The following is a 57,671-nucleotide window of genomic DNA, read 5'->3' on the forward strand; positions in this document are numbered from 1 at the left end:
ATTCCGTAACGCTTCAACGCATGAATTACTCCATACGCTGGTTACTGACTAAGTGGCTGCCCTACCTTTACCACTACAGGACTTTCACCTGTTAGCATTTGCCAGCTTTGCTGGACGCACACATCAATACGACCGTCTCAACGTGCGCCGTCCATGGGAACATATCCACTGGCTGCACTTCCCGAACCTCAAAACCACCTTCCGCCAAATACTTCAAATCCCTTGCCAATGTTGCCGGATTGCAGGACACATAAACAATCCTCCTAGGCTCCATATCCACAAGAGTCTTTAATACCGCCTCATCGCATCCCTTCCTTGGAGGGTCAACTACCACAACATCTGCGCGTACGCCCCTACTATACATCTGGGGTATAACTTCTTCAGCCTCGCCGACTATAAACTCCGCATTTTCAACTCCGTTCACCCGGGCATTTTCCTTTGCATCATTCACTGCCGCTTCAACAACCTCAACACCATAAACCATTTTTGCCTTCTTGGACAAAAACAGCGATATGGTACCTATGCCACAATACAAATCAAAAACGGTTTCCTCACCCGTGAGCTGTGCATACTCCAGTGCCTTGCGATAAAGCACTTCCGTTTGAATCGGGTTTACCTGAAAAAATGACAGAGGGGATATGTTGAACTTAAATTCTCCTATGTAATCGGTAATGGTATCCCTTCCATACACAACTATATTTTCATCACCCAATATAACATTCGTCTTCTTTCTATTAACATTTAAAACAATGCTTTTTATCTGCGGGATATCCCCAACCAGCTTGTCTGCCAGCTTTTCCTGGCCGGGTATGCTCCTTCCGTTAATAACCAATACCACCATTACCTCGCCGCTCTTAAAACCCACACGGGTCATAATATGTCGTACAAGGCCTTCTCCTTTAATTTCATCATATGTAGTTACACCATTTTCCATTATAAACTCTCTAACGATGGCTCTCACCCTGTCACTCACAGAGTTCTGTATCCCACATGTAAGACAGTCAATAATCTCGTGGGACTTTTTTGCGTAAAATCCTGCCCTAACCTCATCCTTATATCTTCCCACCGGGTATTGGGCTTTGTTTCTATAGTTTAGCGGCTGTTCCATCCCAATCGCATCATGTACCACAACGTCTTCCAGTCCGCCAATTCTTCTGATATTCTCCCTTACAAGGTTGGTCTTAAACTTAAGTCCCGCTTCATAGTTCATATGTTGGAGGCTGCAGCCGCCGCACCTTTTATAGGAGGGACAGAAGGGCTCTGTTCTATCGCCGGAAGGTTCCAATACTTTGAGAAGCTTGCCAACGGCATAACTTTTGTTGACCTTTATAATCTTTATTTCCACCTTTTCTCCCTCAATCGGTCCATCCACAAAAACCGTAAAATTGTCTATCCTTCCGACTCCTTGTCCCTCATGGGTCATTCCGGTAATGTCAATAGTATGAACCTCATTCTTCTTTACTAAAGCCAAAGCTTATACCGCCTTTCATATACGTTTCAGTGTACGCATTAAGCATACATTCACCAATTATAGTATTATAAGCATAATATTCTCAAAATAACATTTTCAAATCCATAGTATAGTTGCTATTTTCCTTGAATCCAATGTTTATTATACACAACTTCAGCCATGAATTAAATAACCATCCATTGAAATGGATTGATTTGAAGAGCCCTGCCAATTAAATGACAGTAGACGAATTACAAAAAAATAGTCCCATTGAGGGACAAGAATTTGAATCAGTTTTCCTTATTGTTAATTGTTGCATATATTTCTATTATTTATACCTGATATTGTTAATTTTTTCATTATATCCTTTGCTTCTTTACTGGCAGTATATAGGGTCTGTTGTCATTCATCCCATCAATTACAAAAGGCTTTACACCATATACCCTTTTTACAATCTCTTCTGTAAGAACCTTTTGCGGCTCTCCCTGTGCAACAATTGCTCCATCCTTAAGCATTATCAGATGGTCGCAATACATGGATGCAAGATTTAAATCGTGTAGCACCGCAATAATTGTTTTTCCCTCTTGGGTCATTGTTCCGGCAAGATCCAAAATCTCTATCTGATGCTGAATATCAAGGTGAGAAATCGGCTCATCCAAGAGCACTATATCGGTCTCTTGCACAAGGGCGCGGGCAATGAAAACCCTCTGCCTTTCCCCTCCGCTTATTTCATTGATTCTTCTGTCCTTAAGGTGCCACACATTTGAGGCAATCATAGCCTTTTTGGCAATTTCTCTGTCTTTTTCACCCTCGGTCTGAAACCTCTTTACATAAGGGTATCTTCCCATAAGTACAACATCCATAACCGGATAATCGCAGGTAATATCTGTGCTTTGATGGAGGCATGCAATTCTTTTTGAAAGCTCCCTTGACTTCATCCTGCCGACATTCTCGCCATTAACATATACTGCACCTTTTTGAGGGCGAAGGGCTCTTGCCATGCTCTTTAACAGCGTGGTTTTACCTGACCCGTTTGGGCCTAAAATTCCATAAAACCTGCCTCTCTCCATCTTTAAGGATATGCCCTTTAGCACATTAAGACTCCCAAAAGATACTTCTATATCCCGAACTTCAATTGAATATGCCTTGTCCTGCCCCACTCAAACCACCTTCTTCTTGCTCCTAATAAGAATCGAAATAAAATATGGTGCTCCAAACATTGATGTCAGCACTCCTACCGGAATCTCCGCTGTCGGAATCCTCGATATTGTATCACACAGTACCAAAAATATTCCCCCTCCTATTGCAGAAAAGGGAAGAACTATTCTATTATCTGAGCCGGATATCAATCTTACAGTATGGGGAATGATTAGTCCTACAAAGCCAATGACACCGCTCACTGCTACACAGGCGGCGACAATAACCGAGCAAATTACAAGCAATACCTTTTTTACTTTTTCCACCTCAACCCCAAGACTTCTTGCCCCATCCTCTCCGGCAGCAATTATGTTCAGCTCCCTGGCGAAAACGCAAACAGCGATTGTACCTGCGATAACCAAGGGAACAAGTATTATTACTTGCTTCCAAGAAGTAAACGCAATACTTCCCATCATCCAATATGTAATATTCGCAACTTTATCACGGTTTAAAACCATCAAAACCGACATAACCGAGGATGCAAAGAAGCTCACTGCCACCCCGGCAAGCAGAAGATGCGTATTGGAAACCTTGGCTCCTGTTTTCGCTATGCTAAAGACGATAAAAACTGTGAGAAGCGCAAAAATAAAGGCTGCTGCCGTAGTCAGGCCAAATCCCCCGACTATTTTATCGGCTCCCATCACAATAGCAATCGAAGCTCCCAGAGCCGCTCCCGCCGATACTCCCAAAACATAAGGGTCGGCCATGGGATTTGCAAACATTCCCTGATATGTTGCTCCTACCGCTGAAAGACCTATTCCTATAGCTGCCGCAGCAATTACTCTAGGAAGCCTTATATTAAGTACTATAAGCTCATGGGTCCTGCTTACTTCCCCACCTGACACAAATCCTCCCAAAAAGGGTATCCTACCAATCAGAATACGCAGAGTATCAAGTAGTGATATATTGGCTGCACCAACTGTTACAGAAGTCAGTATCAGCAACACCAAAAGCAATCCTCCAAAAATTAAAGCAAACCTGTATCTATACTTTTTATCACTAAACGACATTTATACTTCTCCATTTCATTCAAATGCTTTAGGGTGGATTATTTTAGCCATCTCCACAAGCCCGTCGGCAAGCCTTGGCCCCTGTCTCTCAAGCATATTGTTGTCTATCTCGAAGAGCTTTTGGCCTCTTACCGCTGAAAGCTCCTTGTATCCATCGGCATTCTCTATTCCCGCTTTCGAATCGTAATACTTTGAGCATATTAGTATGTCCGGATCCTTTTCAAGAAGGCTCTCAATGTTGTATTTCCAACCTTCTATGTCATCTGCCACATTTTTGCCTCCAGCCATCTCAATCATACGGGAAATGAATGTATCCCTTCCTGCAGTATAATCCCCGTATTCGCCATAGCCCATAACATAATAGACACTAGGCTTCTTAAGGCCATCAACCTTGTTCTTTACAAGCTCCACCTTTTCCTTCATTTCCGCTACAATGCTATTTGCCTTATCTCGGTCATTCAGCAATATACCGGTCTTCTCAATTATATCGTAAACACCTTCAAAACTGTCCTCGGCATGAAGAATAGCCACTTTGACATTAGCCTCCTCAAGCTTTTGCAGCATCTCCTTTGTAAAGATGGTGGATGTTATAACAATATCCGGCTGCAGCTCAACAATCTTTTCTACATTTGGATGGTCTATATTGCCTATTGATTCGATATTTTTCACCTCTTCAGGATAATCGCAAAACTCTGTACGTCCCACCAGCTTGTCCTGTTTGCCCATCGCAAAAATTATCTCTGTTATGTTGGGGGCAATTGATATTACCCTCTCCGGTTCCCTATCCAAGGTTACTTCCCTGTCATAGGAGTCTTTCAAAGTTATGCTGTGTCCATCGGCATTCCCCTTCGATTCGTTGCCATCTCCACTTTTATTGCATGCGGAAAACGTAAAAATCAGCATTGTCGCCATTAAAACCGTCAGTACCTTTCTCTTTAAATACAGACTTCTTTTGTTCTTCATTTAATACTCTCCTTAAAACGTAAAATTAAATAATAAATAATAAATTAAGCCTCTTAAACTACACAAAGTTTAAGAGGCTGCAATCCATTTGCAGTAATGCAAATCAATACACCCCCTATCTCTCGTAGAGTTCTCGGTGCTATTTACAGGCAGGTCTTCTGACTAAGGTTCATCAACTCTTCATGCCTTCCCAGTCACCCAGTGGCAATAATCTGAAGAGCTTCCCCCTCACAGCGGCGGGACCGTGCAGGAATCACACCTGCTTCCCTTTTAATATGCATACAATATGCATAAAACCTGTAAACTACTCTATTAAATTATCTAAAATCTATCACAAATAGCTTTTCACGTCAATATCACAATGTCAGTTTGCTATTCTATATTTTCCCTAATCCATTATTACTCTGCCTTTGTTCCGCATTGAGAACAGAACTTCGTCCCTGGTGAAAGCTTTGTCCCGCAACCGCCACATGCCTTATCCTGCTGTTCCTGCTTTTCTCCACAGTTAGGACAGAATTTGATTCCTTTGGCAATTTCGTGATTGCATTTAATGCACTTTACCTTCTCTTCTACAAGAGACTTGCCACAGTTAGGACAGAATTTCGTACCTAAAGCTGCCTTTGCGTTGCATGCCGAACACACTACCCCTTCCTGCTGCGGCTGAGGTTGTGCCTGCTGTTGAGGTTGATAGTATTGGGGACTTTGCTGATTTGCTCCACCGGTAAACATCTGTCCCATCATATTGCCTATTGCAGCTCCAGCACCCATTCCGGCGCCCATCCCGGCAAAGCCTCCACCTCCCTGATTTCCTGCAGCAGTGTTCATTGCATCGAGAGTCCTCTTTTTGGCGTAGGTATCCATACCACCCATCAAATTTATCTGTGCGCCTTCCTGATAAGCCTTTCTAAGCTCTTCCGGAAGAATTAGCGATTCAACTGTAAGTTCAGCCAGCTCAAGGCCAAGGGCTTCAAACTTACCCCTTGCACTTACCCTAACCATTTCACCAAACTCAATCATATTACTCTGCATCTCGAAAAAGGACTTCTTCGACTCTGCCACCGAGTCTTTAAGATACGTCATAATATATGACCTCAAAGTCTTCGTGAGGTCCTGAGTTGCCATGGTACCCCTTGTACCCGACACATCCCGCAAGAATTTAGCCGGATCCGATACTCTGAAGGAGTATGTTCCTCTGGCACCGACTTCAATTGGACCAAACATAGGGTCCAATACCGGAAGGGGTGACTGGGTACCCCAAGTCTGTTCGGTAAATAGTCTGGTATTTATAAAATACACCTCTGCCTTAAAAGGTGAATTAAATCCATATTTCCATGATTTTAGCTTTGTTAACAGTGGCATGTTTTCTGTTGTCAGTTCGTACCTACCGGGTTCAAAAACGTCTGCCAATTGACCTTCGTTTATGAACACAGCTGCCTGCGACTCCCTGACAGTAAGCTGGGCTCCCATTTTTATTTCTTTGTTTGCTACAGGAAAACGATACACTATAGTATCTGCACTAGAATCTGTCCACTCAATTACTTCAATGAATTGTCCCTTGATAAAATTCATCAAACCCATGTAAAACACCCCTCTTAACAAGTTTTTTATTAACGCATATTTCTTATGCTCTACTTAAAATTGCTCTACTTTAAATAAAGCAATTAATTTAATCACATTCTATTTTACCATATACTTTTTACAATTCAAATCTTTTATTTTTGCTAATTGATTTTGTCTGAAAATATCGCCTCGTTATAAGAATGCAAATTTTAGTATATAATATAGGATAATATGTGTTTTGCGATTTCTAATAATATTTTAAAGTGACTTTGATTTTATTTATCACAATGATATAATAAATAAGGTTTCATCATGAATAATTAAAACAAAAGGCGGTTGTTATGAAAAGATCAAACCACGGAAAGGATAGTAAGTATTTATCAATTGTTTTTATTCCTCATAATACAGATGAGGTAAAGGTATTTAAAATCTCTTCTGTAAAGTACAAGTTAATGGCTATTGGCACCGTTGTATTGACTATGGTTATTTGCTCCGGACTTTTGATTACGTATTTGATGCATGAAAATCGTACGTTAAATGATGACAGAAAAAAAGTTATTGCTGTCAATAACCAGCAAATGGACTTGATTACTGAGCGAGAGGAAATTATCCAATCCTATATTAAGAAAATTGATGAGCAGGAAAAGTTAATCAAAAGCTTTACGACTCTTTATAGGGATATGACTTCAAAGTATATTGACGGCAATATGAATAATGTTACTGCCGCGAGGTCTGGCCTTAGGGATGATCGTGCCTTTATAAACGATGTAAACAAGCTTAAAGGCATTTTGGACAAGCTTGAAGAGATTAATGGTGATGATACTGATATTCTTAACGATTTAAATCAGACCCAATCCAAGCTCAAAGACTACATAGACTCCATTCCAACTCTGTGGCCGGCTTCAGGAAGAATCAGCTCCAATTTTGGCTCCCGCTCCGATCCCTTCAATTTTTCTGAAAAGAAACATGAAGGCATTGATATTGCGGCAGACTCCGGCACCATAATAAAGGCTTCCGCCAGCGGAAAAGTTACTCTTTCTGACTGGTACGGCAATTACGGTAAATGTATCATTATAGATCACGGTTATGGTTTGAGTACACTTTACGGTCACTGCCTAACGCTTCTTGTCGAAGAAGGGCAAACAGTCAATAAGGGAGATAAAATAGCCACCGTCGGTAGTACCGGCAGAAGTACAGGTCCGCATTTGCATTTTGAAGTAAGGCTTAACGGTGTTCCTACCGACCCTCTTCAATATCTGGACAGCAAATAGAATTGTCTTTAATGCACAAATAAGGCTTTATGTCCTTATCTTGTATAGTAAATAGACGGCATTAAATAATGGCTTATAAATGGGAGGTTAAACATGTTTAATAAGAAGGAAAGTTCAAATCCGGATGTTTTTGATACACTTATAGGCATTAATTCTACCTTAGAAGGCAACATTGAGACAGAAGGCACCATCAGAGTCGACGGAAAGATTAACGGAGACGTTAAAGTAAAAGGTGATGTCTACATAGGTAAGGATGCCAATGTCAACGGAAACATAGTCGCAAACAATGTCCACGTATCCGGCAGAGTAAATGGAAATATCGAAGCCAAGGGAATATTAAGAGCCCTGTCAACTGCACAGCTCTATGGAGATATACTGGTTCAAAGCCTCATATCCGATGAAGGCAGTATATTTGAAGGAAACTGCAAAATGATACCCGCTTCAAATTCCCAGAATTCGGATAATGGCATTTCAAGTAAGAGTAAAAGCGTAAAAGATAAGGAGAAAGATAGCAATAAAGCTTAAACCTCAATGCAATAATCACTATAAAACCTTTAAAAAGAAAGCGTCAGGTGGAGGTAAGTCTCCATCTGACTTTATTTAGCAAAGTAGATTCCCGCTTGTAATATTCGAATATAATCAATCTCCCTTGCCACTATCTATGTAAAACTCCGGCACATCACCGATAATTACCGTTTCTGCCACAGGTATCCTTGTGGTTATTTCCGTCTTTTTATCCATAAGGGGCACTACAATCCCCACACAGGTCTTTACCTCAAGATATATTCTGTGCCTTGTCTGATTGATTCCTGCACTAACAAATTCCGACTTAAAGTCTGTTTCCACGCTTCCTGTTGGAATCACTTTAACATTGATTTTAGGACCGCTGGCAGCAAATAAGGAATCCCCAAATACTGTCCCCAGAGGAATTGATATTCTTTCATCCTTCAAATCCAAAAGCCTGTCTTGAATATCAAGGGACAAGTCCGCATATATTCTATTGAGCTTTACTATATCTGTTTGTATGGAATTAATCCTGTCATTTTCACCCCTGTTAATTATTACAATTTCTTCATAATTTATATTATCGTAAAAATTTTCATTTACAGCCTTGCTTACTGCATGGTTTATTATAGACTTTGTCCTATATTCAGAGATTTCCACAATGTTACGCCTTATTCGGCCTTCAACTAAAGCGATAATAAGAAAAAGGGTAATGATAATTATTGCAATTATTCTGTAAGCCTTAAGTCTTCTCCTGCTCCTTTTCAAATACCAGAGTCTTCTGTAAAGATTGGTTTTTCTCCTCATAAAAAACCCTCCTTTACTTATTCTATGCTTAAAGGTTGGTTCCCGTGAGGGTTTATTATCAAATAAATTATTTTTTATCACTTCACATTTTTATGTTATAATGTAATAAGTTTAGACTAGAATTTTTATTAAGGAGATAATCTGACAATCAAACAACATTTGCTTTAATTAAAAAGGAGAGGAACTTTTATGAACTCGAAAACAGGAACTGCTTCAAGTAGAACTCAAAAAAGCTCAAAAAAGAAGCGGGCTCATAAACCATCTAAGGTAATATTATCAACCTTTAGGATGTTTATCTTTTTCGCTGTTACATTTTCTATCATCGTGGGAGGTATATTGTCGGGTATGGCATTAGCCTATGTTAAAACCGCAGAGGACCTCACTGCCGATCAGCTTATGTTAAAAGGTTTTACTACTCGTGTGTATGATTGTAACGGCAATGAGATTATGGCGTTGCAGGGAGATAAAAACAGAGAGATGGTTGACTTTAAAGACATACCACAGGACTTAAAGGATGCTTTTGTCTCAATTGAGGACAAGCGATTTTATGAACATCCCGGTATAGATATAAAAAGAATAACAGGAGCAGTAATAAACTTCTTCAAACCTGGAGCATCATCTTACGGTGGTAGTACCATTACGCAGCAGGTAATAAAAAACCTTACCGGTAATGAGGAGAGATCCGTAAAGCGAAAAGTTCAGGAGTGGAGGCTTGCCCTTGGCCTAGAGCGCAAACTAAGCAAGGACCAGATACTGGAGATCTATATGAATCTCATATATATGGGACAGAACTGCTATGGGGTTCAGGCTGCTTCACAAACTTATTTTAATAAAGATGTCAGCGAGCTAACTCTTGCCGAATGTGCTTCTTTGGCCGGCATTACCAATTGGCCGGGGAGATACGACCCCTTTACTGAAAAAGGTAAAGAAAACAACATTGCACGTCAAAGAGTAATATTGAAAGAAATGTTGGATCAGGGGTACATAACCCAGACCGAATACAATAGTGCTCTAAACGAAGAACTGAAATTTGCCGATTCAAACAAGCGCACCTCGGAGTATGTCAGCAACCAGCCATACTTTATAGATCAGGTTGTAAAGGATGTTAAGAGGGATCTTATGACAATGGGCTATTCGGAAGAGCTGGCCATAAGAACCATTTACAATAACGGACTGCAAATATATACTACAATGGATTCCAATATCCAAAAGGCTATGGATGAAATATTTAAAGACGAAAAGTATTTTACAAAAGTAAACAAAAAGACAAGCCAGACCCCTCAAGCGGCCATGGTAATTATAGACCCCAACGGTTATGTCAGAGCTCTCTATGGAGGCTCAGGAGAAAAAATAGGTGCACCTCTTAACAGGGCATCGGACAGCCAGGTGCAAAGGCAGCCGGGATCAACTTTCAAGCCTATTGCCATTTACGGGCCTGCCATTAATGAAAGAAGAGTAACCGCCGCCACTATCGTAGACGATGCCCCTGTATATATGATGGGAGCAGATAAAAGTGCATATCCTACCAATTTTGATTACGCATATGGCGGACTTACTACTGTCCGCAACGGTATAAAAAGGTCTGTAAACGTAGTAGCCGCAAAAGTATGGCAGGAAATTTTAGGTCCTGATTTGTCTTTGGAATATCTCGACAGGGTCAATATAAACAGGGATAATGAAAGATATCTGTCGCTGGCCATGGGCGGACTTTATAAAGGTGTAAACCCACTTCAAATGGCAGCGGCATATGTACCTTTTGTCAGCAAAGGCTTATACTATGAGCCCATAACCTACACAAAGGTTCTGGATATGAAAGGTAACGTCCTTCTGGAAAAGAAACCCCAAAGCACCATTGTCTATGATGAAGCTGCTGCATATATTATGGTTGACATGATGAGAAGTGTCGTACGAGAATCCGGTGGAACAGCCGTAGGCCTCGGTCAGCTGCAGAACGGAAAAATGCCTTCAGCAGGTAAGACCGGTACTACCAGCGACAACTATGATAAGTGGTTTGTTGGCTTTTCACCCTATTATGTTGGAGCTGTCTGGTATGGATATGACCACAATGCCAGCATTTCAAGCGCCGAATCAAGCAGAGCCCTGCAAATTTGGCATGATGTTATGGAAAAAGTACATGAAAACTTGGAGCCGATACAATTCACGGAGCCTCAAGGCATTGTCAAAAAGGATATATGCATCTACTCCGGTAAAGTCGCAACAGATTTATGTTCCCATGATCCAAGGGGCTCTGCAGTAAGAAATGAGTTGTTTATCAAGGGTACGGAGCCTTCCGATGATGATGTATGTGACGTCCATGTTAGGGCACAGGTATGCAAAGCCAGCACCGATGCCAATGGAAATTCTCTTCTTGCCGGTGACTATTGTCCTCATGAATCGGTAGAAGAAAAGATATTTATAAGGCGTCCGGTGCCTTATGTACCGACCAAGGCTGGAGAAAAGGCACCTTCTGATTTGAAATACGAGCTTCCCGAGGGAGAGTACTGTAATATACATGGGCCGTCTATGGAACAGACTCCAAGCGATATTCCGAACACACCGGATGAAAAGCCTTATGATAGAACTCTATGGATCGATTTCCTTGATGAGCTTGATCAGACACTGCCACGAGTATTTAGGAGAGATGACTGATAAGGATATAAAGAAAGCTCTGGATCTAAATCCAGAGCTTTTTTATATCCTTGGATTATTCATATCTTAGTGACTCTATCGGATCCAAGTCTGCCGCCTTCTTCGCAGGGTACACACCAAATATGAGTCCTAATGCCACCGAACCCAAAAATGCTCCGACAATTACGGGAACATCAACCACCGGTGGGATTTGGATGATTTGAGAGATTATATTGCCCCCCAATACTCCAAGAAATATTCCTATCATGCCGCTTATTCCCGTCATAATAATTGATTCTGTAATAAACTGAAATATTATATCCTTTTTCTGTGCTCCCAATGCCTTTCTTATGCCTATTTCCCTTATTCTCTCGGTTACGGAAACAAGCAGTATGTTTACAATGCCTATACCCCCAACTATGAGAGTAATAACTGCAATAACCAATAGCACTCCCGACACAACACCAATTATGCTTGAAAGAATTTCTTGAGAATCCTGGGTGCTGTATGTCATATATATGTCTCTTTTACCCTTGGTCATCTCCAGGGCTCTTACTATTCTTTCTCCTACTTCCTTATAATCCTCTTCCTGGTCCAATGTAACAAATATACTGTCTAAAGTTTTGTTGTTGTAATACATTTGCTGAACCGTGGTAATAGGCATGTATACTTGCGTAGGAAAGTCTTCATTGTCCAGCAAACCCGCCATGGCGTCATTGGTAGATTTTGTAACTCCAATCACCTTCAGTTTGTAGTTTCCTGTAGGCGATTTAAATTGCACTATTTCACCTACTATATCCACCTTGTTGAAATATCTTTTTGCAAAGTATTCATCAACAACCACTACCTTCAACCTTGAAGATACGTCAAAATCAGTAAAAAACCTACCCGCAGCCATTTCCATAGGTGTAATATCCTTGTACTGGGCCGTGGTACCGTATACTAAAGCACCCCTTGTTTTTGTATCCATTCTAAATGTACCTGAACGCTGAATATAGGTTGTAACATTTTTTATCTCCCGAGCTGCATTCTTTACTGTCTCAACGTCTTCAAGATACAGCAACTCATCACTTTCAACACTCATATTCTTGTAGCCTATGGTAAGTACATTGGCACCGATTCTCTCGAATTGGCTGTTAATATATTCTTCCGTAGCATTTCCAATCGCCATTATAGTAATAATTGAAAATACACCCATGATAATTCCTATCATTGTAAGAATGGACCTCAGCTTATTTGCCCTAAGGCTGTCAAGCGCCTGTCTAATACTCTCTAGGAAGCTCATTTATAGCACCTCTTTTCAATTATTCTATTATCTTTACTTTTGATCCATCCTTATGGAATGATTGCGGATCATCTACAACTATATCTCCTTCTTTAAGCCCTTCCAAAACCTCAGCATTCATATCGGAGATAATGCCAATTTTAATATTTTGCTGTACTAGGACTCCCTTTTCTTTGTCCACCAGCAGTACATATTCGTTTCCGTTCTTATCGGTTTTCAGCACTCCCATCGGTACAACAATAATATCCTTTTTCTCAACGGTCAATATCTCGCAATCTACGCTAAGTCCGGCTTTCAAATTTGCGGCAGTATTGTCAATTGAAATACCTACCTCAATTACAACTTCCTCACCTGTAGATGAAATATTTGACTTAGCAACCGGTGAAATGGTCTCTACCACTCCAAAGATTTCGATATCCTCATCAATGGCATCTCCTGTGATCCTAACACTCTGACCCACTTTTACATCCTTTATGTTATATTCACTTACCATAGCCTTTACTTTTAGCTTATCAAGATTAACTATTCTAAAGGCAGGCTGAACATTACTTGTATAAGCCCCTTCCTGAATGTTTATCTCGGAAATAACCCCGTCGAAAGGGCAAATCATGGATTCCTTTGTTTTATTAATTCTTTTTTCAAGATCGCTAATACTAAGTTTAGTCGCGTTAAGATTTTCTTCATTTACCCTTTTGTTCACATCTTTGCTTTCTACAGCAGCATCATAGGAAACTTTTGCATTTTCAAGTGCTGTTTTTGCATCTTTCACAGCACTTTCTGCCATATCCAGCTCACTTTTTGATATTGCCTGCGCTTCAAAAAGCTTTTTGCTGTCTTCAAATTTCTTTTCACAATCATTTAAAGCTTGCTCTGCACTCTTAACTGCCGATTCAGCTCTTTTTATTTCCGCATCAACTGTCGGAGAGATTTTTGAAAGCTCCTGAACCTTCTTGTTTATTTTGAGTTTTTCCAGCTCCGTTTCCATATTTTCAATATCAAGCTCCATCAACTGCTGTCCCTTTGTTACCTTTTGGTATTTCTCAACCAAAAGCTTTTTTACCTTTGCCGAATTATCCACGTATATGTCAAAGGAATCGGATTCCTCAACTTTACCTGATGCCGAAACCGATGATGATATATCATCTCTTCCAATCTCAACAGTTTTTACGCTGTAAGTAGTTCCGCTGCTAAATACCTTCTGTGCATTGCCGCTTATGAGATAGCTTAATCCAACAAGTCCTCCAAGTACTGCCAGTACTATTATTATTGTCACAACTTTTTTCATGTTGCCGCCTCCATTTCAATATGTAATCTTCTCATAACCTCTTTAGCATCAAGAGGTTGTTGTACATCTACATCGCTCTTTAGGTATCCGTCCCTAAATGTCACAATTCGCTTTGTATGCTGTGCAATATCGGGTTCATGCGTAACAAGAATAATTGTAACTCCCTCTCTGTTTAACCCCTGAAACACATCCATAATTTCTTCCCCCGAGTAGCTGTCAAGGTTTCCCGTGGGCTCATCCGCCAGAATAATTGCCGGATCGTTCACCAAAGCTCTTGCTATGGCTACCCTCTGCTTCTGACCACCGGACATTTCATTTGGTTTGTGATTCATTCTGTCTTTAAGCCCTACTCTTTCCAAGGCCATCTCTGCTTTCTTTCTTCTTTCCTTTGCATTCACTCTGGCATATATCATTGGCAGCTCAACATTCCGAAGAGCCGTCATCCTTGGAAGAAGGTTGAATGACTGAAATACAAAGCCTATCTTTAAGTTTCTGATTTTAGCAAGCTCAACCTCATTAAGACTGGATATATCCATTCCATCCAATATGTATTTACCGGATGTTGTTCTGTCAAGACAGCCTAAAATATTCATAAGCGTTGACTTACCTGATCCCGAAGGACCCATAATTGACACGAATTCTCCCCGTTCTACAAACAAATTAACTTTATTTAGAGCCTTAACTTCAACCTTTCCGTTTTTATATACCTTACTCACATTCTTAATTTCAATAATCATTTCAATATCACAGCCTTTTTGTAATAGTAATTTATACCAAACCCATTCTATACAGATAAACACCCTTTGTGGGTGCTTATCATGAAATAGAGTTTTCATTTATTTGCACAAAGCTTCGAATTCAGCCTTCAAAATATTAAAATCATGAATTGCGGTAAATGTCTGATACTCTGCATCCAAGTATTTTTCTTTTTCGTTTAAGAGTGCTTCCTTGCTTACAAGTCCGTTTTCAAATTTAAGCTCAACATTTTTAAGCTTCTTTTTTTGAATATCCTGCCACTTAGAAGCAAGTTCCACATTGTCCTTTGATGTGAGCAGGTCGTTATACTTATTTCTAATCTCTACTTCCAAGCTTATCTTCGCATCTTCCAGCTCTATTCTTGCAAGTTCAAGACTTGATTTGTTTCCATTATATGTTGAATTGCCATCACCATAGTACTTCTCTGTAATCTCCATAGTCTTCTCTTTTGCCTTTAGGTCCTCAGTCTTTTTATATATCTCTATATTTGCTTCAATGGCGTCTTTGATAACCGTTTCAAGGTTTATGCCCTTCCATTTTGACAATTTCAACTCTTCCTCGATTTTTATAGTCTCATCGTCAAGTTCAAGACTTAATAACCTTTTAAGCTCAAGGTCGGATGTTTTGAGGCTCTTTTCGACCCTCTGCACATCGATTTTTTTAGTATCTACAGCATACTTTACATCATTGAGGTCGTTTTCGGTAATCCTTCCCTCCCGGTATCGGGCTTCGGCCATTGAGTATTTTTCATTCAATATATCAAGCTTTGCCTTTTCCAGATTTAGCTCCTTTTCAATAAGAAGTTTGTCAAGAGCAGCTTTATACACGTCCAGCTTCAAGCTTTCAATATTCTCCTGTTTAGCTCTTTTTGCATACTCAAGATTTGCCTCTGCTTCAAGGGGAGAAACTTCTTTTTTAATACCATTATTCAACATTTCAAGGTTGCTGCTCGGAGATTGCTGAAATTCTGCATCTTTCTTTGCATCCTCAAGAGCACTCTCCATGGTCTTTATTTCCAGGTCGTCAAGAGTAACCTGTCGGCTGTTTTCAACCGCATATTTTTGAAAACCTTGAATATTAAATACGATATTTTCTCCAGCTGCCAGAACTGTTGTAATAGCAAATAGCAAAGGCGCGGTCAAAACCAAACTCATAATCCTCTTTTTCATATGCACCATCCTCTCTAATATGCTGGACCTAAGCCCGCTGCCTCTTCAAGCTTCATTTTTTTCGTATTATAGTTGTAAACCACAAGATTAAATCCGTTTTGCAATTCCTTAAGTCCAAGTTCTGCTTCCTCAATTATCATTTCCGGTATTAGCCCCTGATTTTGCTGCGCTTTAAGCTTTTCAAAGCTTCTTTTCTGCATATTCAAGGTTGCCAGCATATTATCCAGATTGTCCCCTTCCTTTATTGCATCTATATACGCAGACTTTATGTTATTCTCCACATCATATTTTGCTTTGTCAAGCCGGACTTTCAAAGCCTCAATTTCTCGCAGGACATCTTCGTACTCCTTTCGTATGTCGGGATATATATCCTTTGCCCTGCCTTTTTCAAGGATTTCAAGATTCTGTTCCTTGATCTTAATCTCCTCAATTACGCTGGTTATTTCAAGCCTATTCTCCACGGCTGCCTCAGTATAATATTCTACAGGCTTCAATGTCAGATTCCTCGTAAGTTCGGAAAACAACACCTTATCGTAGGCTGTGTCAATCGGTACCCCTATGTAGGAATTAATACTCCTTTGCATATTTTCTCGGCTTCTTTTATATTTTTCAACATCTTTCTTTGCTTTCAGGTAATTATATTCTGCTTCTTCCGATTCAATCCCTGAAATTAGCCCTTCTTGCGCCTTAAGCTTGGCAGCATTATATTTCTTTTCCTGAAGTTCAAGTTTTTCCAAGCTCAATTGATAATCCATGTCAGCTTTCATAAATCCCAGATACAAATCTCTAAGCCCCAGTGAAAGAGCCTTTTCGGTAACAATCCTGCTATTATCAGCCATTTTCCAATAATACTTCATCTGAAGAGGCAGGAGTACTGCCTGCTTGGTAAGGAGCACCTGAATATTGGGAGGATAAAGATAAGTAAAACTCCCCATGGGGGTATCGAAAGTGGCCATTTCAGTCTCTATTCCTCTAGTACGCTGTACCGTACCGCTATACTGATAAAAGGCTTTTCTTTCGGACAACTTTTGCTTCAATACGGCTCTGCTATTTTGAAGCATAGTTTCCTTTGCGGCGTCATAGGACAACCGACTGTCATCCGCTGCATACGACTGCAAAACTGTCAGCATGGAAATAATCATTATTACGGATATGATTTTCTTCAAACTGCGCCCTCCTTTCATTTTTTAGAAGTTACTCTTTTTCTCCCCCCACTGCATTTAAAATACGAGTTTTGTTATTAAAAGTCTGATTTTTTCCCAAAAAAAAGTGATCCTACATCCTTACCTGCCAAAATATCATAAACAACATTTGGGTTATCTCCATTTGCCAAAACCATGTTTATACCTGCTGAAGTCGCAATTTTTGCAGCCGAAAGCTTGGTAACCATCCCCCCGGTACCTCTTGAGCTTCCAACTCCTCCAGCACATTTTTCCACCTCAGGTGTTATTTCCTCTATCACCGAAATGAGTTTTGAACACTCATTAGCTCTCGGATCGCAGTCATAAAAGCCGTCAATGTCCGATAATATTATCAACAAGTCCGCGTTAACCAGTGTCGCAACAATTGCCGACAATGTGTCATTGTCTCCAAACACTTTGCTTGTCTCACACTCTATTTCATCGACAGCCACCGAGTCGTTTTCATTGACTACAGGTATTATTCCCATTTCCAGCAAAGTCTCAAACGTGTTTATTACATGGGTTTTACCTGTAGCATTCTCTACAACATCACGGGTCAAAAGAATCTGCCCCACTATATGACCATATTCCAAAAACAACTTGCTGTACATATGCATAAGCTCACACTGCCCTACAGCAGCAACGGCCTGTTTGTCCTTCAACTCTTTTGGTCTTGAGCTTAATTTTAACTTACTGACACCTACTCCTATTGCCCCTGATGTAACCAATACCACATCCTTGCCCTGATTTATAAGATCCGATATAACCCTTACCAGCCTTTCAGTTCTTGCAAGGTTCATTTCTCCATTTTCATATGTAAGAGTTGATGTACCTACCTTTATTACAACTCTTTTAGAGTCGGACAGACTCTCCCTCAAATTTGCTTTTTTCATACAACGTTCCCCTTATCTCATTGTCTCTTGATAATATTTATCTGTTTTTTTGGCTAAATTAAATCAACAATACCATTATACGACTTACAGTGTGAAAATTCAAAACCTAAAAACACTAAATTGCGAATTAATTTAATCCTATATATAAGTACAAGTGTATATTCAGATAAAACATGTTTATTTTCAATACTTTCCATCGAACAGAAAAAGCCACCTTGCGTAAGGCAGCTTTTCCAATATGAATCCTAAAATTCAAAATTATTTATTGGTATGATTATTTGCAGGACTCCTCAATAGCAACTGCAACTGCAACAGTAGCACCAACCATTGGGTTGTTACCCATTCCGATAAGTCCCATCATTTCAACATGGGCAGGAACAGAGGATGAACCGGCAAACTGTGCATCACCGTGCATTCTTCCCATTGAGTCGGTCAATCCGTATGAAGCAGGACCTGCTCCCATATTATCAGGATGCAATGTTCTTCCTGTACCTCCTCCTGATGCAACGGAGAAATACTTCTTACCGTTTTCACCGGCCCATTTCTTATATGTGCCTGCAACTAAGTGCTGGAATCTTGTAGGATTTGTTGAGTTACCTGTGATGGAAACGTCAACACTTTCCTTAGCCATTATTGCAACACCTTCATTTACGTCATCGGCGCCATAAACCTTAACTTTTGCCTTTTCTCCGTTTGAGAAGGCCTTTTCCTGTACAACTTTGAGCTCGCCTGTGCTGTAATTATATTCTGTTTGTACATATGTAAATCCGTTTATTCTTGAAATTATGTAAGCAGCATCTTTACCAAGACCGTTCAATATAACCTTTAAAGGCTCTTTTCTAACTTTGTTGGCTGTCTTTGCTATACCTATAGCACCTTCTGCTGCAGCAAAAGACTCATGTCCTGCAAGGAAGCAGAAGCACTTAGTCTCTTCTCTTAAGAGCATTGCTCCTAAGTTTCCGTGACCCAAACCAACCTTTCTGCTATCAGCAACAGATCCGGGAATACAGAAAGCCTGCAATCCTATTCCTATTGTTTCTGCAGCTTCAGCGGCAGTCTTAACACCTTTCTTTAATGCTATTGCGCAGCCCAATGTATATGCCCATACAGCATTTTCAAAAGCTATAGGCTGAACACCCTTTACAATTTTTTCAACATCTATTCCCTTGCTAAGGCATAATTCCCTAACCTCTTCGAGGCTACTGAATCCATACTCTGCCATGCATTTGTTTATTTGATCTATTCTTCTTTCATAACCTTCAAATCTAATCACGTAAATTCACCTCTCTTTTCTATTAATTCAATTATTCTTTTCTAGGATCTATTACCTTAACAGCTTCATCAAATCTTCCGTATGTTCCTATGTTTTTCTCATAGGCTTCCTTAGGGTCAACACCCTTTCTTATAGCTTCCATCATCTTTCCAAGATGAACAAACTTGTATCCGATAACTTCATCATCTTTGTCAAGGCCGATATTTAATATATAACCCTCAGCCATTTCAAGATATCTTACACCCTTATCCTTTGTTCCGAACATTGTACCTACCTGGGAACGCAATCCCTTTCCAAGGTCTTCAAGTCCTGCACCAATAGGCAATCCATTTTCGGAAAATGCAGTCTGGGTTCTTCCATATACTAGCTGTTTGAATATTTCTCTCATTGCAACATTGATAGCATCGCAAACAAGGTCAGTATTCAAAGCCTCAAGTATGGTCTTGCCACCCAATATTTCTGCTGCCATTGCAGCTGAGTGGGTCATTCCTGAGCATCCCAGGGTCTCAACCAGGGCTTCTTCGATAATACCGTTTTTAACGTTTAATGTAAGCTTACAGCACCCCTGCTGTGGTGCGCACCAGCCTATTCCGTGTGACAATCCGGAGATGTCTGTTATTTCCTTTGCCTTAACCCATTTTCCTTCTTCCGGGATAGGCGCAGGTCCATGATTCGGTCCTTTTTTAACACAAATCATATTTTCAACTTCGTGTGAATAATTCATTAATCTTTGTCCCCCTTTACTCTAACTTTACTATAATTTCATTAAAAATAATTCTATAAAAATCACAGCATACATTATATCATATAAAAGCGATGCTGCAATAACTTTAATGCACTATATTACATAAAAAATTTTATTTATTAGTTTTTCTCATACAAGTAACGAGATAAGCAAATTTAACATAATATATAATTAGAAATCTGAAATGACGAGGAGCAGATATGAACAAATACGAAAAACTTGAAACAATCACCAATGGAATAAATGCTGCCAACAAGCTAAGAACACTGCAAAGCTCTGCGTTAAACCAGAGGGCAGATACTTCCAATAATATTGATCAAGTAGGGTTGCTCAGCGAGATGCTTAGCATAATCGCCCAGTATTCACCGAATACCGACCGCAACAACCTTCTTAATGAAAACCTCAATAAAACCCGAATGTATAGCGAAGTATACAAAGGGCTCAAGCATGGAATAAGTGATATAAAATCCAACAACAGGGTTGGAAAAGACGATATCATTAAAACCCTACATATATTACAGCCAGTAGTTGACACACGCAGACAGACTCTTATTGAAAAGATATTAAAGATTCAGGAGATATTAGACTCCTGATTTTCTCAAAAACCTTTTACCTTTTAAGTTATAGTATCCCCTTATTTGAATTTTGTCATAATTGAGTTCAGTTAATCCCAGAACCCCTCTTTCCACAGGGGTTCTCCTTTTCTTTACCCATATAACCTGTTCGGTCTGAGGCTTTTTGCCCGGCTCGAAAAAGGAGTGCATAATTAAAAGGGCATTGCCGATAGTTGTGCTGTATTTTTTCTGGTGTTCCATAATCTCTTCATCATCAGTGAAATATAGGGCTACAAGACCTATAAAACCGAATATCGCAGCAAAAATTGCCAAAACTCCAAAAGCCTTTATCAGTTGAAAAAGAAATAAATTCTCCACATTGTACCTCCTGCATTGTACCCGAAACTACCTATCCATTTACCTATCCAATAGTATTATATCATATTAATATATCCCGTACTTATTTTTTTGTCGTCTATGTTCACAGTAGTATAAATTACCTGTAAAAAGTTTCAATATGTATATAATTTACTCAACCATAAATACTATTAAATGAACTCAAATTAATTGAAGGGTTGGTTTTATTTCGATGTTGAATTAAGATGGAAGTTCTTGCATATTCGTAGGGATAATAATCCCCTTGAGTATGCAGTCTACGCAAAATTCACAATCATAAAAAAGTTACTGAAGGAGTGTAAACGTATGGCGGTAAAAAATGCAATGACTGCTGATTTCCTAAGATCCGCATATGGCGGTGAAAGCATGGCTCATATGAGATATCTTCACTGGGGAAATCTCGCAGAAAAGGATGGTTTCCCAAACATAGGCAAACTGTTTAAGGCTATAGCTTACGCCGAACAGGTTCATGCAGGAAATCATTTCCAGGAGTTAAAAAACCAGAATGGCGATTATACCGTGGCAGCTGGGGCAGTTTTTGGAATCGGAACCTTAGTAGAAAACCTTCAGGGGGCTATAAATGGCGAGCTTCATGAGGTTGAGCAAATGTATCCCGTATATATAGAAACAGCAAAGTTTCAAGATGAAAAAGGGGCTCAGCGTAGTTTCCACTATGCATTGGAAGCAGAAAAGATTCATGCAAATTTATTCTCGGAAGCTCAAAAGGCGGCAAAAGAGGGAAAGGATATGCAACTTAGCACAGTAAATATCTGTCCCGTTTGCGGACATACGGTTCTTGACAATGTTCCCGATGCATGTCCGATTTGCGGCACAAAAAAAGAAATGTACAAAACATTCTAAAAAAACACTAAAAAAACATTCAAAATTCCCTATTGCATATTAAATAATTTGGTGCTAAAATATAATGGTGAATCGGGGCGTAGCGCAGTTTGGTAGCGCACTTCGTTCGGGACGAAGGGGTCGCATGTTCAAATCATGTCGCCCCGACCATTATATTTAGGCCCTTTTTCTTACATCTTTTCATTGCTTCTGCCTCAGTCAGATCCTCGCCGGGTCCCTGTCCCCCCGTCACTACCACCTTAATCTCAGGATTTGCCAGAAGATATTCTATGCCCTTGTCCAACCGGTTTTGAAAGGTCGGAGTTATCTTGTCACCCTTTAGCCCCGCACCCAGAATAACCATATAATCAACCTCAACATTTTTGTCGGAGACTGACGATGTAATAATCAAGCCCTGTATCAAAAGAAACGAAGCAACAAAAGCAATGCAGGCACCGGCAAACAACCTTCTTAAAATCGTGTTTTTTATACGAAGTATCTCTCCTTTGCCCGCAAGCCTTACAGATGCCACAAAAGTGAGAATTATTCCCGCAACTAGCGGAAGCAAAATTCCAAAGTTAATTACCGTGCCAATAGCCATTAACATCAAAAAGTCCAGTATACCCAATATGCCTATAATCAGCATTAAAAAATCAAATATCTTAGCAATCTTTAGCCTCATTTGTACTCCCCTTCAATATACTCTGACCCCGATTTCCGGTATCGGTATTTTCTATACTCAAATAAATGACGATAGGCTGGCTTAAGTCACCTCAATCCTTATTTGAATCCTTTTCTTCCTTGCCGAATCCGGCAACAGTCTTTGCATATTTTTTTAGCTTCTCATATACAAAATAGTTTATTGTTCCCTCAGGATAAGTGCCGTCTTCCTTCTTTTCTCCTGCGCTTTTTCCTGTCAGTATTTCAATTCCTTCATCTATGGTTTTTACCGCATATATATTAAACTTGCCTTCTTTAACCGCCTCAATAACTTCATCGTTCAAAGCCAGATTCCTGACGTTTTGACAAGGAATAATAACCCCATGTTTGCCGGTAAGTCCACGCTCCTTGCAGAGCCCGAAGAATCCTTCTATCTTCTCATTAACCCCGCCAATAGGCTGAATTTCCCCTTTCTGATTAACTGAGCCCGTTACCGCAATACTCTGTTTGATGGGAACTTCCGCCAGACTTGACAAAACCGCATAGAGCTCCGCACTGGAGGCACTATCGCCATCGACTCCGTTATACAGCTGTTCAAAACACAAACTTGCAGTAAGGGATAGCGGGATATCCTGAGCATACTTCTGGCCTATATATCCACTCAATATCAAAACACCCTTTGTATGTGATGTTCCGCTCATTTCGATTTCTCTTTCGATGTTTACTATTCCCTTTTCACCCATAAAGGTATTTGCAGTTATCCTTGTGGGCTTTCCAAAGCAATAGTCTCCCATATCAAGCACCGTAAGGCCGTTTATTTGACCGATGACCTCGCCTTCGGTATCCAAAATTATGGTACCGTCCTTCAAAAGCTCCAAAAGCTTGTTGTCATACTTGTTTGATCTGTATATCTTCTCCTGAACGGCTTTTTTTACATGCTCTGCCTTAACCAGACTGCTTCCCTCAATTTCGGCCCATGCTGCCGACTCACAAAGTATCTCAACAATGTCGTTGAACCTGGTGGAGAGTTTGTTCTGATCATCAACCAGGCGTGAGCTGTACTCAACCACCTTTGCTACTCCGGTCCTATCAAAATGAGGGGCGTTCTCTCTTCTGCAAAATGAGCTTATGAACTGCGCCAATTTCAAGGTATTATCTTGGCTTCTGTCCATCTCCTCATCAAAATCCACTTTTATTTTAAAGAGCTTTTTAAAGTCCTCGTCATACTCATAAAGTGCCTGATGCAGGTATTCGCTTCCCACCAGTATTACCTTTATTTGCAAAGGTATGGGTTCGGGTTTTAATGCCGATACTGAAACAAGTCCCATCTGCTCCTTCATATTCTCAATGGCTATCTGGCGTGTCTTTAGAGCTCTCTTTAACGCTTCCCAAGATTGAACATTGCTGAGCACATCTTTTGCCTGGAGTATCAGATAACCTCCATTTGCTTGATGAAACAATCCTCCCTTTATCATTGTAAAGTCAGTTGTCATAGTTCCAAACTCATTTTCATACTCCAATTTTCCCAGAAGGTTGTAATAGGTTGGATTGAAATCTACTATAACCGGAGCCCCTTCTAGCCCTGAATTATCCACAAGCAGATTTACTTTATATTTGTCCGTAGGCACCCCTTCATTGCTTTTAATCCAAGGTAAAATGAGCTGCTGTTCTTCAGAATACTCTTCCTCTCGAAAGTCATCAAGATTTTTAAGGATGTCTTCCTGAAGCTGTTCTAAATATTTGACCACTTCTTTATAGTCCTTATACTTTTCTTTCATGTCATTTATCTGCATTCCCACTGCAAATAATGCAATTTTATTTTCCCATTCAGCAACCCTTTCTTCCGCTTCCTTCTCAACATTTTTTATCTTTCTTATTATTTCCAATGTCTCAAGTTGAACTATATTTGATCTTTCCGTTATTTCATGCTTAATTTTTTCATCCAGCTCTCCATATTCTTCCTCGGTTATTGTCCTGCCTTCAATTACCGGTAGAAAGTATATTCCTGCATTCGTTGTCTTAACCTTAAATCCTTGTTTTTCGGCATCCTGATTCAATTCATCCAAAAGTGCAGATTTTTTCTCCTGATACTCATTTGCAATGGATGCCTTTTCTCTTTCATAGTCCTCACTGTCAAAAGCCCGGCTAATTTCAAGCTGAAGTACCTTGATAAAATCCTCCATATCCTTCTTGAATACTCTGCCAAGCCCTGCAGGCAGATTTATTGCTTTAGGTTGATTCGGATTCTCAAAATTATGTACATAGCACCAGTCATCCGGTGTCTTGCAATTTTTCGCTATTTTCCTAATATAATTCAGAGCATAACTAGTTTTCCCGGTTCCGGTCATACCACTCATAAAAATATTGTAACCGCGGGTATTGATTTTAAGTCCAAATGTCATCGCGCGCACAGCACGTTCTTGACCAATAATTCCTTCAAGGGATTCCAACTCTGAAGTATCATTGAACTCAAAGGAATTCGGGTCGCATTCCTTTCTTAGCATACTGACAGGTAATCCACTAATTTGCGGCATATACTTTCCCCCTTTAAACCAGCTATTTTGAAGACTATACGGTAAGACTTTCATTTGATTATTCAAAGCAAACATATCTTGGAAATTGGTTTTGAAACGACGGATATCTGTATCCTAGACCGTCGTTACTTTCATTTTGATTTCGTACAAAACTAAAACTGATTTTCACAGTATTATCCTTAAGGCATTATATTCTATTATGGAATGATAAAATCCTTTTTATTTTATAATTTTAATTTGATTTGCATAATGTAGATCAACCTAAAACTAAACATTGTCTTTCCACATTATTATTGCGTCTTCTCCATTATCCGAGTAATAACCTTTACGACAGCCTTGCTCCTTAAAGCCGTATTTTATATACAATGCTTGGGCTGCTGCATTGCTTTTTCTAACCTCCAGGGTCATTTTTTTAATCCCTCGTTCTTTTGCAATACTCACCAGTTTCTTTACCAGTCTACTGCCCACTCCATGCTGTCTGAACTCAGGATGCACCGCTATGTTGGTAATATGCCCCTCATCGCAAATTTCCCACATCCCACCATAGCCAATGGCCTTTCCGTTTATTTTTGCCGTTACATATATGGCTAATTTGTTATTTAGGACTTCCTCAATAAGTGCATTTTTTGACCATGGAATTGTAAAGCTCAATTTTTCTACAATAAAGACATCCTCAATGTCTTCAGGTGTCATATATGATACTTCAACATCATCCAAACCCATTGCTTCCCACCCTAACAACCTTTACAAAGCTTTTTTTCGTATTCTCTTTCTGCCTGGGACTTTCTAAGATAGAAAGGAACCATATCAAAACTGCTCTCCACTTCATTGTCCACCGCTTTCAAATAAGCAATATGAGCAACTGACGACGCCCTCTGAAGAAGAAGGTTCCCCGGAGCAATCATGCAGTCATCTCCAAGCTCCTTTTTAAAATATTCCTCATGCATCTTTGCAGCATCCCCGGCAAAAATAACCTTTTTCCCCATGCCTTTTATAAGCTCTACCAATTCGGACACCGGTATTCCCATATACTCTGTAATCCTCTTCTGTGCATTTTCGTTCCAATCGTACAACGCGGTATACACCTGGTTGTTTCTGGCATCCATAACAGGGCATATCGCAAAGCTGTTCATTGGAATATTATATGCTATGGCATCCAATGTTGGCACACTTACAACAGGCTTCCCTGTCGCATAGGCCATAGCCTTTATAGTAGTAACCCCAATTCTGAGCCCCGTAAAAGATCCCGGACCTGTAGAAGCTGCGAAAACATCTATATCTTTCGGCGCCAGCTCCAAAGAACCAAGAACTTCCTTAATCATTGCAATCAGTTGCTGCGAATGGGTCTTCCTGTGATTTAACATATATTCTCCAAGAAGCCTGTCATCCTCCATCACTGCAACGGCAGCAACTAGTGCCGATGTATCTAAAGCCAATATCTTCATCGCTTTTTATCATCTCCTGACCCAAGCTTTTCTTCATATTCCCGGTACCTTTCACCGTTGAATTCCACGCGGATTATCCTGGCATCTACTCCGTTTTTCATGTCCTTCTCTATCGTAATCCATATATTGTCCTGGGGCAGAATGTCTTTTATGAGGTCTGCCCACTCAATTACCACTACTCCGCCATTGTAGAGATATTCTTCAAATCCAATTTCATACATCTCCTCCGGGTCAGAAATCCTATAAACATCAAAGTGGTAAAGGGATATGTTTTCCCTCTCGTACTCATTAACTATGGTAAAGGTCGGACTTGTTATATATTCATTAATTCCCAAAGCCCATGCAATGCCGTTGGTCAGCACCGTCTTCCCCGTCCCAAGATCTCCGTTTATGCAGACAATATCGCCCTGTTTAAGGAGCATTCCAAGCTTCTTTCCAAATTCAACTGTATCTTCCTGTGAATAGGTTTTAATCTCTTTCATCTTTATTCCTTTCGTAAATGACTCTACCATTAATAATGGTTGTAGAAACTTTTGACTTTATATCAAAGGGATGACCGTCATAGATAGCAATGTCCGCATCCTTCCCTACTTCTATACTTCCAACCCTGTCATCTATACCTGTCAGCTCGGCAGCATTTATGGTAATTGCCTTTAGGGCCTCCATTTCATCCATACCCTCTCTCACTGCCATAGCCGCACACAAAATCAAATACTGAATTGGTGTACAGGGATGGTCTGTCATTATTGCCACTTTTACTCCCGCCTTTGACAAAATCCCCGGTGTCTTCAAACTAAGATTCCGAAGCTCCACCTTTGACCTGTCTGTGAGGGATGGGCCTACAATTGCCGAAACCCCTTCCTCTACAAGAATATCCTTAATTAGATGACCCTCTGTGCAATGCTCTATTGTAAGTCTCAATCCAAATTCCTTTGCGATTCTAACAGCTGTAAGAATATCATCTGCCCTGTGGGCATGGGCTTTTATCGGAATTTCCTTATTTAAAACCTTTAACAGAGCTTCCATTTTCATATCATATTCCGGCTTGTCGTTTTCTTCCGGATCACTATTGTATTTATCCAGCATTTCCTTGTATTCCAAGGCTTTCATCAGGCTTTCCCTGAGAATGGCCGCCGTAGCCATACGGGTCGTAGGTGCCATTTTTCTTTCATTATATACCGTCTTGGGGTTTTCCCCAAAGGCTGCCTTTAGGGCTACAGGTTCTTTTACCACCATTTCCTCTATCCGTCTTCCGTAGGTTTTCAAGGCAACAAACTGTCCGCCTATAACATTGGCACTTCCCGGTCCGGTGACCACAGTGGTGACTCCATTTTCACGAGCATCAGCAAATGCACGATCCAAGTAATACACCGCATCTATCGCCCTGAGATGAGGAGTAACAGGATCCGTCATTTCATTGCCGTCATCACCTTCAAACCCCACCGAATCCTCCCACATTCCCACATGACAGTGGGCATCGATAAGTCCCGGAAGTATATATTTATTATTTGCATCAATAATTTCTAAATCATCAGAATGCAAAATTTCCTGATTTAACGCCGCAGGATATTCTCCCACTTCAACTATTTTCCCCGCATCAATAAGAATATATCCGTTTTCATAATTTATGCCGGCCATAGTTAGAATTCTACCGTTTTTTATTAGTAGCATTTTGACCTCCAAAAGTTATTGTTTATATAAACTGCATATTGAGTTACTTATAGTTCATTTTTTAAGCATATTTTATTTTATTATATTGTTGCTGTAATTACAATAGTGTAAGATGGGACCTAAGAGGGGTGCTTTTGATAGATTGGTCAGCATATAAGTAAAGCAGGCTTTATCATTTTTTAATCCAATTCATATAATAGCGTTTCATCCTACAAATGTAAGTTTGCGTTCTTTCATTAAAAGCTTGTGACATCGAGTCCCTTCGCTTTTGCCTCTTTCATTTCACTCCAAGAGGATAAATAAAAGAGCCACATTTCTGTAGCTCTTTCTTCCGGAAACATATACCAATTACCTTTTTGAGAACTGTGGTGCTCTTCTTGCTTTCTTGAGACCGTATTTCTTTCTTTCCTTCATTCTTGGGTCCCTTGTGAGGAATCCTGCCTTTTTAAGAGCAGGTCTCAATTCTTCATCAGCCTTCAAGAGTGCTCTTGAGATACCGTGTCTGATAGCACCGGCCTGACCTGTATAACCTCCTCCTGCAACTTTGCAGAGGACATCAAATTTGCTTAATGTATCAGTCAGCACTAGTGGCTGCTTAACAATAGTCTTTAATGTTTCAAGTCCAAAATATTCGTCAAGTTCTCTGTCATTTATAACAACTTTTCCATCTCCTGGAACAAGTCTAACTCTCGCAACGGATTTCTTTCTTCTTCCTGTACCGTAATATTGTACCTTAGCCATAAGTAATTACTCCTCCCTTCCCCATTATATATTGATTTCCAATTTTTCTGGTTTTTGAGCTTCATGCTGATGCTCAGTTCCTCTGTATACCTTGAGCTTCTTAAACATTGCCCTGCCGAGGCTATTCTTAGGAAGCATACCCTTTACAGCAATTTCTACTGCTTTTTCAGGTTTTTGAGCCATAAAATGCTTGTACTTTATTTCCTTTAATCCTCCCGGATGCAGTGAATGGTGCCTGTAAAGCTTTTGATCCATTTTCTTACCTGTAAGTACAACCTTATCGGCATTCAGTACTATTACAAAGTCACCTGTATCAACATGTGGAGTATACTCGGGTTTATGTTTCCCTCTCAAAATTTTTGCCACTTCACTAGCCAGTCTTCCCAATGGTTTTCCTTCTGCGTCAACCACATACCATTTTCTCTGAACTTCATGGGGCTTCGCCATAAAAGTCTTCATGGAACCTTTTACCTCCTTAATCGAAAACAAATTTGATTTATAGAAATAAACTCTTTAGTTCAATTTAAAGTGAACCAAGTTTTTAACACTCCAATATTGTAATACAGGTATAAAGACGTGTCAAGTACATTTTATTAAAATTTTAATTTATCTTTTGTTTCCTCTCATTTTTGACCATAAATTACTCCATACTCTTATATAATCCATCGCCATTTCATTTTTTATTCTCATGGCAGGTTTATCCATCCCGATTTTAATTGACAAAGAGTCCATCAAAGAATTATAATGATAATGAAGTAATCAATTATAGTTCTTAAAAAATCTGTTATTTACTATGTAGTTGCCTGTTAAATTTCTGTGTTTTATCAATACACCTAAGGAGTGAGCATATTGAAGGACATAATGGTAGATGAGTTTCAGTTTACAGTCGGAGAGCTTCTTGTAAGAAATAAGAGTATTTTGGATTTAATTACAAAATTCCAAGACTCAAACGGCAGGGTAAATCGTGGAATAGTGAAGGCTGTCACTCAGTGCGGATGCGCCAAAATCAATGCCGAAAAGCAGAATTACCCTGCGGGTGCGGATTTTGATGAAGTCCAAAAATTAATGAAAACCCATATCGAAGGAGAGCTCTGTGAAAACTGCAGGGACCTCATTGAAAAGGATATTGGTAGGAACATGTTTTACCTTGCTTCAATATGTAATACTCTTGATCTCAATCTTTATGACATTATTATAAAGGAACTTGATAGAATTAAGATGCTTGGAAAATACAATCTGAGATAAGTAAAATAAGAGCCATTACTAAAAAAGAAGTATTGGCTCTTTTAATCTGTATTTGCTAATTATCTATAACCTCCTGGAATCCAAAAAGATTTGCTCTTGGACTCTTCTTAGTCCATCCCAGATAAGCCTTGCCCTTACTTCCCCTATTCCTTCTACATCATCAAGGTCTTCAATGGAAGCGTTTAAAATTCCCTGCAAGTTTGAAAACTTATCCACCAATTTCCTTATTATACTTACAGGAACTCTGGGAATTCTACTGAGGAGCCGATATCCCTTTGGACTTATAACCATCTCGAAGGCATCCGCATTTGAGCTGTAACCGAGAGTGTTGCAAATATTAACCAGATTCATAAGCTCATCATAGGACAGCTGCCTCAGCTTTTCCAAGATCTCATCGGAACGAAGGTCTGTGCGTATCGCATAGTCTTCAATTATAAAAAGCTCATCAGTATCAACATTTGCTAGAAGCTCATCCAACTGCATACTAATAAGCCTACCTTCATAACCCAGCTCACTTATGTACCTTTCAATCTCCGCAGCAACTCTCATCAGCATTTCTGTACGCTGCAATACAAATCCCACATCATCCAATGTCACGATATCTTCAATTTCCAGCACGCTTAAGTTATTTATAGCCTCAAGCAATACGGACTTGTATTTTTCAAGGGTTTGGAGTGCTTGATTGGCTTCCGCAAGGATGACAGGGGTCTCTCTTAATATGTACTTCCTTGACCCCATATAAATGGTGATAATATTTCTTCTCTGGGATACACTCACCACCAATTCTCCCGTCTGCTTTGCAACCCTGTCAGCTGTTTTGTGCCTTGTACCGGTCTCTCCTGTAGGTATCGATGTATCGGGAACAAGCAATGCATTGGCATACAATATTTTTTTGAGATCCTTGCTGAGAACTATAGCCCCATCCATTTTAGCCAGCTCATAAATATGGGCAGGGGTATACTCCTTGTTGATGTGGAATCCACCGTCAACCAGACTTAGAACCTTCTCAGAATCGCCAATTACAATAAGGGCACCCGTCCGGGCCAATAAAATATTATCCAAGCCTTCCCTTAACGAAGTTCCCGGAGCCAGCATTCTCAATACATCAATGATTACTTCATCCTTTTTTCCATCCAGGCCAGTCATAGGTCCTCCAATAACTATATTATTTCAAACAGATTTATTTGCCAAAATATAAATTTGCTTATAGAAGTATATTCAATGCTTCCTGTACATTCTCCACATACTTTACATTTATATTATTAATCTCTTTCATCTGCTTTATAACCTTCATATTTCCGGTTGGAATAACACAGCTTTTAAAACCTATTCTCATAGCTTCGTTAATTCTTTTGTCTATCTGGCTTACAGCCCTTACTTCACCAGTCAGACCGACTTCACCTATTATGACGGTGTTCATATCCACCGGTATGTTTCTAAAACTTGAGGCTATGGCAGCTATTACGCCAAGATCACACGCAGGCTCATCAATCCTCAGCCCTCCCACTACATTTACATATGCATCAAAATTGTGAAGCTGCATACCTACTCTCTTTTCCAAAACGGCCATCAGCAGTGTAATCCTGTTATAATCCAGTCCTGTTGCCATTCTCCTGGGCATCCCGAAGCTTGTGGGACAAACCAGCGCCTGAATCTCAATCATCATAGGCCTTGTGCCTTCGAGACTTGACACCGTCACAGATCCCGGAACGCTCTCAGTTCTTTCCGACAGCAGCATTGCTGATGGATTGTCTATTTCTACAAGCCCCACATCCCGCATCTCAAATATGCCTATTTCGTTTGTGGAGCCAAAACGGTTCTTTACTGCCCTCAAAATCCTATAGCTCAAATGTCTCTCGCCCTCAAAGTACAATACAGTGTCCACCATGTGTTCCAATACCCTCGGCCCCGCAATAGACCCTTCTTTGGTTACATGGCCTACAATTATTATTGCTATGTTCAGCGTTTTTGCAATCCTCATAAGTCCAGACGTAATCTCCCTTACTTGGCTTACGCTTCCCGGAGCTGCGGGCAAATCGTCATTAAACATCGTTTGTATTGAGTCCACAATAATAAGATCCGGCCGTTCACTTTCGCTAAGGGCCTGTATTACTTTAAAATTTGTCTCAGATAACATTAATAGGTTTGAATTTCTCACATTCAATCTATCGGCTCGTATCTTAATTTGCTTAATAGATTCCTCACCGGAAATATACAAAACTTTGGTATTTATCTTCACCTTATCGCATATCTGCAGCAAAAGAGTGGATTTTCCTATACCCGGATCTCCTCCCACAAGAATAAGGGAGCCCTTTACAATTCCACCTCCGAGCACCCGGTCCATTTCCTTCATACCTGTCAGATAACGTTCTTCGTTATCCGTTTGTATTTCATTTATATTAACCGGCTTCACATTGGTAAGAGCAGTTCCTCCCCTGCCCTTACCCTTAGATTCCTGTATTTCCTCGACAAATGTATTCCACTGATTGCAGGAAGGGCATTTTCCCATCCAGCCTATACTCTCGTAGCCGCACTCTTGGCATACATAAAACGATTTTTGCTTCGGCATCTGTTTCTCCAATCACTAAAACAATCTTATTTTCATTATTTATAAAGCTCCCGCCTCTTTAAGTCCTGAGAGCACCAATACATACATGGCATGGGACCATGTAAGAGGTATTACCCAACAGGGCTCACCATTATCCTTACTCACCTGTTCCGGCAATAGACCTAGAGCAGTACAGGACTTTGCAGCCCACTTAAAGTAATCCTTCGCTTTGTCATACTCCTTAGTCTCGATATAATACAGAGCCACCCATAAAGTCGCCAACACCCATGGATTTCCTCCAATATAATTATCGTTTTCATATCTTTTTATTCCGCCAACAGGGTGAGAAGTTAGAGCCCTTTCAATGGCCTCCACTGTTTTTCTGACCCTCTCATCCTTTATATCAAAGACACCAAAAGGAATGGAGACTCCGAGAAGACTTACATCAATGGTCCAATCCTCCAAAGTCACATCCCTGAAATACCCTTTTTCATTTACTTTGATTATCGTCGTGTACGGCGAATGCTCACTTCCCCATGGATTGAGCTTGGTGCGCACACTTCTAATAAATCGGCCCGCCTCATCCCTCCAAAGATTTTTCTCTATGGAGGCCTTCATATCCGAAGCTGCCTTTTCCCACTTTTCAACGATTTCGCGGGAAGCACCGAGAATCCTCGCCGCTTCGGCCCCGGCTTTAATACCACCGTATACTGCAGCACTTGAATAAGTGTGCTCTCCTACCCTTTCCTCCCACAAATCATAGCTAGGAGCAGGCAATCCCGTGTCGTTGTCTATAAATCGGGTTAAAAACTCCACACCTTTTTTTATGCTATCCCACATGCTCTTAAGAAAATCAATATTCCCTGTGACCTCATAGTGCTTCAACATACCCCATATCAGAGTACCGGTCTCATCTACCTGCAATCCCCATGAGGGCGCAAGGTTTCCATCCATGTGGTACCTTTGCTGCCACGACCCGTCATCATCTTGAGTCATTACAGCCCATCGATAAAACTGGTCCACTGCTTCGGTAAGGCCTGCGGCATCCAATGCACTGGTAATAAACGCTGCGTCTCTTCCCCAACAGTATGCATAACGCCCACACCTTGTAAACCCTTCATCTATTTCAGCAGAGGCCAACAATCCTCCCGTCTGTTCATCGGCCATAAGCTTGAATACCAGAATAGACCTTTTATACAGGTCATCAATATTCTTATCTCCCGTTGAAAGGGATCTTGAATTTTTCAAAAAGTCCACCCAATACTTTCGGGTCTTTTCATACTCCTCATCAACATTCATCTGCCTGCACAATCTAACCAGTTGCTTAACCCCTTTTAAGGTATGGGAGGCACAGATGTATAGGTTAAAGGATTTTTTATCCCCCGGCGCAATCTTTCCAATATTAAAGGACATGGCGCCATCCTTCATCATACCTATACAGTCATATCCATTAAGCTCCGTGTATCTGGCACTGTCAAAAGCATTATTCCCTAATTGAAACTGCAGAACTTCGCTGTCGGATGAGATGGAAATATAGTAATTATGCCTGTAATGAATCAGTGCATCTACATTGAAATCAAACAAAGTGCTTCTTAGTTCAGGAGTTGTAGAGACTGTTGAAGAATATTGAACAAAGCCCAGATCCACTTCATTTGCCCCAATGTTTTCAATTATATACCGTCTCACCATTACATCTTTGTCTTTTAGAACAAAATCTGTCTGTTCCACTCGAAGTCCTTTGCCATTATCCTCACATACCGTCTTTAAAATATTGGTATCTTCTACATAATACTGACTGTGGTGCCAGTTGTCTTCATAAAACCACGAAGTGCTGTTTTTATGGCCTGTATAAAATATTCCCGTAGCCATCTTATCAAAATGCTGCGGATAATCAATATGAGGCCAGAATAGTCTTGTCAGCTCACCATTTCGTGTCAGGCACACAAGCATACTGGAATTTCCAATAATAGCATCATTAAAGTATGTTTTCGTCATGAACTAACCCCCGTAATTTTAAGTCACTTTACTTAATTTGGACACTAATAAATACTACAAGCCTTATTTCATCATCTGAAACGGCTAGTAATTCGCACAAGGATCGTGCTAAAATTATCCAGAACTGGAATTTTTGATAAAACTATTTAGCCTGTCAAATATATATCGTGTTGTATATATTTAATTATAACATATTTTAATATTTATTTATCATAAATATTTTTCCTTATTAAGTACAAAATAAATAAGGATATTTAGTACCTCGAAACAATCACATTTAATAAATTTATTTGGAGGAATCAGATGTTATCACATTTAAACAGTGTTATATACGGCACGACACAAATTATGCAGGTGATAATATTTATTGCAGGATGCTATTTTTTCGGAATATCGATCTTTGGCTGGCGAAAGCGCAAAGAAGACAGCCCTAAAGAATACGTTCCTCAAAAAAAGTTTGCTTTGATTGTTGCTGCCCACAATGAAGAAACAGTAATTGCACATATAGTTGATAGCCTTTTTAGACAAAACTACCCAAGCAATCTTTTTGACGTATTTGTCATTGCCGATAACTGTACGGACAAAACCGCCGAAATAGCAGCGGAGCATGGAGCCATTGTATATAGGAGGAACAATAACTCCGCCCGGGGAAAGGGTCATGCCCTTGAATGGATGTTTGCAAAAATATTCAGTATGGAAGGAAAATATGATGCAATAAGTGTCTTCGATGCCGACAACCTTGTTTCCTCCAACTATCTTTTGGAAATGAACAGGCAGTTGTGTAGAGGTCACAAGGTTGTCCAAGGGTATATTGACAGCAAAAACCCCTTTGATTCATGGATTACACTGTCATACTCCATAGCGTTCTGGCTCTCAAACAGGATATTTCAGCTTCCCAGATACTATATGGGCCTAAGCTGCGGTCTTTGCGGCACAGGCTTTTGTATTGATGTGGATGTTCTGAAGGAAATAGGCTGGGGGGCAACATGCCTTACAGAGGATTTGGAGTTTACAATGAAGCTTGCCCTTAGCAATTACAAGGTTGCATGGTCTCATAATGCAGTAGTTTATGACGAAAAGCCCATTACATTAAAGCAATCATGGAATCAACGCAAAAGATGGATGCAGGGTCATGCAGACTGTGCGAGCCGCTTTTTAGGTCCGTTGTTTCGGAAAGCTTTCAGGGAAGGAGATTTAATAGCCTTCGACTGTGCAGTTTACTTATTTCAGCCCATAAGGCTGGTTTTTATAGGATTAATAACAATAATGATGTGGATTCAAACTGTTTTTCCCGAATCCCCTTTTTATAATATGAGATATGTTTTTCCTACAGTAGTCTGGTATGTATTTGTAACTTTGCAGTTTCTCTACGGCCCTCTGGTTGTCCTTTCAGAAAGAAAATTCAACCTCAAGGTGCTTTATGGCTTTTTGATTTACCCTTTTTACTGCATTACATGGATACCAATTACTATCCAAGGATTTATGAGTAAAAACAACAAGGATTGGAGTCACACGCAGCATTCAAGAAAAATAAGCATATCTGACCTGGAAAAGGCTTAAATGAGGCTAAAAAAAGAGCCAAAAGGAACCATTCCCTCTGACTCTTTTTCCTCCTTAGCTTCTGTCCATAGCAATCTCGCTTTTATTGTGAACAAATACCAGTTCACCTTCTCTGCTCTCGACAAACACCTTATCTCCTGCTTTTACTCTGCCTTCCAGCATTTCCTCGGCCAGTTTATCCTCAACCATACTCTGTATGGCCCTCCTTAACGGCCTTGCTCCGTAAACCTGATCGAATCCTTTCTTTGCCAGAAGAACTTTTGCATCTTCAGATACCTCAATTGTAATCGAATTCTGCTTAAGCCTGTTTGCAAGGTTGTCTATCATAAGTCCTACTATCTGCTTTAGGTGTTCCTCTTCTAGAGGATGGAACACAATTATCTCATCTATCCTATTTAAGAATTCGGGCCTGAAGCTCTTTTTAAGCTCACCCATAACGTTGTTTTTCATATCGTTATAGTCTTTCTTTTTGTCTTCACTAATAGGTGCAAATCCCAGATGCTTCGGTTCCGTTATGAGTCGGGCACCTATGTTGGATGTCATGATAATTACCGTATTTCTAAAGTCTACCACCCTACCCTGAGAATCCGTCAACCTTCCGTCTTCAAGGATTTGAAGCAGAATATTGAATATATCCGGATGAGCCTTTTCAATTTCATCAAATAGCAGTACCGAATAAGGTTTCCTTCTTACTTTTTCAGTAAGCTGTCCTCCTTCTTCATAACCTACATATCCCGGCGGTGAACCTACAAGCCTTGAAACACTGTGTTTTTCCATATACTCCGACATATCTATTCTGATCATTGCATTCTCTTCACCAAACAATGCCTCTGCCAAAGCTTTGCTTAGCTCAGTTTTTCCCACTCCTGTAGGACCTAGGAAAATAAAGGATCCCACCGGTCTCTTCGGGTCTTTAAGTCCCACTCTTCCTCTTCTAATGGCTTTAGCTATTGCCTTTACAGCCTCATCCTGTCCTATTACCCTGTTATGAAGGATATCTTCCATCTTCATAAGTCTTTCAGTTTCTTCCTCGGCAAGTCTTTTTACCGGAATACCCGTCCAGTCAGCCACTATGCCTGCAATATCATCCTCGTTGACCGTATCTGTAGTGGTCTGATTCTTTTGACGCCAATTATCCTTTGCCTTCTCCAACTCATTTTTTAATCTCTGCTCTTCATCTCTTATCCCGGCAGCCTTTTCAAATTCCTGACATACTATTGCATCTTCCTTCTCTTTTCTGAGTCTTTCCACTTTTTCCTCGAGATGCTTTAAGTCAGGTGGTGCAGTGAAGGATTTCAACCTCACCCTTGATGCCGCCTCATCGATAAGATCAATGGCTTTATCCGGCAAGAACCGGTCCGTAATATATCTGTCGGACATTTTTACTGCCGCTATCAGAGCCTCGTCAGTGATTTTTACACTATGATGTGCCTCGTACTTATCTCTTAAGCCCTTCAATATTTCAATAGCCTCTTCCTTTGTTGGCTCTCCAACGGTAATCGGCTGGAATCTTCTCTCTAAAGCAGCATCCTTTTCAATATGTTTCCTGTACTCATCAAGAGTGGTAGCACCAATAACCTGAATCTCCCCTCTTGCCAAGGAAGGCTTTAATATATTGGAAGCATCAATTGCCCCCTCAGCTGCACCGGCACCTATAATTGTATGCATTTCATCGATGAACAAAATTACATTTCCTACTTTTCTAATTTCATCAAGGGCTTTTTTAAGCCTTTCTTCAAATTCACCTCTATATTTTGCGCCGGCGACCATGGAGGACAAATCAAGAGTCACAACTCTTTTATCCTTCAATATCTCCGGAATATTTCCCTCGACTATCTTTTGGGCAAGTCCTTCTGCAATAGCGGTCTTACCAACTCCCGGCTCACCTATAAGGCAGGGATTGTTCTTTGTTCTCCTGCTCAAAATCTGTATAACCCTTTCAATTTCCTTATCACGGCCTATTACCGGGTCAAACTTTGCCTCCCTGGCCATCTCGGTCAAGTCCCTTCCGAATTGATTTAAGGTTGGCGTGTTTGAATATGATGCGTTGGTCTTGGGGACACCAGCAGAATTCGGTGCTTCCTCACTGAGCATACTTACTATTTCCTGAATAAGCTTTTGATGCTCGACTCCCAAATCTTTCAAAATCCTTACAGCAACACTTTCTCCTTCTTTCATTATTCCCAGAAGGAGGTGCTCTGTTCCGATATAGTTGTGACCCATTCTCCGTGCTTCTCTGTAGCTAAGCTCAAGAACTCTTTTGGTTCTTGGGGTAAAATCCAAGGGCTGACCCATTACTTCGCCGCGTCCGATAAGTTCTTCAATCTCCTTTATAACCTTATCTTCGGTAATACCTTGACTTTGCAAAACCCGTGCAGCAACTCCGCTTCCTTCCTTCACCAGTCCTAGAAGAAGATGCTCTGTTCCAACATAGTTATGGCCTAATTCTATTGCTATGTCCTGAGAAATATTTATTGCTTTTTGTGCTTTTTCCGTAAAACGTCCGTACATGGTACAATCCTCCTTCACTTCTATATATGTTTATCTTACTGATTGCCTTCTACTTTAGTTTGCTTCTTATGGTTTCAGCCCTCTTTATATCCCTTTCCTCCGGATTGAGCGGCCCTCCCACACTCTCCTGCAGGCTTGCCGGCTGTACCAAAAGCAGTATCTCATTAAGTTTCTTAATATCTATATCAGTAATTATTCCCATGTCAACTCCCAATCTAACATCGGACAATAATTTTAAACCCTCTTCCGAGGTAATTATCCTCGCATTGGACAAAAGACCTAAAGAGCGGAAAATTCTATCTTCAAACCGGAAGGAATTCTGCGTGTAGAGCTGCTTCCTAATAGTCCTTTCCTGATCAATTATCTGCTTTGCGATGTTGTTGATATTGGAAATTATCTCTTCCTCAGTCAGTCCAAGAGTCACCTGATTGGATACCTGGTACATATTACCTGCAGCTTCAGAATTTTCACCATAGAGTCCTCTTACCGCAATACCAAGCTTTGAACATATCTCAAGAATACCTTTTATATATCCCGTCATAGTAAGGGCGGGAAGATGTAGCATTACCGAAGTCCTTATCCCGGTGCCCAAGTTTGTGGGGCAACACGTGAGATAGCCGAATTTTTCGTCGAAAGCATAATCAATACTTTCCTCCAATAGATTGTCTATTTTGTTGCAGAGATTCCACGTATCATTAAGCTGCAATCCTGCAGACAAGCATTGTATCCTTAGATGGTCCTCTTCATTAATCATTATGCTTATATTTTCTTCCCCACTGATTATTGCTCCGCTTTCAATACGGCTTTCAGCCAAATTGGGGCTTATAAGGTGTTTTTCCACCAGCACCTGCCTTTTGATCGGGGACAATTCCTGAATATTGATAAATTTAAAGTTCTCCCCAATGGCACTGCTTCTACCAAAGACTGCCTCCTTGACCCTCTTTATTATCAATTGCCCATCTTCTTTTTTCATTTTAGATGGGAAAGGAATTCCGTTAAAGTTTCTTGCTATGCGCACTCTTGTACTCATTACCACATCAGATTCGGGACCTTCTTGCATGTACCACTCATTCATCAAATACACCTCCTGCTCCTGCAAAACCCATACATTGCCCTGTATACTTACATGTTGCTTGACTCAAGACTTTTGATCTGATCCCTCAATATCGCTGCCTTTTCATATTCTTCATTCTTTATAGCAACATTAAGCTGCTGCTTTAATTTCTCAATCTCCCTGGACGCTTTGACACTTCCATAAGCTCTAGAGGGGATCTTTCCATTATATTGTATATTTCCATGAAGTCTTCTAAGCAGTGGAACCAATTTATCACCGTGGACATTGTAACAGTTGGGACAGCCCAGCTTACCTGTTTTTTTGAACTCCTCATAGCTCATTCCACAAGTTTCACACACTACATTCTGGTTTTGCTGCGGAGCTGAGGCCATGTATGGGAACCCCATAATACCTGAGAAAAAGTCATTAATGCTAAAAGGTGATATTACATTAAATTTACCTTCCTCCCGGGCACATTGCTCACAAAGATAAACCACATTCTTGCTGTTATTTACTATTTGCGTCAGCTGAACATTAGCAACTCTCTTCTGACATTTCTGACACAACATTCTCATCACTCCTTTCAAAAAGGATCCAAGCCCTAGGTTACTTGCATTATTCTAAAACTACAATCATCAAATTCATCTAAAATATCATACCAGAAGACATACCAGCATGTTTTTTAATATATTGGCTCTAATGGCCCCTCTATTCTCTATTGGGACAGCCGCAAGAACCTTATCGCTGGTAGCAGCTCTAAGCATCATGCCTTCTCTCTCCGATATTACATTATAGTCAATAAAATTGTTTATAAACACCTGTGCTGACTGTTGGGAAATATTGTCTCCCATTGAATTGATGATGTGCATAAGGTAATTCTTTCCTTTATGCTCTATACTCACCCGTCTTATCTTTATATATCCTCCTCCGCCTCTGCGGCTTTCTACATAATAGCCTCTCTCCGTTGTGAATCTTGTGTCTATTACATAGTTTATCTGGGAAGGAACACAGTTAAATTGATTTGCAAGCTCATTCCTTTGTATTTCAATGGCCCCATTGGTATCATTAATTAACTGCTTTATAAATGCTTCTATAAGATCGCTGAGTTTTGCCATACTCATCACCCTATTCCGTGCTGATTTTGACTTTCTTTGACCTTTAATTATATTATAAAATACTTCAAATTGATATTCAAGGTCTTTTTTTTTAATATCCCCTTGTTATAAGCAATTATTTTAATTTATTTTAAGAAATAATATGAATTACTATTACTTATTTTTAGTAGCTCATTTTTTTGTAAGTTTTGCTCTCAGGCCACTTTTTCATATTGTGGAATTTAAGTTTAAAATGGCAGACATCCATTGCCTTGTTATTTTTGCCAATGGTGTTATGTTGTATTCATACAAAAAGACTCATTAGAATTGCCAATAACAGTAATATTATCGGCTGATGAATCAAATATACCTCAAGGGAATGCCTTCCGAGATAGCTTATAGGGTTGTCCCTGATTGAAAAATTAAAAATACTTTTCTTTTCCTTATAAATAAGTCTACTTAATGCAATACCAAGCAAGAAAATCCATGCCCAAGGGAAAATAGGGTAATAATCCGCCGAAAAGAACTTATCATTGTGAAAACCGAACATAAAAAAATAATTATGTGAGACTTTAACATAGGGAATAACAAAGTAAGTCATAGCGATAATTACACTCAACGTCAAAAGCCCAGGAGTTGATATTTTTTTTAGTAATGGCGACACCATCATACATATGCCCAGAAGATGAAGGATTCCAAAAGAAACAAATAAACCTCGGCCAGCGATAAAGGTAACAAGACTAATGGATAGGGCAGCAGAAAAGACTATCAATCCACGCCTAAAGCTGTTTTTGCTAAACGAGGTACTAATACCGGAAACCATTATAAATAATGAAGCATCAATAATTCTTATTACATCTATAAATCCCGTACCATAACCTATAGGAAAATTATAAATGAAATCGAGATTATACAGAATATGCAGTATCACCATAATTATTATAAGGATTCCCCTCAGAATATCAATTTCCCATATTCGCTCTCTTGTAGTATTTTTCTTCTTTAGCATATGTATAAAATCCTCCAAAAATCCTACCCTTATGACAATAATAGTATAAATATTTTTTATAAAACGTAAACTGAGATTGTGCAATTCAGAGAAAAAAGGGTACAGCTATTATTACTATACCCTTTTCATAATTTATGAAACAACTATTCTGCATCTGCTGCCGACATGTTCTTTTTTGCTTCCTCAATTACTTTCTGACTTACCTGTGGCGGTGCCTCTTCATATCTTTCAAACCACATTTTAAACATTCCTCTTCCCTGAGTCATCGATGTCAGGTCTGTGGCATATTTAAACATCTCTGCCTGGGGTACCTCTGCAACAACCTGCTGTATGCCGTTGTCCTGAGGATTCATTCCCAGTATTCTTCCTCTTCTCTTATTTAGATCACCGATTATTTCTCCCATATAGCTTTCGGGAACATAAACCTCCACATGGGCTATAGGCTCTAAAAGCACCGGTGACGCCTGCTCCAAGCCTTTCTTATATGCAAGATTTGCAGCTACTTTAAAGGCCATTTCCGATGAGTCTACAGAGTGGTATGAGCCGTCCACCAGTGTTGCTTTTAGAAATACTACAGGATAGCCTGCCAGCACACCCTTTCGAATGCTTTCCTGCAGTCCTTTTTCAACTGCTGGGAAATACTGCTTCGGAACTGCACCTCCAAATATTTTTTCCTCAAAGGTCAATTGTTCTCTGTCCCCAGGCTCAAATTCTATCCATACATGACCGTATTGGCCATGGCCGCCGGACTGTTTCTTGTGCTTTCCTTCCACCTTGACCTTTTTCTTTATTGTTTCCCGGTACGGCACTTTTGGAAGAGTCAGTTCAACCGATACCCCAAACTTTGATTTCAGCTTATTCACTATTACATCAAGGTGGATTTCGCCTACACCGGAAATAAGAGTCTGATGGGTCTCATTATTTATTGAAACCTTAAAGGTAGGATCCTCATCCTGTAGCTTATTTAGTCCTGATCCTATTTTATCTTCATCCCCCTTTGATGTTGGCTTAACTGCCATAGATATAACAGGTTCGGGGAACTGTATCTTGTCTAATACTACAGGGTTTTCCTGAGTACATAAGGTATCATTTGTGTTTACCGATTGAAGCTTGGCTACTGCACCAATATCTCCAGTCACCAGCTTATCGATGGGAATATTCTTTTTTCCTCTCAATATAAAGAGCTGTGATATTTTCTCTGTTTTATCCGTTGTTGTGTTGTAAACCGTGGAATCGGATTTTAATGTTCCTGAGAATACTCTTATCATTGAAATCTTTCCGACAAAGGGGTCAGCTATTGTTTTAAAGACTAAAGCTGAAAGAGGTGCATCCTCGCTGGTTTTCAACTCACAAACTTCATCCTTACCCGCTTTTTTGGCGCTTACCACACCAGCCTCAACTGGAGAGGGCATAAATTCAACAATGGAATCCATCAGCATTTTAACTCCGCGGTTGGCAACTGCAGAACCGCAAAAAACCGGTACTAAAGAGCCGTCCTTTATTCCCTGTCGAAGTCCTGCACTTATTTCTTCAACCGTAAATTCTTGACCGTCAAAGAATTTTTCCATAAGCTCTTCACTTGTTTCTGCTATGGCTTCAATCAAAGCGTTCCTGATATCTTGTATTTTATCGTTTAACTCCGAAGGAATATCCGCATCAATCAATTTATCTTTATCAAATTTACTTGCTTTCATGGTTATTATATTTACATATCCAGTGAATTTTGAATCTTCTACTATGGGTATCTGAAAGGCAATTACATTTTTTCCGAAGGTTGCAACCAATTGATCTAATGTCTTGAAGAAGTTGGCATTTTCATCATCCATTTTATTCACGAAAAAGAATTTAGGAATATTTCTTTCTTTGACTTGTGACCATGCTTTCTCTGTTCCTACCGCAACTCCGCTTTTTGCCGAAACAAGAATCACTGCGCTGTCCGCAACTCTTATTCCCTGCTTTACTTCTCCTACAAAGTCAAAATAACCGGGAGTATCAATTACATTAATCTTGTGATTTTTCCACTCACATGGGCAAATAGATGTGCTGATTGAACTTTTTCTTTTGATTTCTTCAGGATCATAATCTGAAGTGGTGGTACCGTCTTCGACTTTTCCAAACCTCTCAAGTACTCCGGTATTAAACAGCATCGCTTCGGCGAGAGTTGTTTTTCCCGCACCTCCATGAGACATCAGGCAGACATTGCGGATTCTATCTGCAGCCAAGTCTTTCATAATAATTCCCCCTTGTATATTTATTGAACTTAAATAAAAGCTCTTTTGCATTACTTGCATAATTAAAGGAGTTATATTAATTATTACGTCTGGCATGCTGTATACTTTTGGATGCAAACTAAATATTTGATCTATAAATACAGATATTTTCTACTTTAATTTATTAATTTAATTTATTAATTCTATTTTTTTTATAAATTTCCTTTTATAATAGCAATATTTTTTGCAAATATAATAATCTACATCCTTTTTCAGCATGTGCAGAACACCCTAAATTTTATGGCATACTTACACCAATTTCATTATAGTTCCGTGTCTGCAATAAATCGTAACTTTATAATATGTTTGTCAATAATTAAATTCTATGCCTGAAGTGTTGTATTTTATGAAATGTATTTGACTTCCAGTAGTTATTATGCGTTACCTTTTTTAGCTTTATTTATTGTTGACAATTGAACATTATCATTGTACATTAATATAAAAGAATCATTCAAAGAGGCTTAAACAAAAAGCAAGCAACAGGTTGTTGTTTGGCAGAATGGTAGAATGGATATCAATTATGGTACTAAGAAAAGTCTTATGACTTTAAATTAGCACGGGTAGAAAGGAAGGAAAACCAGATGATTATTGTAATGAAACCTAATTCAAAAGAAAGTGATATCAACGAGATATCGAAGGTACTTGGTTCTTTGGGGCTTGGTGTGCATATTTCTCAGGGCTCTGAAAGGACTATAATCGGTGTTATCGGTGACAAGAGAAAGCTTTCCGACATACCTTTAGAGCTTATGAGTGGTGTCGAAAAGCTGGTCCCTATCGTCGAGTCTTATAAGCTCGCGGGCAAGACCTTTAAGCCGGAGCCTAGTGTAATCGATGTCGGCGGTGTAAAAATCGGAGGCAAGGAGCTTGTTATCATGGCAGGGCCCTGTGCTGTTGAAAGCCGGGATCAGATTATATCTGCTGCCCAAGCCGTTAAGAAGGCCGGTGCACAGTTTTTGAGAGGCGGAGCCTTTAAACCGAGGACTTCACCTTATTCATTTCAGGGGCTTGAAGAAGAAGGATTGAAGCTCCTAAAAGAAGCAAAAGAAGCAACGGGACTTCTTATTATAACTGAGGTTACCTGCGAAAAAGCTGTTGAAATAGCTGACAATTATGTTGATATGTTCCAGGTTGGAGCAAGAAACGTTCAAAATTTCCAACTTCTTAGAGAGATTGGGCGCTCCAAAAAACCTGTTTTATTTAAGAGAGGTCCTTCAACTACTATAGATGAGTGGCTGAATGCAGCTGAATATATAATGAGTGAAGGTAATTATAACGTTGTTCTTTGCGAAAGAGGTATAAGAACCTTTGAAACAGCTACCAGAAATACATTGGATATAAGTGCGGTACCGGTGGTAAAAAGCATGAGCCATCTTCCGGTAATTGTTGATCCGAGTCATGCAGCTGGAAAGACCCAGTATATTCTTCCTCTTTCAAAGGCAGCAATCGCTGCGGGCGCAGACGGACTTATTATAGAAGTTCATCCGAATCCTAAATGTGCATTATCCGATGCAGCCCAACAACTTACTCCAGATGATTTTTATGATTTGTGTAAAGATATAAGTAAAATTGCCGAAATATTAGGAAGAGAGTTTCATTATGCAGGCTAAAAAGATATCCATTATTGGACTTGGACTAATTGGAGGCTCACTGGCAAGAGCACTGAAGGAGCGGCTTAACATTTCATCAATAACTGCAGTTGACAGCAATGAGAAAAGTCTCAGTCAGGCTCTAAAGGAAGGTTATATAAACGAAGGTTTTACCGAGCTAAACGATTCGGTATATAATTCTGACATTATTTTCATTTGTACTCCGATCAGGATTACTCTTGAGTATATAACCCAACTGCACGGCAAAGTGAAGCCCGGGTGTATCCTTACAGATACAGCAAGTACAAAGGGAGAAATAATAGATTATATAAATTCATTGGATAATCCCCCATGCTTTATTGGGGGCCATCCAATGGCAGGTACTGAGAAGGCAGGCTTTGCCTCAAGTTTCTCACACTTATTTGAGAATGCATATTATATTATGTCGCCTTCAAAAAACTGCTCCGAAGAATCCCTTGAGTCTTTGTCTGAAATGATTAAAGGTATTGGTGCAATACCGGTAAAGCTTGACTCTAAAGAACATGACATTATTACCGCAACCATAAGCCATGTACCGCATGTAATTGCTTCTGCCTTGGTAAACCTTGTGAAATTCTCCGATTCGCCTGACCGCAAAATGCAGATTTTGGCTGCAGGAGGGTTCAAGGATATAACAAGAATTGCATCATCGAACCCTACGATGTGGGAAAATATTATTTTGAGCAATGGGCAAATAGTAAAATCAACTTTAAATAAATTTACCGAGACAATAAATGCTTTTATTGAATATATTGATAATGAAAATTCAAACAGCATATACAATTTCTTTGAATCTGCAAAAAAGTTTCGGGATTCCATTCCAAGCAACAGGAAAGGACTCATCGAACCGCAAAATGAGCTTATTGTAGATGTTGTTGACAAACCCGGCATTATTGGAGAAATAGCAACTATCCTTGGAAATAACGGTATCAATATAAAGAATATTAATGTGTCAAACAGCCGGGAGTTTGAGCAGGGTTGCCTAAGAATTACGTTACCCGATTCTAGCAGTGTAGCAGACGCTTTTGAGCTGCTTTTAGGAAAAGGATATAAAGTGTTTAAAATTTGATATATCAATTTAAATATATATTTATCAGCAAAATCCGTACTACAACAAAAGCATCACTTATACTTATGGAATGGGGGAATAAGCGTGTTAATTGAGCAAAGGGATTCACTAAGAGGCGAAATAAACATACCCGGGGATAAATCCATTTCCCACAGGGCGATTCTTTTCGGCTCTTTAGCAAAAGGAACTACTGAAATTGATGGACTTATGATGGGTGAAGACTGTCTGAGTACCATCGACTGTTTCAGAAAGATGCAGGTAAGCATTGAAATACTCCCGAACAAGATAAAGATCCAGGGTAATGGTCTCTATGGTCTTAGACCGCCCTCAGCTCCTTTAAATGCCGGGAGGTCCGGTACTGCGTTGAGACTTCTTTTGGGTGTGCTCTCAGGTCAGCCTTTCTCCTCTGTGCTTACCAGAAATGAATCAGCTCTGAGGAAATCTGTCGGTAAAGTTGTGGCTCCGTTAAGACATATGGGAGCAAACATTAATGGAAGGGAGAACGGAAACCTTTGTCCGCTTTCAATCCAGCCGGCAAAACTGACTGGGAAAACCCATAATGTTTCCCTTTTAGACACATATATTAAGTCTCCGCTCCTCATTTCCGGACTTTATGCCGAGGGAGAAACCAAGGTAATTGAAGAAGTAAAATCAAGAGACCATTCAGAGCTTATGTTGAACTATTTTGGAGCCGATCTCAAAATTAACGGTCTAGAGGTAACCTCCCGCAGGGTCGAAAACTTATATGCACAACATATTGAAGTGCCCGGTGACATTTCAATTGCTGCATATTTTATAACAGCAGGTCTGATAGTGCCAAATTCTGATATAGTAATCAAAAATGTCGGCATCAATCCTACAAGAGCCGGAATTCTTGATGTATACAAATCAATGGGAGCAAAAATCGAGCTTCTCAATGAACGTATTGTCAGCAACGAAAAGGTGGCTGATATCAGGGTTGTATCCTCATCTCTTAATGCAACAACCATTGATGGCAGCATGATACCAAGGCTGATAGACGAAATACCTATTATTACTGTTGCTGCTTCCATTGCTAAAGGAACTACAACAATCACTGGTCTCAAAGGCTTTAAGACGAAGGAATCGGGCAAACTCAGCCGTATGATAACCGAACTTTCCAAGCTTGGAGCTTCATTACACGAGACGGATGATGGAGTAGTAATTGAAGGTAAAGGCTCTCTTAAGGGCACAATCGTAGAAGGCCACAATGATGCCGCAATTACCATGTCCCTTTGTGTCGCAGGTCTTGTTGCCGAAGATGAAACCAACATCAGAAAGACTCAGATACTTGATATTGCATACCCCGAATTTATAACTGTTTTAAATAGACTATAATTCCAATTTGCCAATAAAAGCTGGGGACATCGAGTCCCCTCGCTTTGGCCTCTTTCATTTCATTCCAAGAGGCCAAATACAAAAACCGGATGCAACAAAGGTTGACCGGTTTTTTTGTGCTTTATTTTTCTATTTTAAGCATTTCATTTAATCTATATCCCAAGACCATAAGGCTGTCACTTAAGTGAACATTCTCGATTATCACATCATAGGGGAGCTTTAAATCCATAGGAGAAAAATTCCACAGCCCTTTAACTCCGAGGCATGCCACCCTGTCAGCTATAGCTGGAGTATGTTCGTATGGGACACAAAGGATCGCAATATCAACTCTATTTTCCATTATAAACCTATCCATACTATCAAGGCTCATAATCTCTATATCCCTTATTCTCTTCCCTATTAACTCCGGATTTACATCAAAAATACCTGTAAGCTTAAAACCTCTTTTTTCAAAATTGGAGTAATTGGCAAGGGCTTGCCCCATATTCCCGGCTCCAATGATAATAACTTTAAAAGTTTCATTCACGCCAAGAATATTGCCTATTTCATTATACAGGTACTCAACATTATATCCGTAACCCTGCTGTCCGAATCCGCCAAAGCAATTTAAATCCTGACGTATCTGAGATGCAGTTATTCCCATCCTAGAGCTTAGTTCCTTTGATGATATCCTTGTTATCCCAAGTCTCAATAAATCGGAGAGATATCTGTAGTACCTGGGCAAACGTTTGATCACTGCCATAGAAATTTTTTTCTCTAAACTCATCGCTTTCACCTCAAAGTTTTTTGTTGGAACAACTTTACATCAACACCCGAGTAATTGTGATTATAACATCTTTGTTATTTTATTGTCAATATTGCTAAGAGCCAGTATTTTTGCTAAAATGGATTAGGTTCGCGTTCAAAAGACTGTAATTTATGTGTTTTTACATTCTTATTTTAGTATATTTTTTATATGTAATTTACTATATTTGGTTTTAAAGGTGATGGAGTATGATAGTTTTAGGCTGCAACAATATAAGTCTGTCCTTTGGTGTCAGAGAAATTTTAAAAGATATTTCTTTCAGCATTAATGATACTGACAAGGTTGGCGTTGTTGGAGTAAATGGAGCCGGAAAATCTACACTTTTTAAAATAATAATCGGAAAATACCTGCCCGACAGCGGAGAAATCTATACAGCCAAAAACTCAAAGCTCGGTTACCTTGAGCAAAACTCCGGTCTGGATTCATCCAATACCATACTTGATGAGGTTCTTGCGGTATATTCCCACTTTACTGAGATGGAATCTCGTATGAAGGACTTGGAAAAATCGATGAGCACCGAAAAGGATGAAGGTCGGCTGCATTCAATCATGAAGGAGTATTCACGATTGACCGATGAATATACCCGTTTAGGAGGCTTCGAATATAAGAGCCGAGCAAAGGGTGTTTTGAAGGGCCTGGGATTTGAAGAAGACCAATTTTCATTAAATGCCAAGAATTTGAGCGGAGGCCAGAAAACAAGGCTTGCCTTGGCAAGGCTTCTTCTTACGGAACCTGATATCCTTCTTTTGGATGAGCCTACAAACCACCTTGATATAAATGCCATAGAATGGCTGGAAGAGTTTTTATCAAACTACAAAAAGTGTGTGCTGGTTATATCCCACGATAGATATTTTCTCGACAGAATCACCAACAAAACACTGGAAATTGAAAACTGTGAATGCAAGCTGTACAACGGCAATTATTCAACTTATTTGAACAAAAAAGCTGTTGACAGGGAGATTCAGCAAAGGCACTATGAGCTGCAGCAGAAGGAAATTGCACGAATGGAGGCATTCATAGAACAGCAGAGAAGATGGAATAGAGAAAAAAATATCATTGCTGCAGAAAGCAGACAGAAGGCCATAGACCGAATGGAGAAAATCGAGGCTCCCAAAAGCCTGCCGCAAAAAGTCAGAATGGAGTTCAAAAGCAGAATAGCCAGCGGAAATGATGTTCTCTTTGTGGAAGGCCTTGGAAAGGAATACCCCGGCAAGCCATTATTTAAAGACGTGAAATTTAACATCAGAAAAAAGGAAAGAGTATTCATTTTAGGTCCCAATGGCTGCGGAAAGTCTACCCTTCTAAAAATACTTACAGGAGAAATTGACAGCTATAAGGGGAGCTTCCGATACGGGCACAACGTAAATCTCGGCTATTATGATCAGGAACAGGAAGAACTAAACCCTAATAATACATTGATTGATGAGGTGTGGAGTGCCGATGAAAAGCTTTCAGAGACAGAGATCAGAAATGTTCTGGCAATGTTTCTTTTTAAAGGAGAAGATGTCTTAAAGCCGATTTCCACTTTAAGTGGCGGTGAAAAAGGCCGAATTTCCCTTATCAAGCTGATGCTCTCTGAGGCTAATCTACTCATACTTGATGAGCCCACAAACCATCTTGATATAAACTCGAGGGAAATCCTTGAGAATTCCCTTTCGGATTATGACGGTACTCTGCTCATTGTATCCCATGACAGGTACTTTATAGATAAACTTGCAACCAGAATTATTGAACTTCGTGAAACTTCCTGCATTGACTACAACGGCAATTACACCGAGTTTCACGAATATAAGAGCAAGCTGAATTTGAGCTCGGACAATCAATCCAAAAGTGCCAAAGTAACCTCGGCAAAAATGGAGCACATTGCAACAAAGGAAGAAAGGGCGAGGAAAAGAAAGCTTGAAAAACAGCTGTCTGAGACAGAAAAAGAAATCAACACCACTGAAGCCCGAATAAAAGAGATTGAGCAACAGATGACCCAGGAAGAAATTATTAGCGATCATGTAAGGCTGATGGAGCTTCATAACGAGCTAAATGGGCTTAATTCAAGGCTTGAAGAGCTGTACGAACTCTGGGATGACCTAATGTCTCAAAACAATGAATAGCATTGCTGTATTGTGCAGTAAAAAACTGTGATTTTATTTTGAACATTCAACAGGCTGTATGAATATACTGAATATGAAGATTTATACTTTCATAAAGGAATGATGAATCAAATGTGGTATATCGTGCAGCCAGGAGATTCACTTTATACAATTTCACAAAGATTTGGAGTTACAATTGCACAGATAAGGAGTGCAAATCAACTGACAGGCAACATTATCTATATAGGCCAGCGCCTGTATATACCTGTAGGAAATCAAGCGCCTATCGTATACACCGTAAGAGCCGGTGATACATTGTATCTTATAGCCCGAAGATACAACACTACCGTAGACAGCATTATGGCTCTTAACAACCTTACCACTTCTCAGCTCAGAATAGGCCAACAGTTGACCATACCCCTTTATACCGAAGTGGTGGTCAATGTAAATACCGCAAATATCCGCAGAGGCCCAGGAACCAACTTCAGCGTAATTGCGCAGATGACAAACGGTGCAAAGCTCCCGGTTATCGGTTTTAGCAACAACTGGTATCAGGTACGCCTCTTTGACGGAAGAGAGGGATGGATTTCAGGAAGCATCGTAACCCGCAATGTGTACAGCGGAAGCAAGCCCATAACTGGGATATTGGGGTTCTATACCCTTGAAGAAGGTCCTTCCCTTCCAAGCTCTTTTACATCCTTTGTGAACAACACGGGACAACTTTCCTCGACCGCATTATTCATGTTTAGAATCAGCGCCAACAACCCAACTACCATTGAAAAATTCGGAGAGTTTACCGATCAGGATGTTCGCAACCTAGTAGCAATAGCCCACAGGAACAATGTCCAAATTATGCCTGTGGTCCATAATCTACTGTACAGACCGGGGGGAACTACTCTTGCCAAAGATGTTGTAAAGGTCCTGGTTTCAGACCCGCGTAACAGAAATGCCTTTGCCTTAAACCTTGTAAATCTCATAGAAAGATACGGTTTTGACGGTGTGAACATTGACATAGAGGATGTATATATTGAGGATAGTGATAACCTTTCCCTCCTCTATACCGAGATTGCGGAAGTATTACGGCCGAGAGGATATTTCTTCTCTGCATCGGTTCCTTCAAGGATAAGTGACGCGCCTTTCAACCCCTTCTCCGATCCATTTAATTACAGTGTTATCGGCAGAGCCGTGGATGAATTTGTGGTAATGCTATATAACGAATTCGGATGGCCGGGAAGCCCGCCGGGACCAGCGGTTACAATAGGCTGGATGGAGCGCGTTTTAAGGTATACCATGACCAAAATGCCTCGGGATAAGATTGTTGCAGCCGTGTCTGTATTCGGATTTGATTTTAACCTTACAACAGGCAGAAATACTTATGTAACTTATCAAGCGGCAATCAACCTTGCCCAAAGGTATAATAGTGAAATCATATTCAACGAGGAAAGACAGACACCCATGTTCTCCTATCAGGATGCACAGGGAAACCAGCACGAAGTATGGTTTGAGGACGACCGCAGCTTATTGTCCAAAATTCAGCTTGCTTGGGATCTCGGCATAAAAGGCGTTGCCTTATGGCGTCTTGGAATGGAGGATCCGGGCATCTGGACCATGCTTCGAGACCAAGTAGTGGTAAGAAAATTTTAGAAAAGGCAAAAACCTAAAGGCAGAGCAAAATCAGCCAAATCAGCCAAATAGATTCGGAGGTAAATAATTGCTTAATTAATTACCTCCCCTTCAAATATTTTTCTTTTTTGATCCGCAGACAGGACAGCTTTGAAGAGCAAGGGGAACCTCAAGCCCGCATGCGTCCATCAATTCTTCATCTGCAAGAATTTCCGATGTCAAGCCATCTGCTGCTATTTTGCCTGCTTTTATTACAATAGTTCTTTTGCAAATTTCAAATACCATATCCAAATCGTGACTGGTTATTATTTTAGTATGCTCAAAACCTTTAAGAAGTTCCATTACCCTTCTCCTGGATTTGGGGTCAAGGCTTGAGGTAGGCTCATCCATGATCAGTACATCCGGTTGCATTGACAGGACTGTTGCAATTGCTGCTGCCCTTTTCTCTCCTCCGGACAGTTTATAAGGAGCACGATCTTTTAGGTGGGATATCCCAACCATATCCAAAGATTGCATCACCCTATTCTCAACTTCTTTTTCATCAAGCCTGTAATTACGGGGGCCGAAGGCCACATCATCATAAACTGTTGTCATGAATAATTGATCGTCCGGATCTTGAAAAACCATTCCAAGCCTTTGGCGGATTAGGGGCAATGTTTTTTTCGTGACATGAACATCGCCAACCATTACCTCCCCCTGGCTTGGAAAAAGGACTCCCATAAGCAGCAGAAGCAAGGTGGATTTTCCTGCACCGTTTTCTCCTACAATTCCAACCGACTCCCCATGATGAATAATGAAGGACATTTCATTAATTGCTTTATGACCGTCCGGATAGGTAAAACTCAAATTCTTTACTTCAAGCTTATGATGACTCATTTATTTTATCACTCCTGTAAATAATGTACCTATCAGCATAGGTATGTTATACATCCTCGTCACTACAAAGAATAACAGCCATCCGACAAGATAGAGAATATCAGCCATTTTGAACTTTATGTGTTCTCCTGTATTATACTCACCTGTAAAACCTCTGACACACATAGCTCGGTAAACCCTCTGTGCCCTGTCAAAGGTCCTTAATACAAGCTGTCCTGCAAAGGAGCCCCAGTCACTTATGTGAATGCCCTTTTGCAGTGGAGAACGCAAGGCATATGCCCTTAACATCCTCTCCGCCTCTTCCATCAAAACGGATATATATCGATATGTCAATAGGAGCTGCAAAACGAATAGCCTTGGTATTCTCAGCATCCTTAAAGCTGCTGCCAGCCTATCCATCCCTGTGGTAGCCACAAGCAAAAGCACAGAGGCAACAGTCAATCCACTTTTGATAAAAATAGATAAAAAGGTAATCCAGCCCGTTGAAAGGGTAAGCCCTGCCAAAACGAAGGTTTTTTTTTCAAAGAACGGATTCAATATTCCAATTCCAATGATAAATGGCTCAACAATTAGAAGCCTTTTAAATATAGGCGCTATCGGAAGCTCTGCAAGGGTAATAATAATTACGGGATACAAAAATAAAGGAAGAAGCCTTTCAATTTCATATCTTCCAAAGGACGCAACCATAGTCAAAAAGGCGAGGGTTACTATTAGCTTTACCAGCGGATGCAGTTTGTGAACGAAAGTTTCCTTTCGGGCCAAATCATCCAAATGCTCTATATTGTATAATGAATTACTTATGCTTGACATATATAATCACAATCCCAACCGAAAAATAACAAAAGACTCCAAGAGGCTAAACAAAAGCAGGGTTATACGCCCTGCCTCTTGCTTATCTTAAGCCGTCGCATTTTGCTTTCTTTTTTTACTATACCAATCATCAAGCCAATGAATACTGCAAATGCAAGAGTCAATACCCCTCCGACAATGCCCGAAACACTGGTTCCCAAATCTACATCAGGCCATGCTCCTTCAGCCTCATCGCCGTCTGCTTCTTTTTCATTTTCGTTCTCCCTTGCCCTAAAGCCATAATCCGGTAAAAACGCGGTTTTTTGCTGTATTTTCGACAATGTATCATAAATATCACCGTGGGCTTCCAATTCTGCTGTCCCAGCGGTCTTTTCGATAGACCATTCCAGTCCGTCGGGATTTGATGAAGCAAACCAAGAAAGAGCTCCCCCAACAATTATAGTTGCAATTGAAAGTACAGTCAAAACTTTCTTTATGGATATACTGCCAAGTCCTCCTCCATCATCTGCTCTTTCAATTATTTCAGGCCTTTCCCTCCATACAAAGGTAACAACCGCTGCTGTTACAAGTCCCTCAACAACCCCAATGGCAAGGTGTATAGGCTGCATCAATAATACAAAGGTTCCGAAAGGCAGCTCTGTTTTCCCCGACAAAAGTGTCTCAATTACAACACTAAAGGATCCCATTTGAAGTCCGATCAGAGACGATATCATTGACGCCCAAAAGATTCTCTTGGAATTAATCCCCTTTCGGGTAAGCCATTTATAGATATAAGGATATGATATAAAGCACGTGAAAAAGCCTAAATTGAATACATTACAGCCAAAGGCAAGCAATCCTCCGTCTCCAAAAAACATTGCCTGGATTAACAAGATTGATGCCATAGTCAGAAATCCAGCATATGGTCCAAGCAATATAGCAAGAAGCATACCCCCTCCAAGATGGCCACTTGAACCTGTTCCCGGTATTGAAAAGTTAATCATCTGAGCGGCAAAAACAAATGCTCCCATGACCCCCATTAAAGGTATTTTCTTTTCATCCATGTCATGCTTTGTTTTTTTAATTGAATAGGCTACAGCTCCCGCAGTAACAGCCAACATAGTACCACCCACAGCCGGTGAAATCAGAGCATCAGCCATATGCATATAAAGTCCCCCCTTAAAATAAAATCTCGGGACGTCGAGTCCCTTCGCTTTTGCCTCTTTCATTTCATTCCAAGAGGCCAAAATTAAAAACCCAAAAAGGACTATTTCATATAGCCTCTTTTCGGGTTCATCCCAATATTGATAAAATATAAACTATTAATATCTTAAAGCCTTCATGACCTTATTTCCTTATTTAATATACCATAACATCCAATTATCCGTCAATGATTTACTATTACTCAAAATACTTCACTATCCCTTCTTTTATTGCCATGGCCAGCTTTTCCTGATAGTCCTTGTCGGCCAGCTTCTGCTCTTCCTCCCTGTTGGAAAGGAAACCACACTCAACTATCACCGTAGGAACCTTTAAATTTCTGAGAATTATTAGTTTTGTATCCTTTACCAGCGCCTCTCTTTTATTGTCAGGGTCAATATTCTCTCTCAGTGACTTCTGAATAATATCCGCAAGTTTCTTGCTATCTTCGGATCTTGGCGGGAAGAAAACCTGAGCTCCATGATACTGGGTCTGGCTAAACTTATTCAAATGTATGCTTACCGCAATATCAGCCCCTGATTCATCTATCAATTTTTTGCGTCCTGTGAGGTCCTGCCCCCTTTTACTATCATATCCCTTGGTCCCTTCCTTATACTTGAGAACATCCTCTTCCCTGGTCATAATAACATTAAAGTTTTCTGCCTCCAGCAGCTCCTTAACCCTCTTTGCAATAACAAGATTTACATCCTTTTCTTTAAGTCCACTGTAGTCACTGACTGCTCCCGGGTCTTCTCCCCCATGACCCGCATCAATTACAATGGTTCTTTTTACTGTATTATCATTTGCAACCTCAAGTGCATTCTGTCCCGATGCTATGTTAAGGCTTATTATCATTACCGACAGCAAAAAGATTAAGCCTATCAAAGCTATCTTATCTTTTTTTATTACTAGAATCATGCGGCCCTCCCCCTAATATGAATCAATTTGATTTGTGATTTATACAATAAGCATATTCACAAACAGGTTGGCCATATACTATCTATATTAGGATTGATTAAAAAGCTTTTTTAGAGTGTATTTATACTTTTATAGCTCGTACCCCTCAATTATCTCTTTTAACTTGCATCTGTCAAACTTTCCGGCACACTCCCTTGCCCGCTTCAAATCCTCCCGGGCTTTATCCCAGTTACCCAATTTTCTGTGCAGCTTGAGCCTTTCAATATAACCCTTTGCCGCTTCGTAGTCGGATTCCAACTGATGCGATAGAATTATAGACTCGTCAATCAGCTTGAAGGCACTTTCATTCTGCTCCATATAGGCCAAAATCCTTGCATTCAGTCTTAAGGCTTTAAGCCTTCTAATGTCGCTCTTTATCTCCTGTGCTATTTGGGCTGCCTTTTTACAATCTTCAATGGCAGCCTCTATCTTGCCTTGCATAAACTCATGCAATGCTTTATTTCTGTAGCAATCGCTTAAATATAATACTTCCTCAGCTTCAGTAAAGATTTTAAAAGCAGCGTCAAGCATCTTCCTGACATTGCCATCCATTTTATTCTCAATGTACATCCTTGCAGTGCTTAGATGGTAAATACCTTCACCTATCGGCACTTTTAATTCTCTAGCTATTTCAAAAGACCTATTGTAATATTCCAAAGCCTTATAATCAAGGCCTCTCTTAAACATTATTTCTCCAATGTTGGCAACGGCAATGCATTCATTAAGCCTTGAAGATATTTCCCGGGACATTTCCACAGCTTCATTAAATAATATCTCCGCTTTATCAAACAGTCCCTTATTCAAATATAATATGCCAAGGTTTGTACATCCGGCAATATATCCCTGCTGGTCCGATATCTTCTTTGAAATTTGGATGGACCTGTCAAAGAATTCTTGGGCTTTCGAGATCATTCCGGTAGCATGGTAAATTGCTCCTAGATTTCCCGATACCTTTGACATTATTGCAAGATTATTTATTTTCTCAGCATATTTATACGACTTATCAAGGCACAATAGAGAGTTGGTAACATCCCCCTTTGTGTAGTATATGATTCCCGCTTGGTTCATGGTTTCGGACAGGTTTTCGAAGTCCTTCATCTTTATTAGCAGCTGTTCCGATTTTTGGGCTATTGCAAGGGCATCGGTGTCGCCTAGGATTCTTAAAATGCTACATTTCATCTGC

50 protein-coding genes, 1 tRNA gene and 1 riboswitch (1 of these 52 running past the window's edge) are annotated in these 57,671 nt (G+C 40.0%); of the genes, 13 read left to right on the forward strand and 38 right to left on the reverse strand.

Annotated elements, in window-relative coordinates:
* Positions 1-91 precede the first annotated feature (91 nt).
* The 5 genes from rlmD to EFD62_RS11575 form a co-directional block, all read right to left on the reverse strand.
* A complete protein-coding gene (rlmD, locus tag EFD62_RS11555; protein WP_128706170.1) occupies positions 92-1,471 on the reverse strand; it encodes a 23S rRNA (uracil(1939)-C(5))-methyltransferase RlmD in 1,380 nt (459 codons plus the stop codon).
* 338 nt (positions 1,472-1,809) lie between these two features.
* Positions 1,810-2,610, reverse strand: coding sequence for a heme ABC transporter ATP-binding protein (locus EFD62_RS11560; protein WP_069194807.1), 801 nt, complete (start codon positions 2,608-2,610; stop codon positions 1,810-1,812).
* Positions 2,611-3,657: a FecCD family ABC transporter permease gene (locus EFD62_RS11565; protein ID WP_069194808.1), complete on the reverse strand. Its 1,047-nt coding sequence runs from the start codon at positions 3,655-3,657 to the stop codon at positions 2,611-2,613.
* A gap of 15 nt (positions 3,658-3,672) precedes the next feature.
* Positions 3,673-4,620 carry an ABC transporter substrate-binding protein gene (locus EFD62_RS11570; RefSeq protein WP_069194809.1) on the reverse strand — a complete coding sequence of 316 codons (948 nt, stop codon included), beginning with the start codon at positions 4,618-4,620 and terminating at the stop codon, positions 3,673-3,675.
* 131 nt (positions 4,621-4,751) lie between these two features.
* A riboswitch (cobalamin riboswitch) is annotated at positions 4,752-4,936 on the reverse strand.
* Between the two features lie 83 nt (positions 4,937-5,019).
* Positions 5,020-6,198 (reverse strand): SPFH domain-containing protein, encoded by a 1,179-nt coding sequence (locus EFD62_RS11575; RefSeq protein ID WP_069194810.1) that lies wholly within the window; start codon positions 6,196-6,198, stop codon positions 5,020-5,022.
* A 323-nt stretch (positions 6,199-6,521) separates the two neighbouring features.
* Here EFD62_RS11575 and EFD62_RS11580 point away from each other — a divergent pair, with 323 nt between their 5' ends.
* Positions 6,522-7,451 (forward strand): M23 family metallopeptidase, encoded by a 930-nt coding sequence (locus tag EFD62_RS11580; protein ID WP_069194811.1) that lies wholly within the window; start codon positions 6,522-6,524, stop codon positions 7,449-7,451.
* Positions 7,452-7,544: 93 nt separating this feature from the next.
* Complete coding sequence (locus EFD62_RS11585) at positions 7,545-7,976, forward strand: bactofilin family protein (protein WP_069194812.1); 432 nt, start codon at positions 7,545-7,547, stop codon at positions 7,974-7,976.
* Positions 7,977-8,090: 114 nt separating this feature from the next.
* Here the strand turns inward: EFD62_RS11585 and yunB are convergent, their stop codons facing one another.
* A complete protein-coding gene (gene yunB, locus EFD62_RS11590) occupies positions 8,091-8,762 on the reverse strand; it encodes a sporulation protein YunB (protein WP_128706171.1) in 672 nt (223 codons plus the stop codon).
* Positions 8,763-8,951: 189 nt separating this feature from the next.
* On the opposite strand from yunB, the gene EFD62_RS11595 reads away from it, so the two are divergent.
* Positions 8,952-11,411, forward strand: coding sequence for a transglycosylase domain-containing protein (locus EFD62_RS11595; protein WP_128706172.1), 2,460 nt, complete (start codon positions 8,952-8,954; stop codon positions 11,409-11,411).
* A gap of 55 nt (positions 11,412-11,466) precedes the next feature.
* Here the strand turns inward: EFD62_RS11595 and EFD62_RS11600 are convergent, their stop codons facing one another.
* The 8 genes from EFD62_RS11600 to EFD62_RS11635 all read right to left on the reverse strand — a co-directional run bounded on the left by EFD62_RS11600 (position 11,467) and on the right by EFD62_RS11635 (position 19,956).
* On the reverse strand, positions 11,467-12,675 hold the full coding sequence (locus tag EFD62_RS11600; RefSeq protein WP_069194815.1) for an ABC transporter permease: 1,209 nt from the start codon (positions 12,673-12,675) through the stop codon (positions 11,467-11,469).
* A 19-nt stretch (positions 12,676-12,694) separates the two neighbouring features.
* Positions 12,695-13,960, reverse strand: coding sequence for an efflux RND transporter periplasmic adaptor subunit (locus EFD62_RS11605; RefSeq protein ID WP_069194816.1), 1,266 nt, complete (start codon positions 13,958-13,960; stop codon positions 12,695-12,697).
* Positions 13,957-14,697 (reverse strand): ABC transporter ATP-binding protein, encoded by a 741-nt coding sequence (locus EFD62_RS11610; protein WP_069196335.1) that lies wholly within the window; start codon positions 14,695-14,697, stop codon positions 13,957-13,959. Before EFD62_RS11610 ends, EFD62_RS11605 begins: the two co-directional genes overlap by 4 nt.
* 99 nt (positions 14,698-14,796) lie before the next feature.
* Positions 14,797-15,885 (reverse strand): TolC family protein, encoded by a 1,089-nt coding sequence (locus EFD62_RS11615; RefSeq protein WP_069194817.1) that lies wholly within the window; start codon positions 15,883-15,885, stop codon positions 14,797-14,799.
* A gap of 14 nt (positions 15,886-15,899) precedes the next feature.
* Positions 15,900-17,051 (reverse strand): TolC family protein, encoded by a 1,152-nt coding sequence (locus EFD62_RS11620; protein WP_069194818.1) that lies wholly within the window; start codon positions 17,049-17,051, stop codon positions 15,900-15,902.
* 74 nt (positions 17,052-17,125) lie between these two features.
* Entirely contained in the window at positions 17,126-17,959 is an 834-nt protein-coding gene (gene proB, locus EFD62_RS11625) for a glutamate 5-kinase (protein WP_069194819.1), read from the reverse strand.
* Positions 17,960-18,233: 274 nt separating this feature from the next.
* Positions 18,234-19,232 (reverse strand): GGGtGRT protein, encoded by a 999-nt coding sequence (locus EFD62_RS11630; RefSeq protein WP_069194820.1) that lies wholly within the window; start codon positions 19,230-19,232, stop codon positions 18,234-18,236.
* A gap of 31 nt (positions 19,233-19,263) precedes the next feature.
* On the reverse strand, positions 19,264-19,956 hold the full coding sequence (locus EFD62_RS11635; protein WP_069194821.1) for an iron-sulfur cluster assembly scaffold protein: 693 nt from the start codon (positions 19,954-19,956) through the stop codon (positions 19,264-19,266).
* Between the two features lie 221 nt (positions 19,957-20,177).
* On the opposite strand from EFD62_RS11635, the gene EFD62_RS11640 reads away from it, so the two are divergent.
* Positions 20,178-20,570, forward strand: a complete 393-nt coding sequence (locus tag EFD62_RS11640) for a hypothetical protein (RefSeq protein WP_128706173.1) — start codon at positions 20,178-20,180, stop codon at positions 20,568-20,570.
* Here the strand turns inward: EFD62_RS11640 and EFD62_RS11645 are convergent.
* Positions 20,559-20,909, reverse strand: coding sequence for a hypothetical protein (locus EFD62_RS11645; protein WP_128706174.1), 351 nt, complete (start codon positions 20,907-20,909; stop codon positions 20,559-20,561). The genes EFD62_RS11640 and EFD62_RS11645 overlap by 12 nt on opposite strands.
* Positions 20,910-21,233: 324 nt before the next feature.
* Here EFD62_RS11645 and EFD62_RS11650 point away from each other — a divergent pair, with 324 nt between their 5' ends.
* Together EFD62_RS11650 and EFD62_RS11655 are read left to right on the forward strand one after the other, a co-directional pair.
* Positions 21,234-21,788 carry a rubrerythrin family protein gene (locus EFD62_RS11650; RefSeq protein ID WP_069194824.1) on the forward strand — a complete coding sequence of 185 codons (555 nt, stop codon included), beginning with the start codon at positions 21,234-21,236 and terminating at the stop codon, positions 21,786-21,788.
* A 73-nt stretch (positions 21,789-21,861) separates the two neighbouring features.
* Positions 21,862-21,938 (forward strand) — tRNA-Pro (locus EFD62_RS11655).
* On the opposite strand, the gene EFD62_RS11660 is transcribed toward EFD62_RS11655, so the two are convergent.
* The 8 genes from EFD62_RS11660 to rplM form a co-directional block, all read right to left on the reverse strand.
* Entirely contained in the window at positions 21,922-22,449 is a 528-nt protein-coding gene (locus EFD62_RS11660; RefSeq protein WP_235832639.1) for a YdcF family protein, read from the reverse strand. The two genes, EFD62_RS11655 and EFD62_RS11660, sit on opposite strands and share 17 nt — an antisense overlap.
* A gap of 91 nt (positions 22,450-22,540) precedes the next feature.
* Positions 22,541-24,961 (reverse strand): Lon protease family protein, encoded by a 2,421-nt coding sequence (locus EFD62_RS11665; RefSeq protein ID WP_069194826.1) that lies wholly within the window; start codon positions 24,959-24,961, stop codon positions 22,541-22,543.
* A gap of 267 nt (positions 24,962-25,228) precedes the next feature.
* Positions 25,229-25,684: a ribosomal protein S18-alanine N-acetyltransferase gene (gene rimI / locus EFD62_RS11670; protein ID WP_069194827.1), complete on the reverse strand. Its 456-nt coding sequence runs from the start codon at positions 25,682-25,684 to the stop codon at positions 25,229-25,231.
* Positions 25,685-25,695: 11 nt separating this feature from the next.
* On the reverse strand, positions 25,696-26,406 hold the full coding sequence (gene tsaB, locus EFD62_RS11675) for a tRNA (adenosine(37)-N6)-threonylcarbamoyltransferase complex dimerization subunit type 1 TsaB (RefSeq protein ID WP_128706175.1): 711 nt from the start codon (positions 26,404-26,406) through the stop codon (positions 25,696-25,698).
* Positions 26,403-26,888 carry a tRNA (adenosine(37)-N6)-threonylcarbamoyltransferase complex ATPase subunit type 1 TsaE gene (tsaE, locus tag EFD62_RS11680; RefSeq protein ID WP_069194829.1) on the reverse strand — a complete coding sequence of 162 codons (486 nt, stop codon included), beginning with the start codon at positions 26,886-26,888 and terminating at the stop codon, positions 26,403-26,405. The genes tsaB and tsaE overlap by 4 nt, the downstream gene beginning before the upstream one ends.
* A complete protein-coding gene (locus EFD62_RS11685) occupies positions 26,875-28,077 on the reverse strand; it encodes an amidohydrolase (RefSeq protein ID WP_069194830.1) in 1,203 nt (400 codons plus the stop codon). The genes tsaE and EFD62_RS11685 overlap by 14 nt, the downstream gene beginning before the upstream one ends.
* A 348-nt stretch (positions 28,078-28,425) precedes the next feature.
* The gene (rpsI, locus tag EFD62_RS11690) at positions 28,426-28,818 is read right to left on the reverse strand and encodes a 30S ribosomal protein S9 (RefSeq protein WP_069194831.1); all 393 of its coding nucleotides are present in this window, start codon (positions 28,816-28,818) and stop codon (positions 28,426-28,428) included.
* A 24-nt stretch (positions 28,819-28,842) separates the two neighbouring features.
* Positions 28,843-29,277 carry a 50S ribosomal protein L13 gene (gene rplM, locus EFD62_RS11695; RefSeq protein WP_069194832.1) on the reverse strand — a complete coding sequence of 145 codons (435 nt, stop codon included), beginning with the start codon at positions 29,275-29,277 and terminating at the stop codon, positions 28,843-28,845.
* Positions 29,278-29,667: 390 nt separating this feature from the next.
* Between rplM and EFD62_RS11700 the strand changes: the two genes are divergently transcribed.
* Positions 29,668-30,063 (forward strand): nucleoside triphosphate pyrophosphohydrolase family protein, encoded by a 396-nt coding sequence (locus EFD62_RS11700; protein ID WP_069194833.1) that lies wholly within the window; start codon positions 29,668-29,670, stop codon positions 30,061-30,063.
* 63 nt (positions 30,064-30,126) lie between these two features.
* Here EFD62_RS11700 and disA read toward each other — a convergent pair whose 3' ends face one another.
* Genes disA through EFD62_RS11715 form a run of 3 tightly spaced genes read right to left on the reverse strand, consistent with a single transcriptional unit; the run spans position 30,127 to position 34,606 of the window.
* On the reverse strand, positions 30,127-31,209 hold the full coding sequence (disA, locus tag EFD62_RS11705; RefSeq protein ID WP_128706176.1) for a DNA integrity scanning diadenylate cyclase DisA: 1,083 nt from the start codon (positions 31,207-31,209) through the stop codon (positions 30,127-30,129).
* A 58-nt stretch (positions 31,210-31,267) separates the two neighbouring features.
* Entirely contained in the window at positions 31,268-32,632 is a 1,365-nt protein-coding gene (gene radA / locus EFD62_RS11710; RefSeq protein WP_069194835.1) for a DNA repair protein RadA, read from the reverse strand.
* Between the two features lie 39 nt (positions 32,633-32,671).
* Positions 32,672-34,606, reverse strand: coding sequence for a glycoside hydrolase family 15 protein (locus tag EFD62_RS11715; protein WP_069194836.1), 1,935 nt, complete (start codon positions 34,604-34,606; stop codon positions 32,672-32,674).
* 303 nt (positions 34,607-34,909) lie between these two features.
* Between EFD62_RS11715 and EFD62_RS11720 the strand changes: the two genes are divergently transcribed.
* The gene (locus EFD62_RS11720; RefSeq protein ID WP_069194837.1) at positions 34,910-36,166 is read left to right on the forward strand and encodes a glycosyltransferase family 2 protein; all 1,257 of its coding nucleotides are present in this window, start codon (positions 34,910-34,912) and stop codon (positions 36,164-36,166) included.
* 54 nt (positions 36,167-36,220) lie between these two features.
* Here the strand turns inward: EFD62_RS11720 and EFD62_RS11725 are convergent, their stop codons facing one another.
* The 6 genes from EFD62_RS11725 to fusA form a co-directional block, all read right to left on the reverse strand.
* Positions 36,221-38,677, reverse strand: coding sequence for an ATP-dependent Clp protease ATP-binding subunit (locus EFD62_RS11725; protein ID WP_069194838.1), 2,457 nt, complete (start codon positions 38,675-38,677; stop codon positions 36,221-36,223).
* A 49-nt stretch (positions 38,678-38,726) separates the two neighbouring features.
* Positions 38,727-39,752, reverse strand: a complete 1,026-nt coding sequence (locus EFD62_RS11730) for a protein arginine kinase (RefSeq protein WP_069194839.1) — start codon at positions 39,750-39,752, stop codon at positions 38,727-38,729.
* A 47-nt stretch (positions 39,753-39,799) separates the two neighbouring features.
* Positions 39,800-40,300, reverse strand: a complete 501-nt coding sequence (locus tag EFD62_RS11735; RefSeq protein ID WP_069194840.1) for a UvrB/UvrC motif-containing protein — start codon at positions 40,298-40,300, stop codon at positions 39,800-39,802.
* A gap of 84 nt (positions 40,301-40,384) precedes the next feature.
* Positions 40,385-40,846 carry a CtsR family transcriptional regulator gene (locus EFD62_RS11740; protein WP_069194841.1) on the reverse strand — a complete coding sequence of 154 codons (462 nt, stop codon included), beginning with the start codon at positions 40,844-40,846 and terminating at the stop codon, positions 40,385-40,387.
* 283 nt (positions 40,847-41,129) lie between these two features.
* Positions 41,130-41,834: a heparan-alpha-glucosaminide N-acetyltransferase gene (locus tag EFD62_RS11745; protein WP_069194842.1), complete on the reverse strand. Its 705-nt coding sequence runs from the start codon at positions 41,832-41,834 to the stop codon at positions 41,130-41,132.
* A gap of 143 nt (positions 41,835-41,977) precedes the next feature.
* Positions 41,978-44,065 (reverse strand): elongation factor G, encoded by a 2,088-nt coding sequence (gene fusA / locus EFD62_RS11750; RefSeq protein WP_069194843.1) that lies wholly within the window; start codon positions 44,063-44,065, stop codon positions 41,978-41,980.
* Between the two features lie 620 nt (positions 44,066-44,685).
* On the opposite strand from fusA, the gene aroF reads away from it, so the two are divergent.
* The 3 genes from aroF (at position 44,686) to aroA (ending at position 48,154) form a co-directional block, all read left to right on the forward strand.
* Positions 44,686-45,711: a 3-deoxy-7-phosphoheptulonate synthase gene (aroF, locus tag EFD62_RS11755; RefSeq protein ID WP_069194844.1), complete on the forward strand. Its 1,026-nt coding sequence runs from the start codon at positions 44,686-44,688 to the stop codon at positions 45,709-45,711.
* Complete coding sequence (locus EFD62_RS11760) at positions 45,701-46,798, forward strand: prephenate dehydrogenase (RefSeq protein ID WP_069194845.1); 1,098 nt, start codon at positions 45,701-45,703, stop codon at positions 46,796-46,798. The genes aroF and EFD62_RS11760 overlap by 11 nt, the downstream gene beginning before the upstream one ends.
* Before the next feature lie 84 nt (positions 46,799-46,882).
* Entirely contained in the window at positions 46,883-48,154 is a 1,272-nt protein-coding gene (aroA, locus tag EFD62_RS11765) for a 3-phosphoshikimate 1-carboxyvinyltransferase (protein WP_083225174.1), read from the forward strand.
* A 121-nt stretch (positions 48,155-48,275) separates the two neighbouring features.
* Here aroA and EFD62_RS11770 read toward each other — a convergent pair whose 3' ends face one another.
* Positions 48,276-48,920: a redox-sensing transcriptional repressor Rex gene (locus tag EFD62_RS11770; RefSeq protein WP_069194847.1), complete on the reverse strand. Its 645-nt coding sequence runs from the start codon at positions 48,918-48,920 to the stop codon at positions 48,276-48,278.
* A 227-nt stretch (positions 48,921-49,147) separates the two neighbouring features.
* Between EFD62_RS11770 and EFD62_RS11775 the strand changes: the two genes are divergently transcribed.
* Both EFD62_RS11775 and EFD62_RS11780 read left to right on the forward strand, forming a co-directional pair.
* Complete coding sequence (locus EFD62_RS11775; protein ID WP_128706177.1) at positions 49,148-51,064, forward strand: ABC-F family ATP-binding cassette domain-containing protein; 1,917 nt, start codon at positions 49,148-49,150, stop codon at positions 51,062-51,064.
* A 111-nt stretch (positions 51,065-51,175) separates the two neighbouring features.
* Positions 51,176-52,687 carry a LysM peptidoglycan-binding domain-containing protein gene (locus tag EFD62_RS11780; protein WP_069194849.1) on the forward strand — a complete coding sequence of 504 codons (1,512 nt, stop codon included), beginning with the start codon at positions 51,176-51,178 and terminating at the stop codon, positions 52,685-52,687.
* 90 nt (positions 52,688-52,777) lie between these two features.
* Here the strand turns inward: EFD62_RS11780 and EFD62_RS11785 are convergent, their stop codons facing one another.
* The 5 genes from EFD62_RS11785 to EFD62_RS11805 form a co-directional block, all read right to left on the reverse strand.
* A complete protein-coding gene (locus EFD62_RS11785) occupies positions 52,778-53,542 on the reverse strand; it encodes an energy-coupling factor ABC transporter ATP-binding protein (protein ID WP_128706178.1) in 765 nt (254 codons plus the stop codon).
* Positions 53,543-54,352 carry a cobalt ECF transporter T component CbiQ gene (gene cbiQ, locus EFD62_RS11790; protein WP_128706179.1) on the reverse strand — a complete coding sequence of 270 codons (810 nt, stop codon included), beginning with the start codon at positions 54,350-54,352 and terminating at the stop codon, positions 53,543-53,545.
* A gap of 62 nt (positions 54,353-54,414) precedes the next feature.
* The gene (locus EFD62_RS11795) at positions 54,415-55,497 is read right to left on the reverse strand and encodes an energy-coupling factor ABC transporter permease (RefSeq protein ID WP_128706180.1); all 1,083 of its coding nucleotides are present in this window, start codon (positions 55,495-55,497) and stop codon (positions 54,415-54,417) included.
* A gap of 235 nt (positions 55,498-55,732) precedes the next feature.
* Positions 55,733-56,449, reverse strand: coding sequence for an N-acetylmuramoyl-L-alanine amidase CwlD (gene cwlD, locus EFD62_RS11800; protein WP_069194853.1), 717 nt, complete (start codon positions 56,447-56,449; stop codon positions 55,733-55,735).
* A gap of 129 nt (positions 56,450-56,578) precedes the next feature.
* On the reverse strand, positions 56,579-57,671 hold the 3' portion of the coding sequence (locus tag EFD62_RS11805) for an adenylate/guanylate cyclase domain-containing protein (RefSeq protein ID WP_128706181.1). The gene runs 2,426 nt beyond the window's last position; 1,093 of the gene's 3,519 nt are visible here — the last part of the coding sequence; its start codon lies off the right edge, out of view; it ends in the stop codon at positions 56,579-56,581.

This window comes from Acetivibrio mesophilus, from assembly GCF_004102745.1.
Taxonomy (GTDB): domain Bacteria; phylum Bacillota; class Clostridia; order Acetivibrionales; family Acetivibrionaceae; genus Hungateiclostridium; species Hungateiclostridium mesophilum.

Excerpts from the sequence above, each read along its gene's own strand:
- EFD62_RS11565 (WP_069194808.1), bottom strand. The coding sequence starts at position 3,657 with ATGTCGTTTAGTGATAAAAAGTATAGATACAGGTTTGCTTTAATTTTT.
- EFD62_RS11570 (WP_069194809.1), bottom strand. The coding sequence starts at position 4,620 with ATGAAGAACAAAAGAAGTCTGTATTTAAAGAGAAAGGTACTGACGGTT.
- EFD62_RS11575 (WP_069194810.1), bottom strand. The coding sequence starts at position 6,198 with ATGGGTTTGATGAATTTTATCAAGGGACAATTCATTGAAGTAATTGAG.
- EFD62_RS11580 (WP_069194811.1), top strand. The coding sequence starts at position 6,522 with ATGAAAAGATCAAACCACGGAAAGGATAGTAAGTATTTATCAATTGTT.
- EFD62_RS11585 (WP_069194812.1), top strand. The coding sequence starts at position 7,545 with ATGTTTAATAAGAAGGAAAGTTCAAATCCGGATGTTTTTGATACACTT.
- yunB (WP_128706171.1), bottom strand. The coding sequence starts at position 8,762 with ATGAGGAGAAAAACCAATCTTTACAGAAGACTCTGGTATTTGAAAAGG.
- EFD62_RS11595 (WP_128706172.1), top strand. The coding sequence starts at position 8,952 with ATGAACTCGAAAACAGGAACTGCTTCAAGTAGAACTCAAAAAAGCTCA.
- EFD62_RS11600 (WP_069194815.1), bottom strand. The coding sequence starts at position 12,675 with ATGAGCTTCCTAGAGAGTATTAGACAGGCGCTTGACAGCCTTAGGGCA.
- EFD62_RS11605 (WP_069194816.1), bottom strand. The coding sequence starts at position 13,960 with ATGAAAAAAGTTGTGACAATAATAATAGTACTGGCAGTACTTGGAGGA.
- EFD62_RS11610 (WP_069196335.1), bottom strand. The coding sequence starts at position 14,697 with ATGATTATTGAAATTAAGAATGTGAGTAAGGTATATAAAAACGGAAAG.
- EFD62_RS11615 (WP_069194817.1), bottom strand. The coding sequence starts at position 15,885 with ATGAAAAAGAGGATTATGAGTTTGGTTTTGACCGCGCCTTTGCTATTT.
- proB (WP_069194819.1), bottom strand. The coding sequence starts at position 17,959 with ATGAAAAAAGCAAATTTGAGGGAGAGTCTGTCCGACTCTAAAAGAGTT.
- EFD62_RS11635 (WP_069194821.1), bottom strand. The coding sequence starts at position 19,956 with ATGAATTATTCACACGAAGTTGAAAATATGATTTGTGTTAAAAAAGGA.
- EFD62_RS11640 (WP_128706173.1), top strand. The coding sequence starts at position 20,178 with ATGAACAAATACGAAAAACTTGAAACAATCACCAATGGAATAAATGCT.
- EFD62_RS11650 (WP_069194824.1), top strand. The coding sequence starts at position 21,234 with ATGGCGGTAAAAAATGCAATGACTGCTGATTTCCTAAGATCCGCATAT.
- EFD62_RS11660 (WP_235832639.1), bottom strand. The coding sequence starts at position 22,449 with ATGAGGCTAAAGATTGCTAAGATATTTGATTTTTTAATGCTGATTATA.
- EFD62_RS11665 (WP_069194826.1), bottom strand. The coding sequence starts at position 24,961 with ATGCCGCAAATTAGTGGATTACCTGTCAGTATGCTAAGAAAGGAATGC.
- rimI (WP_069194827.1), bottom strand. The coding sequence starts at position 25,684 with ATGGGTTTGGATGATGTTGAAGTATCATATATGACACCTGAAGACATT.
- tsaB (WP_128706175.1), bottom strand. The coding sequence starts at position 26,406 with ATGAAGATATTGGCTTTAGATACATCGGCACTAGTTGCTGCCGTTGCA.
- tsaE (WP_069194829.1), bottom strand. The coding sequence starts at position 26,888 with ATGAAAGAGATTAAAACCTATTCACAGGAAGATACAGTTGAATTTGGA.
- EFD62_RS11685 (WP_069194830.1), bottom strand. The coding sequence starts at position 28,077 with ATGCTACTAATAAAAAACGGTAGAATTCTAACTATGGCCGGCATAAAT.
- rpsI (WP_069194831.1), bottom strand. The coding sequence starts at position 28,818 with ATGGCTAAGGTACAATATTACGGTACAGGAAGAAGAAAGAAATCCGTT.
- rplM (WP_069194832.1), bottom strand. The coding sequence starts at position 29,277 with ATGAAGACTTTTATGGCGAAGCCCCATGAAGTTCAGAGAAAATGGTAT.
- disA (WP_128706176.1), bottom strand. The coding sequence starts at position 31,209 with ATGACTGGCCTGGATGGAAAAAAGGATGAAGTAATCATTGATGTATTG.
- radA (WP_069194835.1), bottom strand. The coding sequence starts at position 32,632 with ATGCCGAAGCAAAAATCGTTTTATGTATGCCAAGAGTGCGGCTACGAG.
- EFD62_RS11715 (WP_069194836.1), bottom strand. The coding sequence starts at position 34,606 with ATGACGAAAACATACTTTAATGATGCTATTATTGGAAATTCCAGTATG.
- EFD62_RS11720 (WP_069194837.1), top strand. The coding sequence starts at position 34,910 with ATGTTATCACATTTAAACAGTGTTATATACGGCACGACACAAATTATG.
- EFD62_RS11725 (WP_069194838.1), bottom strand. The coding sequence starts at position 38,677 with ATGTACGGACGTTTTACGGAAAAAGCACAAAAAGCAATAAATATTTCT.
- EFD62_RS11730 (WP_069194839.1), bottom strand. The coding sequence starts at position 39,752 with ATGAATGAGTGGTACATGCAAGAAGGTCCCGAATCTGATGTGGTAATG.
- EFD62_RS11735 (WP_069194840.1), bottom strand. The coding sequence starts at position 40,300 with ATGTTGTGTCAGAAATGTCAGAAGAGAGTTGCTAATGTTCAGCTGACG.
- EFD62_RS11740 (WP_069194841.1), bottom strand. The coding sequence starts at position 40,846 with ATGGCAAAACTCAGCGATCTTATAGAAGCATTTATAAAGCAGTTAATT.
- EFD62_RS11745 (WP_069194842.1), bottom strand. The coding sequence starts at position 41,834 with ATGCTAAAGAAGAAAAATACTACAAGAGAGCGAATATGGGAAATTGAT.
- fusA (WP_069194843.1), bottom strand. The coding sequence starts at position 44,065 with ATGAAAGACTTGGCTGCAGATAGAATCCGCAATGTCTGCCTGATGTCT.
- aroF (WP_069194844.1), top strand. The coding sequence starts at position 44,686 with ATGATTATTGTAATGAAACCTAATTCAAAAGAAAGTGATATCAACGAG.
- EFD62_RS11760 (WP_069194845.1), top strand. The coding sequence starts at position 45,701 with ATGCAGGCTAAAAAGATATCCATTATTGGACTTGGACTAATTGGAGGC.
- EFD62_RS11770 (WP_069194847.1), bottom strand. The coding sequence starts at position 48,920 with ATGAGTTTAGAGAAAAAAATTTCTATGGCAGTGATCAAACGTTTGCCC.
- EFD62_RS11775 (WP_128706177.1), top strand. The coding sequence starts at position 49,148 with ATGATAGTTTTAGGCTGCAACAATATAAGTCTGTCCTTTGGTGTCAGA.
- EFD62_RS11780 (WP_069194849.1), top strand. The coding sequence starts at position 51,176 with ATGTGGTATATCGTGCAGCCAGGAGATTCACTTTATACAATTTCACAA.
- EFD62_RS11785 (WP_128706178.1), bottom strand. The coding sequence starts at position 53,542 with ATGAGTCATCATAAGCTTGAAGTAAAGAATTTGAGTTTTACCTATCCG.
- cbiQ (WP_128706179.1), bottom strand. The coding sequence starts at position 54,352 with ATGTCAAGCATAAGTAATTCATTATACAATATAGAGCATTTGGATGAT.
- EFD62_RS11795 (WP_128706180.1), bottom strand. The coding sequence starts at position 55,497 with ATGCATATGGCTGATGCTCTGATTTCACCGGCTGTGGGTGGTACTATG.
- cwlD (WP_069194853.1), bottom strand. The coding sequence starts at position 56,449 with ATGATTCTAGTAATAAAAAAAGATAAGATAGCTTTGATAGGCTTAATC.